Origin of the sequence: Clostridium pacaense, from assembly GCF_020709765.2 — a bacterium.
Classification (GTDB): domain Bacteria; phylum Bacillota; class Clostridia; order Lachnospirales; family Lachnospiraceae; genus Enterocloster; species Enterocloster hominis.
Genome location: NZ_JAJFEB020000007.1, coordinates 115,343 through 173,013, shown reverse-complemented (window position 1 = coordinate 173,013; position 57,671 = coordinate 115,343). Strand labels below are relative to the sequence as shown.

At 49.5% G+C, this 57,671-nt stretch carries 51 protein-coding genes, 2 pseudogenes and 1 riboswitch (2 of these 54 running past the window's edge); of the genes and pseudogenes, 38 read left to right on the top strand and 15 right to left on the bottom strand.

Annotated features, from left to right (window positions below; translation table 11 throughout):
- The 5 genes from LK536_RS43630 to LK536_RS43610 form a co-directional block, all read left to right on the top strand.
- Nucleotides 1–25 carry the 3' end of a DUF6075 family protein gene (locus tag LK536_RS43630; protein WP_227796095.1) on the top strand. Its footprint begins 389 nt before the window's first position, so the window shows 25 of its 414 coding nt (coding positions 390–414); its start codon lies beyond the left edge, outside the window; it ends in the stop codon at nucleotides 23–25.
- Between the two features lie 35 nt (nucleotides 26–60).
- Nucleotides 61–846: a ParA family protein gene (locus LK536_RS43625; RefSeq protein ID WP_227796096.1), complete on the top strand. Its 786-nt coding sequence runs from the start codon at nucleotides 61–63 to the stop codon at nucleotides 844–846.
- On the top strand, nucleotides 833–1,729 hold the full coding sequence (locus tag LK536_RS43620; RefSeq protein ID WP_227796097.1) for a ParB/RepB/Spo0J family partition protein: 897 nt from the start codon (nucleotides 833–835) through the stop codon (nucleotides 1,727–1,729). Before LK536_RS43625 ends, LK536_RS43620 begins: the two co-directional genes overlap by 14 nt.
- 259 nt (nucleotides 1,730–1,988) lie before the next feature.
- Nucleotides 1,989–2,405: a hypothetical protein gene (locus tag LK536_RS43615; RefSeq protein WP_329602236.1), complete on the top strand. Its 417-nt coding sequence runs from the start codon at nucleotides 1,989–1,991 to the stop codon at nucleotides 2,403–2,405.
- A 561-nt stretch (nucleotides 2,406–2,966) separates the two neighbouring features.
- On the top strand, nucleotides 2,967–5,588 hold the full coding sequence (locus LK536_RS43610; protein ID WP_227796098.1) for an MATE family efflux transporter: 2,622 nt from the start codon (nucleotides 2,967–2,969) through the stop codon (nucleotides 5,586–5,588).
- 735 nt (nucleotides 5,589–6,323) lie between these two features.
- Here LK536_RS43610 and LK536_RS43605 read toward each other — a convergent pair.
- From LK536_RS43605 to LK536_RS43580, 6 genes and pseudogenes are all read right to left on the bottom strand, one after another.
- The gene (locus LK536_RS43605; RefSeq protein WP_227796099.1) at nucleotides 6,324–6,500 is read right to left on the bottom strand and encodes a hypothetical protein; all 177 of its coding nucleotides are present in this window, start codon (nucleotides 6,498–6,500) and stop codon (nucleotides 6,324–6,326) included.
- A gap of 85 nt (nucleotides 6,501–6,585) precedes the next feature.
- Nucleotides 6,586–7,712: pseudogene (locus LK536_RS43600) on the bottom strand (IS91 family transposase); the annotation flags it as partial.
- 175 nt (nucleotides 7,713–7,887) lie between these two features.
- Complete coding sequence (locus LK536_RS43595; protein ID WP_227796100.1) at nucleotides 7,888–8,073, bottom strand: hypothetical protein; 186 nt, start codon at nucleotides 8,071–8,073, stop codon at nucleotides 7,888–7,890.
- A gap of 53 nt (nucleotides 8,074–8,126) precedes the next feature.
- Nucleotides 8,127–9,272 carry an IS91 family transposase gene (locus LK536_RS43590; protein WP_227796101.1) on the bottom strand — a complete coding sequence of 382 codons (1,146 nt, stop codon included), beginning with the start codon at nucleotides 9,270–9,272 and terminating at the stop codon, nucleotides 8,127–8,129.
- Nucleotides 9,273–9,442: 170 nt separating this feature from the next.
- Nucleotides 9,443–9,628 (bottom strand): hypothetical protein, encoded by a 186-nt coding sequence (locus LK536_RS43585; RefSeq protein ID WP_227796102.1) that lies wholly within the window; start codon nucleotides 9,626–9,628, stop codon nucleotides 9,443–9,445.
- 53 nt (nucleotides 9,629–9,681) lie between these two features.
- Nucleotides 9,682–10,826 (bottom strand): annotated as a pseudogene (locus tag LK536_RS43580) (IS91 family transposase).
- Nucleotides 10,827–10,973: 147 nt separating this feature from the next.
- Here LK536_RS43580 and LK536_RS43575 point away from each other — a divergent pair.
- From LK536_RS43575 to LK536_RS43565, 3 genes are all read left to right on the top strand, one after another.
- Complete coding sequence (locus tag LK536_RS43575) at nucleotides 10,974–11,678, top strand: transposase (protein WP_506092156.1); 705 nt, start codon at nucleotides 10,974–10,976, stop codon at nucleotides 11,676–11,678.
- A 141-nt stretch (nucleotides 11,679–11,819) separates the two neighbouring features.
- Entirely contained in the window at nucleotides 11,820–12,311 is a 492-nt protein-coding gene (locus LK536_RS43570; protein ID WP_227796104.1) for a type II toxin-antitoxin system RelE/ParE family toxin, read from the top strand.
- On the top strand, nucleotides 12,299–12,583 hold the full coding sequence (locus LK536_RS43565; protein ID WP_227796105.1) for a helix-turn-helix transcriptional regulator: 285 nt from the start codon (nucleotides 12,299–12,301) through the stop codon (nucleotides 12,581–12,583). The genes LK536_RS43570 and LK536_RS43565 overlap by 13 nt, the downstream gene beginning before the upstream one ends.
- 248 nt (nucleotides 12,584–12,831) lie before the next feature.
- On the opposite strand, the gene LK536_RS43560 is transcribed toward LK536_RS43565, so the two are convergent.
- Nucleotides 12,832–13,710, bottom strand: a complete 879-nt coding sequence (locus LK536_RS43560) for an AraC family transcriptional regulator (protein ID WP_227796106.1) — start codon at nucleotides 13,708–13,710, stop codon at nucleotides 12,832–12,834.
- 147 nt (nucleotides 13,711–13,857) lie between these two features.
- Between LK536_RS43560 and LK536_RS43555 the strand changes: the two genes are divergently transcribed.
- The 5 genes from LK536_RS43555 (at nucleotide 13,858) to LK536_RS43535 (ending at nucleotide 21,481) form a co-directional block, all read left to right on the top strand.
- Nucleotides 13,858–15,057, top strand: a complete 1,200-nt coding sequence (locus LK536_RS43555; protein ID WP_227796107.1) for an MFS transporter — start codon at nucleotides 13,858–13,860, stop codon at nucleotides 15,055–15,057.
- Nucleotides 15,008–15,913, top strand: a complete 906-nt coding sequence (locus tag LK536_RS43550; protein WP_331472181.1) for a PHP domain-containing protein — start codon at nucleotides 15,008–15,010, stop codon at nucleotides 15,911–15,913. The genes LK536_RS43555 and LK536_RS43550 overlap by 50 nt, the downstream gene beginning before the upstream one ends.
- Nucleotides 15,914–16,044: 131 nt before the next feature.
- Nucleotides 16,045–19,011, top strand: coding sequence for a hypothetical protein (locus tag LK536_RS43545; protein ID WP_227796108.1), 2,967 nt, complete (start codon nucleotides 16,045–16,047; stop codon nucleotides 19,009–19,011).
- Nucleotides 19,012–19,178: 167 nt separating this feature from the next.
- Complete coding sequence (locus LK536_RS43540) at nucleotides 19,179–20,825, top strand: histidine kinase N-terminal 7TM domain-containing protein (RefSeq protein WP_008718433.1); 1,647 nt, start codon at nucleotides 19,179–19,181, stop codon at nucleotides 20,823–20,825.
- 26 nt (nucleotides 20,826–20,851) lie between these two features.
- Complete coding sequence (locus LK536_RS43535) at nucleotides 20,852–21,481, top strand: response regulator (RefSeq protein ID WP_008718432.1); 630 nt, start codon at nucleotides 20,852–20,854, stop codon at nucleotides 21,479–21,481.
- A gap of 54 nt (nucleotides 21,482–21,535) precedes the next feature.
- Here the strand turns inward: LK536_RS43535 and LK536_RS43530 are convergent, their stop codons facing one another.
- Nucleotides 21,536–22,390: a GntR family transcriptional regulator gene (locus tag LK536_RS43530; protein WP_506092155.1), complete on the bottom strand. Its 855-nt coding sequence runs from the start codon at nucleotides 22,388–22,390 to the stop codon at nucleotides 21,536–21,538.
- Nucleotides 22,391–22,598: 208 nt separating this feature from the next.
- On the opposite strand from LK536_RS43530, the gene udp reads away from it, so the two are divergent.
- The 4 genes from udp (at nucleotide 22,599) to LK536_RS43510 (ending at nucleotide 25,899) form a co-directional block, all read left to right on the top strand.
- Nucleotides 22,599–23,378 carry a uridine phosphorylase gene (gene udp / locus LK536_RS43525; RefSeq protein ID WP_120056966.1) on the top strand — a complete coding sequence of 260 codons (780 nt, stop codon included), beginning with the start codon at nucleotides 22,599–22,601 and terminating at the stop codon, nucleotides 23,376–23,378.
- Nucleotides 23,379–23,424: 46 nt separating this feature from the next.
- Nucleotides 23,425–24,357: a DMT family transporter gene (locus LK536_RS43520; RefSeq protein ID WP_331472182.1), complete on the top strand. Its 933-nt coding sequence runs from the start codon at nucleotides 23,425–23,427 to the stop codon at nucleotides 24,355–24,357.
- Nucleotides 24,358–24,479: 122 nt separating this feature from the next.
- A complete protein-coding gene (locus tag LK536_RS43515; protein ID WP_008718411.1) occupies nucleotides 24,480–25,229 on the top strand; it encodes an SIR2 family NAD-dependent protein deacylase in 750 nt (249 codons plus the stop codon).
- Nucleotides 25,230–25,320: 91 nt separating this feature from the next.
- Nucleotides 25,321–25,899 carry a L,D-transpeptidase family protein gene (locus tag LK536_RS43510; RefSeq protein ID WP_040379916.1) on the top strand — a complete coding sequence of 193 codons (579 nt, stop codon included), beginning with the start codon at nucleotides 25,321–25,323 and terminating at the stop codon, nucleotides 25,897–25,899.
- 104 nt (nucleotides 25,900–26,003) lie between these two features.
- On the opposite strand, the gene LK536_RS43505 is transcribed toward LK536_RS43510, so the two are convergent.
- Complete coding sequence (locus LK536_RS43505; RefSeq protein ID WP_008718406.1) at nucleotides 26,004–27,461, bottom strand: sodium:solute symporter family protein; 1,458 nt, start codon at nucleotides 27,459–27,461, stop codon at nucleotides 26,004–26,006.
- A 203-nt stretch (nucleotides 27,462–27,664) separates the two neighbouring features.
- Between LK536_RS43505 and LK536_RS43500 the strand changes: the two genes are divergently transcribed.
- The 7 genes from LK536_RS43500 (at nucleotide 27,665) to LK536_RS43470 (ending at nucleotide 36,111) form a co-directional block, all read left to right on the top strand.
- Nucleotides 27,665–28,366 (top strand): LytR/AlgR family response regulator transcription factor, encoded by a 702-nt coding sequence (locus LK536_RS43500; RefSeq protein WP_227796110.1) that lies wholly within the window; start codon nucleotides 27,665–27,667, stop codon nucleotides 28,364–28,366.
- 7 nt (nucleotides 28,367–28,373) lie between these two features.
- On the top strand, nucleotides 28,374–29,678 hold the full coding sequence (locus LK536_RS43495) for a sensor histidine kinase (RefSeq protein ID WP_025486324.1): 1,305 nt from the start codon (nucleotides 28,374–28,376) through the stop codon (nucleotides 29,676–29,678).
- 95 nt (nucleotides 29,679–29,773) lie between these two features.
- Nucleotides 29,774–29,882, top strand: a riboswitch (TPP riboswitch).
- A gap of 145 nt (nucleotides 29,883–30,027) precedes the next feature.
- The gene (gene thiD, locus LK536_RS43490; RefSeq protein WP_227796111.1) at nucleotides 30,028–30,819 is read left to right on the top strand and encodes a bifunctional hydroxymethylpyrimidine kinase/phosphomethylpyrimidine kinase; all 792 of its coding nucleotides are present in this window, start codon (nucleotides 30,028–30,030) and stop codon (nucleotides 30,817–30,819) included.
- 12 nt (nucleotides 30,820–30,831) lie between these two features.
- Nucleotides 30,832–32,028: a putative hydroxymethylpyrimidine transporter CytX gene (gene cytX / locus LK536_RS43485; protein ID WP_227796112.1), complete on the top strand. Its 1,197-nt coding sequence runs from the start codon at nucleotides 30,832–30,834 to the stop codon at nucleotides 32,026–32,028.
- A gap of 176 nt (nucleotides 32,029–32,204) precedes the next feature.
- Nucleotides 32,205–32,969, top strand: coding sequence for a peptidylprolyl isomerase (locus LK536_RS43480; RefSeq protein WP_331472183.1), 765 nt, complete (start codon nucleotides 32,205–32,207; stop codon nucleotides 32,967–32,969).
- 209 nt (nucleotides 32,970–33,178) lie between these two features.
- Nucleotides 33,179–34,615 (top strand): L,D-transpeptidase family protein, encoded by a 1,437-nt coding sequence (locus LK536_RS43475; RefSeq protein ID WP_227796113.1) that lies wholly within the window; start codon nucleotides 33,179–33,181, stop codon nucleotides 34,613–34,615.
- 131 nt (nucleotides 34,616–34,746) lie between these two features.
- A complete protein-coding gene (locus LK536_RS43470) occupies nucleotides 34,747–36,111 on the top strand; it encodes an MATE family efflux transporter (protein ID WP_008718393.1) in 1,365 nt (454 codons plus the stop codon).
- Nucleotides 36,112–36,185: 74 nt separating this feature from the next.
- Here the strand turns inward: LK536_RS43470 and LK536_RS43465 are convergent, their stop codons facing one another.
- Entirely contained in the window at nucleotides 36,186–37,424 is a 1,239-nt protein-coding gene (locus LK536_RS43465) for an AfsR/SARP family transcriptional regulator (RefSeq protein WP_008718391.1), read from the bottom strand.
- 335 nt (nucleotides 37,425–37,759) lie between these two features.
- Here LK536_RS43465 and LK536_RS43460 point away from each other — a divergent pair, with 335 nt between their 5' ends.
- From LK536_RS43460 to LK536_RS43440, 5 genes are all read left to right on the top strand, one after another.
- Complete coding sequence (locus tag LK536_RS43460; RefSeq protein ID WP_349118498.1) at nucleotides 37,760–38,482, top strand: hypothetical protein; 723 nt, start codon at nucleotides 37,760–37,762, stop codon at nucleotides 38,480–38,482.
- A gap of 47 nt (nucleotides 38,483–38,529) precedes the next feature.
- Nucleotides 38,530–39,426, top strand: coding sequence for a class B sortase (gene srtB / locus LK536_RS43455; RefSeq protein WP_025486329.1), 897 nt, complete (start codon nucleotides 38,530–38,532; stop codon nucleotides 39,424–39,426).
- 302 nt (nucleotides 39,427–39,728) lie between these two features.
- Entirely contained in the window at nucleotides 39,729–40,670 is a 942-nt protein-coding gene (locus tag LK536_RS43450) for a transporter substrate-binding domain-containing protein (protein WP_227796114.1), read from the top strand.
- Between the two features lie 36 nt (nucleotides 40,671–40,706).
- Entirely contained in the window at nucleotides 40,707–41,510 is an 804-nt protein-coding gene (locus tag LK536_RS43445; protein WP_008718383.1) for an amino acid ABC transporter permease, read from the top strand.
- Nucleotides 41,507–42,250 (top strand): amino acid ABC transporter ATP-binding protein, encoded by a 744-nt coding sequence (locus LK536_RS43440; protein WP_008718381.1) that lies wholly within the window; start codon nucleotides 41,507–41,509, stop codon nucleotides 42,248–42,250. Before LK536_RS43445 ends, LK536_RS43440 begins: the two co-directional genes overlap by 4 nt.
- A gap of 202 nt (nucleotides 42,251–42,452) precedes the next feature.
- Here LK536_RS43440 and LK536_RS43435 read toward each other — a convergent pair whose 3' ends face one another.
- Both LK536_RS43435 and pyrG read right to left on the bottom strand, forming a co-directional pair.
- Complete coding sequence (locus LK536_RS43435; RefSeq protein ID WP_227796115.1) at nucleotides 42,453–42,641, bottom strand: hypothetical protein; 189 nt, start codon at nucleotides 42,639–42,641, stop codon at nucleotides 42,453–42,455.
- A gap of 194 nt (nucleotides 42,642–42,835) precedes the next feature.
- Nucleotides 42,836–44,434, bottom strand: a complete 1,599-nt coding sequence (gene pyrG / locus LK536_RS43430) for a CTP synthase (RefSeq protein ID WP_025486334.1) — start codon at nucleotides 44,432–44,434, stop codon at nucleotides 42,836–42,838.
- 260 nt (nucleotides 44,435–44,694) lie between these two features.
- Between pyrG and ftsH the strand changes: the two genes are divergently transcribed.
- The 7 genes from ftsH (at nucleotide 44,695) to LK536_RS43395 (ending at nucleotide 54,843) form a co-directional block, all read left to right on the top strand.
- Nucleotides 44,695–46,839 (top strand): ATP-dependent zinc metalloprotease FtsH, encoded by a 2,145-nt coding sequence (gene ftsH, locus LK536_RS43425; RefSeq protein WP_506092154.1) that lies wholly within the window; start codon nucleotides 44,695–44,697, stop codon nucleotides 46,837–46,839.
- Nucleotides 46,840–46,869: 30 nt separating this feature from the next.
- Nucleotides 46,870–48,924 (top strand): sensor histidine kinase, encoded by a 2,055-nt coding sequence (locus tag LK536_RS43420; protein WP_227796116.1) that lies wholly within the window; start codon nucleotides 46,870–46,872, stop codon nucleotides 48,922–48,924.
- A gap of 157 nt (nucleotides 48,925–49,081) precedes the next feature.
- Nucleotides 49,082–49,837, top strand: coding sequence for a response regulator transcription factor (locus tag LK536_RS43415; RefSeq protein WP_235712163.1), 756 nt, complete (start codon nucleotides 49,082–49,084; stop codon nucleotides 49,835–49,837).
- Nucleotides 49,838–50,053: 216 nt separating this feature from the next.
- Nucleotides 50,054–51,160 carry a BMP family protein gene (locus LK536_RS43410; RefSeq protein WP_008718374.1) on the top strand — a complete coding sequence of 369 codons (1,107 nt, stop codon included), beginning with the start codon at nucleotides 50,054–50,056 and terminating at the stop codon, nucleotides 51,158–51,160.
- Between the two features lie 174 nt (nucleotides 51,161–51,334).
- The gene (locus LK536_RS43405; protein WP_008718372.1) at nucleotides 51,335–52,876 is read left to right on the top strand and encodes an ABC transporter ATP-binding protein; all 1,542 of its coding nucleotides are present in this window, start codon (nucleotides 51,335–51,337) and stop codon (nucleotides 52,874–52,876) included.
- Nucleotides 52,857–53,921: an ABC transporter permease gene (locus LK536_RS43400; protein WP_008718371.1), complete on the top strand. Its 1,065-nt coding sequence runs from the start codon at nucleotides 52,857–52,859 to the stop codon at nucleotides 53,919–53,921. Before LK536_RS43405 ends, LK536_RS43400 begins: the two co-directional genes overlap by 20 nt.
- Nucleotides 53,922–53,925: 4 nt before the next feature.
- Nucleotides 53,926–54,843, top strand: a complete 918-nt coding sequence (locus tag LK536_RS43395) for an ABC transporter permease (RefSeq protein WP_120056957.1) — start codon at nucleotides 53,926–53,928, stop codon at nucleotides 54,841–54,843.
- A 234-nt stretch (nucleotides 54,844–55,077) separates the two neighbouring features.
- On the opposite strand, the gene LK536_RS43390 is transcribed toward LK536_RS43395, so the two are convergent.
- Nucleotides 55,078–55,293, bottom strand: coding sequence for a DUF6783 domain-containing protein (locus tag LK536_RS43390; protein WP_329602239.1), 216 nt, complete (start codon nucleotides 55,291–55,293; stop codon nucleotides 55,078–55,080).
- Here LK536_RS43390 and LK536_RS43385 point away from each other — a divergent pair.
- The gene (locus LK536_RS43385) at nucleotides 55,192–55,449 is read left to right on the top strand and encodes a DUF6783 domain-containing protein (protein ID WP_329602240.1); all 258 of its coding nucleotides are present in this window, start codon (nucleotides 55,192–55,194) and stop codon (nucleotides 55,447–55,449) included. The genes LK536_RS43390 and LK536_RS43385 overlap by 102 nt on opposite strands.
- A gap of 153 nt (nucleotides 55,450–55,602) precedes the next feature.
- The gene (locus tag LK536_RS43380) at nucleotides 55,603–56,241 is read left to right on the top strand and encodes a type I phosphoribosyltransferase (protein ID WP_025486344.1); all 639 of its coding nucleotides are present in this window, start codon (nucleotides 55,603–55,605) and stop codon (nucleotides 56,239–56,241) included.
- 69 nt (nucleotides 56,242–56,310) lie between these two features.
- Here LK536_RS43380 and LK536_RS43375 read toward each other — a convergent pair whose 3' ends face one another.
- Complete coding sequence (locus LK536_RS43375) at nucleotides 56,311–57,171, bottom strand: barstar family protein (RefSeq protein ID WP_227796117.1); 861 nt, start codon at nucleotides 57,169–57,171, stop codon at nucleotides 56,311–56,313.
- A 306-nt stretch (nucleotides 57,172–57,477) separates the two neighbouring features.
- Nucleotides 57,478–57,671, bottom strand: partial view of an ABC transporter ATP-binding protein gene (locus tag LK536_RS43370; RefSeq protein WP_025486348.1) — the 3' portion only. It continues 514 nt past the right edge of the window; only the last 194 of its 708 coding nucleotides appear in the window; its start codon lies beyond the right edge, outside the window — the gene reads right to left on this strand; its stop codon occupies nucleotides 57,478–57,480.

The following is a 57,671-nucleotide window of genomic DNA, read 5'->3' as shown; positions in this document are numbered from 1 at the left end:
TCCTGAGTATTGTGGAGGCGCGTAAATCATTTTAAGCTTGGCATACGAAAGGGGAAAAACATGAAAGTAATAGCGATTGCAAATCAGAAAGGCGGAGTCGGAAAAACGACGACATGCGTAAACTTGGGAATCGGACTGGTGAGAGAGGGGAAACGGGTGCTTCTGATTGAAGCGGATGCCCAGGGAAATCTGGCCGTCAGTTTAGGGATTGAAGAACCAGATGATTTGGAAGTCACATTAGTAAATGTGCTGGAAAAAGTGGCAAATGACGTGCCGTTTGATTTGTCGGAAGGTATTCTTCAATACGAGGAAGGGGTGGACTTCCTACCGGCTAATATTGAACTGGTCGGATTGGAAACTACTCTGGTAAATGTGATGAGCAGAGAGACAATCCTGCGTCAGTATATTCTTGAACTGAAAGACAGGTATGATTACATATTAATTGACTGTATGCCTTCTCTGGGAATGATAACAATCAATGCCCTTGTAGCTGCAGACAGTGTTTTAATACCTGTGGAGTCGGTATATCTGCCGGCAAAGGGCCTGCAGCAGCTCATTAAAACCATTGGGCGGGTGCGCAGACAGTTGAATCCTCAGCTTGAAATTGAGGGAATCGTATTGACTAAGGTGGACCGAGGGACTAATTTTGCAAAGGATATATTGAGAAAGCTGCGAGAGGCTTATGGAGCGCAGATTCATATATTTGAAAACTGTATTCCACTGTCTGTCAGGGCGGCGGAGACAAGCGTCGAAGGGACAAGCATTTATGTCTATGCGTCGGATGGAATAGCGGCTGAAGGATATGCGGCCTTGACCAGGGAGGTGCTTTTTAATGGGTGGTCGTAGTGCGGATAAGGTTAAATTCACCTCATATGACGATTTATTTGGCAGCGCGGAGGTAGTAGCGGCGGAGGAAGATAGAAGCATTCGCGTACCGCTTGGCGAACTGCATTCTTTTAAAAACCACCCGTTTCATGTGTTGGATGATGAGAAAATGATGGACACGGTACGCAGTATTAGGCAGTATGGTGTTCTGGTTCCGGAAATTGTCCGGCAGGATGGGGGTGGAGGCTATGAGAGTGTGGCAGGGTACAGAAGGAAGCGGGGAAGTGAGCTGGCCGGATGCAGGGATATGCCTGTTATTGTCCGGAAGATGACGGATGACGAGGCCACGATTGTGATGGTTGATTCCAATATCCAGAGAGAAGATATTCTTCCGTCTGAAAAAGCCTGGGTGTACAGGATGAATATGGAGGCATTAAGCCATCAGGGTGTGAAGGGCGAGGACTATACGGCCAATCTGGTAGGAGAAGCGGCCGGTGACTGTGCAAGAACTGTCCAGCGGTACATTCGGCTTACTTATTTGAGGAGGGAATTACTTATTTATGTGGATCAGGGAAAGATTGTTCTTGTGGCGGCTGAAAAAATATCATTTCTTAGTGACGAAGAGCAGGGCTGGGTGCTGCAAATGATACAGGACAATCAGTCAACAGTGTCAAAGAGTCAGGCAGAGGAATTGAGAGAGGAAAGCTCTGCAGGAAGGCTGACAGAAGAACAGGTGACAGATATTTTAAGCAGGAAGACGGTAAGTACGAGCGTTACAATATCGGCAAAAAGAATCAGAAGTTATTTTCCACAGGATTTCACGAAAAAACAGATTGAAGAGATTATTTTTAGATTGCTGGATTCCTGGAAGGAAAAGGAAAACCAGACAGGCCAGCTACGATAAGGGTAGCCTCAGAGCTTTGCGACACGATGTCCTAAAGGTTAAAGCAACAAGAATATAGTTGGATAAGAGATGCCGGCTTATTATGCAGTGATAAATGACTGATAAAGGCCGGCATTTTCAGATGACTGTAGGCCGGACAGTTGACAGCCAGACCTTGTGACACTGTGTCGCAAAGCCAGATTGGTAGTTGTTTTCACTTGTTATTCTCCAAAGCAGATTTTCAAAGTAACGATCATATAAAATGGAGGATAATATAATCATGGGAAAGAGTGGAATTGTTACAACAGAAAATACTGACAGCGAATTATATCATGATGTGATGGCACTGTTTAAAATATACCGTTCGGTATCATGGAAAATGCAGATCCAAATTGGGCAGGTAAAGCACCGGTTTCAGAAGGAATATGGTACAGATGTAGACGAATTTCTGGAATCCTTACATCAGGCGGGAATGGATTTGAATGACGATGAAGCCAATATCCGTTCCAGGGTGGAGGCAATCAGCAGCTCCAACAAGTTTTTAAAGCTGATTGATGAATCGCACAAGTACCATCCACAGGGAGAACGGAACTATTGGATTCTTTATTATACCTATATGTCGCCTTACCAGCTGATGAACATAACAGAGATTATAAGTAAACTGGAGCCACATTTACCACAGAGTATAAGGGATTAACCGCAGTACTTATTTCAGATGGAGAGAAAATGCTTTAAAAGCGGTAGAGGGCATACTCTGGGGTTACGAGGAGGAGAGCAGAAAGCTTTTGGAGCATTATCGGGATACATGGACAATCGAGGTGTGAGAGACGTCGTATATACAAGAGAAGGGGATTGGGAAGATGAACGGAAATAAAAGAGAAGATACAGGGGAAAGGGATAACGTAATCTGTTTACACTGTCACGCTCAGGCAGAACGGACGGAGAGAAGCTGTCCGGTATGCGGTAGGCTGCTGTTCCGGAGGAAAAGGAAGATGATTTGAGTCAATGGCCCTGTGTCTGAGAGGGAAGACAAGGAATCGTATAGGTATACTACCCGTCCATTGATAGGCTGTATGGGTGGAACGGACGGAATATAGAGAAAGTTCCTTGTTTAGAGCAAGTTAAAGTAGTATAATTTATTTACATTTTAGAAGAATAAGTTATACTGTTCAATCGGCATTTAGCTGTCCCTGACGGAAAATATTTTAATTATCGAGAAGGGTTAATATACGAATTGTAAAAGAAAGGATTAATACTAATGGAAGATTGGGAAAAGATACGGAAAGCATATCAAAAAAGAGAACGAATAGGCATGATAGGTATGATTATGTTTATTGTAATAGGAGTAATTTGTGATTGGAATGTTCTTGTTGAAAGAAATATTGTAATTCCTATTGATGATATAGAATCATTTTCATTAACTATTTTACAAGTACAGGCAACAGTCGGAACTCTGATATTTACAATTATTGCATTGATTACAGGAAATATTTCTGATTCTTATATGGGGGTATCTATAAGTGATTTCTATTTGAACATAAAACCATGGAAATTAACGCAAAAAGTACTTATTCTTGTTTCGTTGGGATTGTGTTTGACAAGTGTGATATCCCATTCTCTGGGCTTATACAATATTGTTTTTTATTTGTTTGTAGCGACATTAATTGCAATATTAATTTCAATCCTAGAGATGTACTCTGCTTTTGAGGGGAGAAATAAACACAACCAAGAAATAGAATCATATGTCAATTATATGTTAGAAAGCAATATGGAGTATGAGCAGAAATTAAATATATATAAAAATTTTGTTGTGGACTGGAAAAAGGTGGTTGATTCACAGGATAAACAAAGTTATGAAAAGTTTCTTGAAATCTTTGAAAAATGTATGTCATCCTTATGGACTTATAGCACTGACGAAGCTTTATCATCTATAGAACAACAATGCTATAGTATATCATATTGCCTTTTGGGATCAGAGAAAAAAGCGTTAAAGGAAAAGGGTCTTGAATTTGTGCAGAAAATATATGACATATTATGGAAGTTTATTTATGATTGTATTACAGAAAAAAGACCGCTACTAAATCAATATAAAAAAGAGTTTCCTCTTTTTACGGAAATTTGTGGTGAACTGATACGAAGTATTGATGAAATAAATGTTGAAGATGTAGAAAAGCGACTTAAGTTTGATAACCTGGCCGATTCAGTACTAAGAACTGCGGTATGGCTTAGATATGACAAAGAGAAGGAGATTGATAATAAAGAGGAGAAAATAAAGTTTAAAAGATATACATATAATTACCAAAGTGAAATCAGTGAATTAAATTCGTTTGCTAAATACATAGGATATTATTTGGGGAAATATAATAATAAAAATAATATAATCAACCAATATGTTTGGGCAAACGTATTAAACAGATGGAGTCTTTTTTCGACATATAACATTCCAGAAGAAAGAGCAGAAGACTTTTTAAAGGCTAAGGTCAATATCTACTTTTGCTATTGCTATGGAATGATAGTGAATGGACAAGAAAACATCGTAAAGATGGGATTATATCTTAGCGGGATGAGGAACACTGTTAGATTAGACAATAGATATCAGGCTCTATTATATCTGGTTGTTCATTGTTACAGCTATTATTTAGCAGTAAGAGAAAGTGATGATTGTGTCCCTGAGGATATTAGACAATCAGCATTAAATATCTGGGACGACAAAGGTGTGCAGGGGTCTTTTTTGAAGTTTCTCAATATGTTGTCAGAAAACTCAGAATGGTTGGATTTAGACATTCTTAATCAAATGTATGGAATAGTAAATACATTTGAGTTGTTCTCTCAATATGAAACTGCAAAATCTATGATTATTGAGTCTGTAACATCAGATTTTTATTTGTTTCTTATTTTATTTATGTCTCACGAATTTTTTCTGCCAGAGCTATTGGAAAGAAATGTTGATGACATGCGAGCTTTTAGATATGTTTCAAATGGGAATGAAGATAAAACAAAAGAAATGCTTGGCAAATTATTCAGAATGACATTTATAGATAACCAATCAGAGAAACAAATAGATAAAGAAGTTGGTTTGATGTATAATGACTTGGAAAAAACGGTTAAGAAAAAACAAAAGGAAAGGTACACCAGATTAGCAAAAGAAGCACAGAAAAATTATGAAATCCAAATAAATGAAAAAGAGATATGCGAGAAAATTAAAAATGATACCATTGGGAATATAAAAGAAAAATTTGCTCCAATCTTAGTTGAGAGCGATGAAAAGAATGGAATCATAGATGTTAATTTATTAAGCTTAATTGATTATACTAGTTCAATGGGAACCAAAAACAGTACGGATGGATATTATTCGCACATGAATGGAATGTTCTTGCTAGGTATTGCAAGATTTTTATATCAAAGGGGAGTTGTTGAATTTAAAAAGAGATTTGACGATTTTTCTGATGATAAAGAATTTATGGAATATTTAGCAGCGAATGATTTACATTTACTTCTTGGATCACAATATATTTTAAAAAATAGAGATTATAGAATTAGTACTGAGTATAAAAGATTTTTGAAAGATTATGAGACAATATATACAACTGTTTTACAAGATGGTATTGCGTTGAGAAAGAATTCTATACAGGTGTGCTTGCAGGATATTAATGTTTCAATCCATTCCCCCAATATAAAAGAAGAAAATGTGGAATATGACAAGAAAACAAGAAAATATTATTATCCTATTTTGGATGGTCTCCCAATAGATTTTGATGAAGATGAACTTAGAGAATTCCTCTATAATAATCGTAAAGTTATAAATGTAACTGCAAAAATTTCTATACAAGTAAATGAAAAACCATGTGGTACTATTTTCACTGGTAGACAAAGAGGATAATATAATTTTTATAAAAATCAGTAAATAAATTACTTCGCAAGTAACAGCATTAAGTATATAGCCTCCTGGTTATTGGGCCGTTTAAGTGTGCCTCATTGTTTCAGGATGTAGTTAGCAAAACCGGGCGAGGGTGCAAAGAATCGTACAAGTGTTCTTGCCCTCCCCTGTGGCCAGGAACTCGAAGCGGCAACGCCGCCAGAGCGTATAACACATTACATCTTGTAAGCAAGGTTGTTGTATGCAAAAAGGGGCGTTGCCCTCTTTGGAGTCCTCCGCAACAAAGAAGCGATATGCCCCTATAGGAAGCATACTGGCGTTTCCTGCCAGCATACCGTTACACGGTTTGCGTGTGTTTCCTTGTAAACTGACCTAATTGCTTTATCAGAAACCATTTGTGATGTATGTACCCATAAAACGAAATAAATCAATGGCACGCTATATATAGATTACAAAGCATTGGTACTAACAACATATAGTAGCATTATAATCTTGTATTGATTTTATGTATTTCCGGGTTCTCCAGAAGTGCAGAAAAATTTTGTTCCTTGTTGCACAGCGGGAAGAGACAGCTTGTGGCTGCTGTCTGAAATCATCATTTAACGATATACGCAGAAAGACGCTCATTATTTGAATATGCAGCATTTTTTTTTGCTTTATAGGAAATTCCTCGCCGAGCTTAAGTTATGTAAACTAACAGCCCGCCATTAGGCGGGCAGACTTTGAAGATGACATTATTTAGAAGATATAAAAGCCTTCTACGCCAGCCTCATCATCCAACAAATCATCTTCGTTTAAGAAATAATCCATGTCCAGAAGCGCTTCCTCCGGCATGTCACGGACATCTTCGGAAGTCATTCCCTCCGGCGGGGTGAGCATGTACTTTTTTCTGAGTTTCTCTGCATGTGGATTCATGGTATGGTATCCTCCGTTTTCTTTTTAGTTTATCACAGACGGAGTAACTGTAAAAGGACGCTTTATGCGCAGGAGAACGGCAATGAGATTTTTTCATGGTCCTTTCATATAATTCGTGCAGAGAAACAGGTTTATGGTTGAAATACAGTTCCAGAAAAAGCATGGTATTCCCACAGTTAGGACATTTCAGGGGATTATACCCAAAGAAATGGAGGGTGGAATCACGCCATCGGTTAAAAGAAAGATAGATCTTATGCTTTTCCCTGGAGATAGCCCTGCGCAGATACTGGTCTAACTTGCGGTGTCTGGCATAAATCCCATAGTAACGGATTATTTTGAAATGTTTTTCCGGGATATGCAGAGTTAAACGGGCGATAAAGTTAAGAACAGGTATCGTTTCCACAACGAGTTTATCATCTTCGTGGCGGTTATAATGAAATGTGACAAACGCACCATCATAGGAATCAATGCGGGAGGAGGCGATAACCGGCCGGCCAAGATAATGACCGATATATTTGAGGACGGTTGCAGGATTGCATTTATTGGGCTTTGCATAAACATAAAACCCTTTTTGTGATTGGAATAAATGAAGGCTTTAACCTTTTTGAAGGAGAAGCCAATCCGGGAATGCAGTTCATTAAGGAGAGCCGTCTGAAACGAGTCGCGAAGGAGACGGAAGTTAAAGTGCTTTTTGTGTCGCCAGAAGAGACTTTTGCCAACGCCGCCCTCCGAAATAAGGCAGTGGATATGAGGATTCCATTTGAAATTGCGTCCGAAGGTATGGAGAACGCAGATAAAACCGGGAGTAAATAATTCGGAGAGATTCTCTTTGTGAAACATGCGGGTGACAACGCTGTTGACAGCAGAAAACAGGCAGTTGAGGAGGGAGCGGTTGTGTAGGAAGAAAGGGCGTAGTTCTTCTGCGATGGTAAAGACACAGTGGCGGTGCTGTACATCAAGGATTTTGAAAGACATAGAGGTAGTCCTGTCAATGGAATACATGTTGCCGCAAGAAGGACAGAAACGGGAGTGGCAGCGAAAGGGAACAAATTTAAAATTGCCACAACAAGGGCAGGCGTACATGGCACCACCAAAGGCAGGAGTGCCGCAGAGGATAAGTTTTTCTACATTCTCAATGATAGAGTCACGAGGGTGTTGGAGATAAATCATTTCTTCAAAATAGTCCGTAAAAATATGCTGTAAAATAGTCATAAGACTATTATGAAGGAAAAGGCAACAAAAGGAAACCCCTAATTCCCCTCATGAATGAGGGGCTAGGGGAATTGAGGTGCCGAAGGCACTTTCTTGTATAATAGGAAAGTTCGCCAAATGGCGGACCAATTGATAAAAAAGCCCGCAAAATGCGGGCAAAGCAAACAGACGGTAGTTAAAAAAGGTCAATATAAAATCCTTCTTCAAATTCATCGTCATCCAGGTCATCATCCTCCGTAAGAAATTCATGCATATCAAGCAAATCAGAATCAGACATAGTTCTGACCAGTCTGGCTGTCATTCCTTCCGGCGGGTTTTGAATATATTTTTGCCGCAGTTCCTCTAAAAATTTTGAATCCATGGGAATCCTCCTGTCTGTTAATAAGATAAGTATGGTACAGACAGGTGGAAAAATCAAGCAGAACGGCATTTTACGTTTGCCATTGCCCTTTCATATAATTCTTCCAGAGAAACACGGTGATGATTGTAATAAAGCTCTACGAACTGCATTTCGTGGTTGCATTGTGTACATTTGAGCGGGTCATAGCCAAAAGACAGAAGGATGTCTTCACGCCATTTGTTAAAAGTTTTCATCAGACGGTGCTTGGATCTTGGAACAGCCTTCCAAAGTGATTGATTTTTATCACGTTGCCTGGAATAAAGACCATAGTAACGTGTCATTTTAAAGTTTTTTTCCGGGATGTGCTGGATCAGGAGCTTTATAAAATCTATAACAGGAAGAGTCCTTTTTACAAAGGCATTGTCTTCGTGACGGTTATAGTGAAATGTGACATTGGTGCCATCATAGGAATCAATCCGTTTCAGGGCAATGACGGGGCGGCCGAGATAACGGCTGATATATTTAATCACCGCATCCGTATCACAGAGATTTGGTTTGGCATAAACATAAAAACCATTTTTATCCTTATGGTAGATAAGAGCTTTTGTTTTTTTGAAAGAAGGTCCAATGCGGGATTCGAGAAGATTGAGAAGAGCGGTCTGAAAGGACTTTCTTAAGAGGGTATAATTAAAATGCCTGACAACCCGCCAGAAGCCGTCATCCGAGAACCCTCCTTCCGTAATGAGGCAATGGATATGAGGATTCCATTCCAGAGGCCTCCCAAAAGTGTGAAGGACGCAGACGATGCCGGGAACAAAGTTTTTAGATTGGTTGAGGTCATGGAACATACGCAGGAGAACACTGCGGACAGCCTGGAAAAGGCAGTCAAGAAGAGAACGGTCTTCCAGAAAAAAGTGCCGTAATTCTTCATCAATGGTAAAGACACAATGCCGGTGAGTACAGAGTATTAGTTTAAAAGCCATTTGAGTGGAGCGTTCCTGGCAGTATTTGACCCCGCAGGTAGGACAGAACCGGCTTTTGCAGCGAAAAGGAACGAACTTGAAGCTGCCACAGTGAGGGCAGGCATACATGGCCCCGCCAAAAGAAGGGTCACCACAATCAATCATCTTGGAGATGTTTTCCATTTCAACATCCCTGGGATGAAGTGTATATTGAATGATTTCATAATTGTCTTTAAAAATCTCTTGTAAGATGTTCATGGGATAATTATGAATCAGATAGAAGTAAAAAGCAACCCCACCCCTCAAGATTGAGGGGCAAGGGAGTTGAAGTGTCGAAGACACTTATTTATATAATAGGAAAGTTCGCCAAATGGCGGACCAATTGATAAAAAAGCCCGCAAAATGCGGGCAAAGCAAACAGACGGTGGTTAAAAAAGGTCAATATAAAATCCTTCTTCAAATTCATCGTCATCCAGGTCATCATCCTCCGTAAGAAATTCATGCATATCAAGCAGATCAGAAACAGACATAGTTCTGACCAGTTTGGCTGTCATTCCTTCCGGCGGGTTTTGAATATATTTTTGCCGCAGTTCCTCTAAAAATTTTGAATCCATGGGAAGCCTCCTGTCTGTTAATAAGATAAGTATGGTACAGGCAGGTGGAAAAATCAAGCAGAACGGCATTTTACTTTTGCCATTGCCCTTTCATATAATTCTTCCAGAGAAACACGGTGATGATTGTAATAAAGTTCTACGAACTGTATTTCGTGGTTACATTGTGTGCATTTGAGTGGGTCATAGCCGAAAGATAGAAGGATATCCTCGCGCCATTTAGCAAAGGTTTTCATCAGTCGGTGCTTGGCTTTTGGGACAGCTTTCCAAAGTGTTTCATCTTTTTCCCGGTGCCTTGCATAGAGACCATAGTAACGTGTCATTTTAAAGTTTTTTCGGGTATGTGCTGAATCAGGAGCTTTATAAAATCGCTGGCAGGAAGTGTCTTTTTTATAAAGGCATTGTCTTCGTGCCGGTTATAGTGAAATGTGACGTTGATGCTATCATAGGAATCAATCCGTTTTAGTGCGATGACAGGGCGTCCGAGATAGCGGCTGATATATTTGATAACCGCATCCGTCTCACAAATATTAGGTTTGGTATAAACATAAAACCCATCTTTATCCTTACGATAGATAAGAGCTTTTGTTTTTTTGAAAGAAGGTCCAATGCGGGATTCGAGAAGATTAAGAAGTACTGTCTGGAAGGACTTTCTTAATAGAGTATAGTTAAAATGTTTGACGACACGCCAAAAGCCGTCATCAGAGAACCCGCCTTCCGTAATGAGGCAGTGGATATGTGGGATTCATTCCAGGGGTCTCCCAAATGTGTGAAGGACACAGACAATGCGGGGAACAGAATTTTTCGATTTGTTGAGGTTATGGAACTTACGCAGGACAACACTGCGTACAGCCTGGAAAAGGCAGTCAAGAAGAGAGCGGTCTTCCAGAAAAAAGTGGTGTAACCCTTCATCAATGGTAAAGACACAATGGCGGTGAGGGCATCGTATTAGTTGAAAAGCCATTTGAGTAGAGCGTTCCTGGAAGTATTTGACGCCGCAGGAGGGGCAGAAACGGCTTTTGCAGCGAAAAGGAACGAACTTGAAGTTACCGCAGTGAGGGCAGGCATACATGGCGCCGCCAAAAGAAGGGTCACCACAATGAATCATCTTGGAGATGTTTTCCATTTCAACAGCTCTGGGATAAAGGGTATATTGCATGATTTCGTAATTGTCTTTAAAAATCTCTTGTAAGATGTTCATGGGATAATTATGAATCAGATAGAAGAAAGAAGCAAGCCCTCCCCTCAAGATTGAGGGGCAGGGGAGTTGAAGGGGCTGTAAAAAAACAGCCCTAAAGAAAAATCGCTGAGGTCGTGAGACTTCAGCGATTTTTTGGTATAATTAATTATGCGACTAACTAATAAAACCAATGATAATTATACACCACGTCAGTTGAAATTACCATTGGAAATCGAAAAATTAATTGATATTTCTGATCCGGTATACACTTTCTGCGAAGTGATGGATCACATCGACCTATCAAGATATTTTGTAGAGAAAGGCTACAGAACAGGCCGTCCAAGATGTGATGAACACAAGCTCCTCAAAGTGATACTTTTTTCTTTTATGGAATACGGGATCTGTTCCCTGCGGAACATCGAAAGACTCTGCCGTAATGATATCCGGTATATGTATCTTCTGGACGGCATGAAAGCACCTTCCTTAGCCACTTTCGGTAACATTATCCGGAATGAACTTACGGATTCGATAGAACAGGTTTTTGGGGATGTGAATACATATATATTTGAAAAAGACCATGTCGACTTGGAGCATACCTATATCGACGGTACTAAAATGGAGGCCAATGCGAACCGCTATACCTGGGTATGGAAAAAATCATGTACCAAAAACCGGGGAAAAGTCTTTGAAAGGATATCCTCGCTGATCGATGCCATGAACCTTGAAGTTTTGGGCTATTTAAATGTGAAACTTGAGAAGCGCGAAGAGTATGCCATCGATTATGTTTCCGAACTGTTGGAAATGTACAAGCTGGGGACAAAGCAGGAGGAATCCACTTTTGTTTCAGGCTGTGGACATAGAAAAAGCATTTAGCAAAAACAGTATCAGGAATTACAGGGATATCTGGAGCGTTTGAAAACATACGCGCACCATATAGAAGTCTGCGGGGAGGAAAGGAACAGTCATTCCAAAACGGATCATGATGCCACTTTTATGCGGATAGAACGAGATTACATGGGAAATGACCAGTTGCTTCCAGCATATAATCTTCAGACCGCAGTCTGCGATGAATACATTGCGGTAGTTGATGTAAAACCATACGCATCAGACATGGAATGCTTTGTACCATTGATGGAGAAATATCATAAGATCTACGGGCATTATCCAAAGTATCCGGTTGCCGATGCAGGATTTTCTCTCTCACTTTCTCCCAAGTTAAGAGCGAAAGCCTTTAGTGATATTGAGTTATTGCGGAATATGGGAAATGAATTACGTGAGCCATATGTTAAACCTATAAAAGGTGAGAAGAATAAGGGTCTGTATGAACTGCGGGTGAAATTTTCCAATGATATAGTTCGGATATTTTATTTTACATATCATAATAAAAAGTATATCTTATTGCATGGATTCATAAAAAAGAGTATAAAGACGCCACAGACAGAAATTGGCAGGGCAAGAAAGTATATGGAAGATTATGTAAGGAGGTGTAAACAATGGGCAAAGTAGGAATTTCTTTTGAGCAAATGAAAGAAGATATGCTTAAAGATGAAGAGTTTAAACTTGAATATGAGAAATTGCGGCCACGTTATGAGGCCATTGCACAGATTATAGTGGCCAGAAAACAACAGAATATGACACAGGCTGAGCTTGCCAGGCGTGTAGGGACTCAGAAAAGCAATATATCCAGACTTGAAAGCGGTAATTATAATCCTAGTTTGGACTTCCTTTCGAAGGTGGCTGAATCATTGGGGAAGAGTTTAAACGTACAAATTAAGTGATGAAAGATATGGGATTTAATAACTTAGTGGATTGCCCTGCGTGGTTGTCATCCACCCAGGCAGCTCTGAATCATAAGTAAGCAATCGATAAAGGGCATTTGCTTGATTTATCGCAATCCCTGATTCAGGTGAGGATTTGACTGAGGAGATATGATCCGGCATGACCGGAGTTTAACTGACTTTGCCTGATGAAATGCAGTGGTTCCGGCTGATTCTACGCCGGAACCTTTTGCATTGCAGGCAGGGGCTTACCTGCCATGATCCCTCCTGTATTCCCTGGGGGTACATTTGTAAAAACGTTTAAACATCTGGGAGAAATTGCTGGAACTGTTAAATCCGCACATGGCGGCTATTTCGGAGACACTGCTGCCGGGATCCTGAAGAAGCATGGCTGCGCCCTGGGTGGTCCTGTATTTTAACAGATACTGCATGGGGGAATTCTGGATACTGCGTTTAAAGCAGCGCAGACATTCCCGTTCACCGATGTCTGCCGACCGCGCAATCTGTGTCAGATCCAGATTCTCATGGTAGTTGTCATGTATGAATTCCAGCATGATCTGGATGCGCCTGCTGTCCGGATCCAGCCCTGTTTCACCCGAGTCAATCTCATGGGCATAGCGTTCATGAAGGGAAAGGCAGATCAGGGACAGATTTTCCCTGACAATGAATTCATATCCCGTGCGCTCCTCCTTCAATGCCCGGAACGCCCTGTTAAATGCATCCGCCAGGCTTAAGGGACAACCGTCAAATGTGCTGCAATGGATCAGCGGCGTCATATATCTGACTGCAAAGACAGAGTCCTTGTTGCCGGTTATCAAAACAGGATGGAAGACCAGGGAATGCAGGTCGCAGAAGTTTTCCGCTGCTGCAAAATGAGGGAGGTTGGAATTGATGACAAATCCCTCCCCCTTCCCTAAATGAAAGGTCTTTCCGGGAATCTGAAGCTTTAAGCCGCCGGTTTCCACAAACACGATTTCCAGCTCTTCATGCCAGTGCCAGGGGATGACATCCTCTGGCCTGTCTGTATAGACGGCAGAATAACCTGCACAGGGGAATTTTGCCGTCCCATGGGGCTGAAGCTCCTTGCCTATGCGGTTCAGGTTGAGGGCACATTTCTGTAATCCCATGGTCACACCTCCATTTGGTCGCTTTTCTTATATTATAAGTCGAGATTTGAATTGAATCAAGGAAAGAAAGACGGTATCCTTTTACTGAAAGCCTCCTTCTAAGAAGACGGCGGTTTTCAATAAAAGGTTATGATTCAGGAGGACACAATGTTTCAGTTGTTATTAGTAATTATTTATCTGGCTTTTATCAGCCTTGGGCTTCCGGATGCGCTGCTGGGTTCCGCCTGGCCGTCCATGTACAGGGAATTGGACGCAGCGGTATCCTATGCAGGAATCATCAGTATGATTATTGCAGGCGGTACCATCATATCCAGTATCCTGAGCGACCGGCTGATAAGAAGGATAGGGACCGGGGCGGTAACCGCGCTGAGCGTGGCCATGACAGCGGCTGCCCTGTTCGGTTTTTCATCCTCCCGTACCTTCCTTCAGCTCTGTATCTGGGGGATTCCCTATGGATTAGGGGCAGGCAGTGTGGACGCCGCGTTAAATAACTTTGTGGCCCTGCACTATAAATCGCGGCATATGAGCTGGCTGCACTGCTTCTGGGGCATCGGGGCAACCGCAGGCCCCTATATCATGGGATTGTGTCTTGCCAGAGGGCTGAGATGGAATTCGGGCTATATGTCAGTGGGAATCATCCAGGTTGTGCTGGTGGCGGTCCTTGTCCTGTCCCTGCCTCTGTGGAAATCGAAAAAAGCCTCCAATGCAGAAAACGCAGACGCAGGAGAAAAGATAGGAATAGGAGAGGCATTGAGGCTTCCGGGGGCAAAGGCTGTTCTGGCATCATTTTTCTGTTACTGTTCCCTTGAGGCCACGGCAGGTCTCTGGGCCAGCAGTTACATGGTCCTTCACAAAGGGATACCGGCTGGGACGGCAGCAAAATGGGCCTCCCTTTTTTATCTGGGGATTACGGCAGGGCGTCTGGTATGCGGATTTGTTACAGACCGTATGGGGGACAGGAAAATGGTGCGGTGCGGTCAGGCGGCGGCATGCACGGGGGCTGTCCTGATGCTGGCGTCTTTTGGGGATGGGGCTGTGCTGGCAGGCCTTGTCATGATAGGAATTGGCTGCGCGCCTATTTATCCCAGCCTGCTTCATGAGACACCGGATAATTTCGGCACAAAGTACTCGCAGTCCATGATGGGGATGCAGATGGCCTGCGCGTATATGGGAAGCACGTTCATGCCGCCATTGTTCGGCTTGCTGGGAGAGCGTATCAGTATTGGACTGTATCCGCTATGCCTGCTGGTGTTTGGCGGATTCATGATCATAATGACAGAAAGGGTGGGAAGGATCCATGTTGGGAAAATCAATCGATTTACACATGCACAGCTATTACAGCGATGACGGGGAGTTTACACCGGAAGAACTGGTGAGGAAATGCAGTGACAGCGGAATAAAGGTCATGGCCATAGCGGACCATAACTCGGTGCGGGCCAATGCCCAGGGAGAGATTGAAGCCGCCAAGGCAGGTATCACCTATATTCCGGCAATTGAAATTGACTGCACGTTCCGTGGGGTGAACCTGCACGTGCTGGGATATGGAATAGAATATGTGAGTCAGGATTTTGCTGAAATAGAGGATAATATAGCTGCCCAGGGGGCCGTTGCATCGCGGCAGATGCTTCAGGCCACAAGGAAGATGGGATTTCAGGTTTCTGAACAGGAGATGGAGGAACTGGCAAAGAACAATTTTAATAAGGACATATGGACCGGGGAAATGTTCGCCGAAGTACTGTTGGATAAACCTGAATACGCAGACCATCCCATGCTGCGGCCTTACCGTCCGGGCGGGGAGCGGGCCGATAATCCCTATGTGAATTTTTACTGGGATTACTATTCACAGGGAAAATGCTGCTATGTGGAGATGGAATATCCGGATTTGGAGCAGGTGGTTGATATTATCCACAAAAATAAAGGATGTGCGGTACTGGCCCATCCCGGCGTTAACTTAAAGGGCCGCAGCGGGTTGCTGGAGCCGATCATTGAAACGGGACTGTTCGGGATAGAGGCCTTCAGCAGTTACCATTCGCCAGAGCAGGCAGCCTTTTATTATGACGCAGCCAGGAGGAACGGGCTGATATTTACATGCGGAAGCGACTACCATGGAAAGACAAAACCATCCATCTGCCTGGGCGGGTATGTAAGCCTGGTGCCGGATGAGGAGATATTGGGGCAGCTGGGCAGGCTTATGGGGCGCTGATATAGGAATTTCAGTGACAAATGTCATTCTGATAATGACGCCAGACATCTGGGAAGTGCTGGGATATTTATCTATAATAAAATCATGAAGAGGAAGTATCTGATGAAAGGGGAATGGATATGGAGATAATCATGATTTTATTAATATGGCTGGTGGCTCCTTTTGCAGAAGCCGGTGTCATAATCGGACTCGCCATCACCAACGGGCGTCATAAGAAGAGGATACAGGAACTGACCTGCCAGCTGGAGCGCCAAAGGCTGTACGGTTTTGAGAGGAAGAGGACCATGGAAGGGGAAATGCCCCCTAATCTGTTGGAACCTGAGTCCCCCAATCCGCCGGAACCTGGGTCCCCCAATCCACCGGAACCTGAAATACCGTCAGATGAATGGCTGGTGCCGGGATATGATGGAAGGCGGGCCGTGAAAGAGGCTGAGGAAAAGCCTGGGCAAAGGTATGTGGAAGGGCCTGTGGAAGAGACTATAGAAGGGCTTATGGAAGAGACTATGGAAGGTACTATGTCATCTGCCATGAAAGTAACGGAGGTACCTGCGGGGATAGCGGCGGCCGTCATGGACCCCACATCTTCCAACGCAAAGCCGGATTCCCCTGCCAGGATCCGCAAAGCGGACTCCCACTTCTATCAGGGAACCGCGGCCCTGATTATCGGCGTTATATTTGTGGTTCTGGCAGGGCTGATATTTGCCACCACGGCATGGCATGTCCTTCCAAGTTACTGCAAGGTGATCATGGTATTGGGTTTCTCGGGCCTGTTCTTTGGTTCCAGCCTGCTGGCAGGGAAAATCCTTAAGATTCAGAGGACCAGCCAGGCATTTTACATCCTGGGAAGCATATTTCTTTTCCTGACCGTCCTGGCTGCCGGATATTTCGGCCTCATAGGACCGGAGTTCATCCTTAAGGGGCAGAACCGTTATCGGGTACTATGGGTTGGCAGTATGGTGACGGAGATTGCCATGCTTGCAGGAACCAGGAAGTTCCGCGACAGGCTTTATACCCAGTCCTGTTTCTGGGGGATGACGGTCAGCATGACCTTCCTTATGGGGGCCTTGGGCCTGGGGTACGCGGGCTGTCTTAACGCGATGGTATACTATTCCTTCCTGCTGCTTTTGTGGGACGAGGGAATCAGAAGAAGACAGGATGGGGCCGCGGCAAGGCTTTCCGATAAATATTTACTTCCGGAATTCATGGAAGCCGGATTCAGCTTCTTTGTAAACCTTCATTTCTGGATCTTCAGCGGCCTTATGGCATTAGAGGCCGTGACTGGCTGGATGACTGGCATAACTGGTTTTTCTTTATTGGGAATCGTCCGGATAACACCATGGAGCACCCTGGCATTGGGGCTGACAACAGCAGGGATATCACTGAAAGCCCTGAGGGACAGGCGTATGGAGATGCGCGTCCTTCACAGCGTTTCCATGGCGGCATTTTTCCAGTATGCAGGTCTCTGCTTCCCCTTTGAGTCCGTATATCAGATATTTGCAGGGGCGGTCCTGACTGGCGGATGGTTCCTGGCTGAGCGGAAAAAGGGAAGCCCTCTTTGCAGCCAGGCGGGCGGCTGTGTCTTGACAGCAGTCCTTGCCATTGATACGCTGATGCTTCTGGCTGAATCCCTGTACTGGCATGACCTGGGAACCCAGGCAGCGGTATCTGCCGCGGTCCTGCTTCTGGCAGCCGTCACGGCATGGTGGGGCAGACAGTATCCAGTCCTGCGCGAAATCATTCCGGTCATCCTTTATGCCCTGACCATGACGGCGGGAAGGGCTTTGGCACAGATTCCGGGATTTGAACCGCGATATGATGTGATTGTATTTGCATACATCCTGATCATGGCTGTGTGGGATGTGCTCAGACGCGACAGGTTCGGGGAGGCCATCCTGGTAATAGGGACGGCCGCACAGATCCTTTTTCAGATAAATGGACAAAAGCCCCTTCCGTTCTTCATCCTGTTGGCCGTATATCTATTAATCTGGTCCTTTAGAAAGGATGGGAAACTGCAGGGATGGTATGTTAAGGGGAGCTGTCTGTATTCCCTGGCAGGCGTCTATATCCTTGCCGGCAGCCATACCGATAACGGGGTGGCGGTCATGATGTGGGTAACCTTTGCATATGGGGCCGAATACGCCGTCATGTGCTGCCGGGACCGCAGCCAGGCAGGGACATGGTTCTGGGATGGGACCGGACTGGCCGTGTTCCTCTGTACGATGGCCGCATTTTATTGGAATCCCGGGCTTTCTGCCTGGAACCTGGTTCCCTGTCTGGCATCCTTTGCAGTATTCTATGTCATGTTTTACAGGGGAGGGAATATGTGGCTTCACCTGGCGGCGGCCATCGCCGTATTGCCGCTGCCTCTGGCAGCAGCCTTAAGGTACGGATGGACAGGGAACCAGGCCTGCGGTTTTACAGGGGCAGCGGTCCTTATATCGGGTATCCTGTTCCGGTATTACAGGCCAATCCTCAGACAGCGGGAAAATGTCCCGGCTGCATGGGATGTGGACTGGTTCCATATCCTGGTCATCCTGCCCCTGGTTTCCCTGGCCCTTGACGCGGGAAGGGGCTGGAGATGTGCCTATACGGTTCTGGCAGCGCTTTATGTACTTCAGTATACAGCGGTGAAGCCGCTGAGGAAAGGTTCGCTTACCATTGCATCTGCCCTGGCAGTCCTTGCCTTCTGGATACAGCCGTATATCCAGTGGCCCGACCTTATCCGGCTGGAGGTACAGCTGGCGCCGGCGGCGTTGTTTAGCTGGTCCCTGGCCCGTATATGGAAGGACGAGGCGTGCATTCCCTGGTTTCAGACAGCCATCTGCTGCCTGTGCCTGGGGGCCATGATACTGGACGCGTTTTATACGGGAAATGTAGGCGATGCACTGATCCTGGAAGCGGTGTGCCTGGTAATCTTCCTGTGGGCGCATGTAAGGAAATGTGTAAGATGGTTCCGTATTTCCGGCATCATCATCGTCACGGTGGCGCTGTATATGACCAAGGGATTCTGGCTCAGCCTGTCCTGGTGGGTATATCTTCTGGCAGCCGGTCTGGGGCTTATCATCTTCGCGGCATCCACGGAACTGAAAAAGCACTGAAAAAGCCCTGGATAAGCATTCAGACACACCTGGCACCAGTATTGTTTTGACACATTGTTACATAAAGGCTATAATCAAGGGGACAGGTTTTTCTGTCCCCTGATGTGTTTTCAGGAGAAAGAAAAAGGAAAAACGGAAAGCAATAAGCTCTCCGGGGAGGTTCTGTTATGTTGGATATCCTGCTGAAAATTGCATATCTCTCAGCCATCATCCTGTCATTCTGCACGTCCGGATGGCTGCTGATAAAAGCAGATAAGAATAAGACCACCGGCGCCCTGGCCATCTGCCAGTTCCTTATCATAATATGGTGTATACCACAGCTGTTCACGTCCCTGTCCGTAACCAGAGGGATAAAATACCTGACCTATGTGATTTCCTATGTGGGAATCAGTTTTATCGGGCCTGCGTGGCTGGTGTTTGCCTTCCTTTACAGCAAAAGGAGGCTGGGCCGTCTGGCGGAGGCCGTGCTGTTTGGCATTGGGGCGCTCAACTATTCCTTCCTGCTGACCAATGAATACCATCATCTGTTTTATACAAGCTTTGAGGTGGGGCAGGTGGTTTACGGGCCTGTCTTTTATGTCCACATGATTTATACCTATGCCTGTGTGCTGGCGGGGATGGCGGTGGTGCTGACGGCATTCAGGAAAAATGCCGTTGCCCTGTCCCATATTGCGGTCATTCTTTTATCAGCCGCAGTGCCCCTTGGGTTTAACCTGCTCTATATGACGGGCCTGGTAAAATCCGGGTTCGATCTGACGCCGCCCGCATTTGCCCTGTCCAGCATCCTGATGCTGCTGGCCGTGTTCCGGTATGATTTCCTGGATGTGAATACCATGGCATTTGACCGGATGTTTGATTCCATTGCAGAGGGGGTGGTGGTGTACAACCGGAGGGAAAAGGTTACATACTGCAATGGGGCAGCCATGGGCTGGTTCGGACTGAAGGCCGGGGACGGCATGGATGCGCTTTGGGGGATATTGAGGGAAAATGGAATCAGCCCGGAGGAAACAGGAGAGGGACAGGAACGGGTCATGACGCTGGGGGATGGTCCGTCCGGCCGGAAGCTGGAGGTGAAGCGTTATGCCTACAGGGACAGGAAGGGGAAAAACATTGCCGGGGCAGTGATGTTTACCGATGTGGGTAAATATTACCAGCTTCTGGAGCAGGAGCAGGAACTGGCTGTGTCCAACCAGAAGCTGGCCATTGAACAGGAGCGCAACCGCATAGCCCAGGAGGTCCATGATACAACGGGCCATACCCTTACCATGATAAATTCCCTGCTGAAGCTGATACGCATTGAATATGAAAATGGCGGAAAGGCAGCCGGGACGGATGAAAGCGGAATCCCGGAGTACCTGAGACAGGCCCAGGAGCTGGCGGGCAACGGCATCCGGGAACTGCGCTGTTCCATCAACAATCTCAGGCAGTCCTCGTCCTATGGCCTGATAACCCAGGGCGTGTACCAGCTGGCCCAAAGCGTGAAGGAGTTTGAGGTGGAGGTGGAGATACAGGGGGAGGACAGGGAGGCATATTCCCACCTTTCCCCGGTTGTATATGAGTGTCTGCGTGAAGCCATCACCAACTGCCTCAAGTATGCCCATGCCACCCACATGGACGTAATCCTTAAATTTGGCAGCGGCTGCCTGAACCTGTATATTTTTGACAATGGGACAGGATGCGGGGAGATACAGGAAGGCAATGGGATGCGCGGTATCCGCCAGAGGATAAAAGCGGCTGGGGGGACTGTCCGGATCATATCCGGCAATGGGGAAGGATTCCAGATTTACATCCGGCTGCCGCTTGGCGCGGCATGAATACAAGGGAATAAGGGGGATACGGTATGATAAAAGCAGTGATTGCTGATGATATCCAGATATTGAGGCAGGGGCTTAAAGCCATCCTGGAGCAGGATGATGGGATAGAGGTGGCAGGGCTGGCAGCGGATGGCAGGGAGGCGTGGCAGCTGTGCAGGAAGCTTAAGCCGGACGTGGTGCTGATGGACATGCGCATGCCCCAGTATGACGGGAGCTATGGGATTACCAGGATTAAGGCGGATTTCCCGGACATACGGGTGCTGGTGCTTACCACCTTTGACGACAGGGAAACCGTGGACGCCGCCGTGCAGGGCGGGGCGGACGGATATATCCTTAAGGAGATGGAGGATGACAAGGTCATACAGTCCGTGAAGGCTGTATGCGCGGGAATCCGCGTGTTCGGCGGAAGCGTGTTTGAGGGCATGCGCCGTCAGATGGCATTGCCAGGGGCCAAAGCTGACCTGGACTTAACGCCCAGGGAGATGGATATCATGCGCCTGGTTGCCCAGGGCATGGATAACAGGGAGATAGCGGCAGGGCTGTTCCTGGCAGAGGGGACCGTGCGCAACAATATATCCCGTCTCCTGGAGAAGCTGAAGCTGAAGGACAGGACCCAGCTGGCTGTATTTGCAGTGAAGAATAACCTGGATGTATGATGTCCCCGGTGTACAGGAGAATCCGTATCCCCTGCACACCGGGGCAGTCTGTTTTCATTCACCGTCCGGGCCGTGTCCGGCACCGCTGTTAATCTGCATCTTAAACAGTTCCACCGGGATATAGTGCTTACTGGATACCAGGACCCGGTGGTTTTTGTCGTACAGGGTTTCCTGTATCAGGATAAAGGAAGGGTGCTGGGACAGCAGGTATTTGGTGGCGGTAAAATTACCTGTGGTGGTATAGGAAAACTGGCAGGTACTGCGGCCGGCATCCTGGTAGGAGTCATGTTCCAGATACTGGAATAAATCCTCCTTGCTGTTTAACTCAATCTGTTTTTCAGAAATCACCTCAACCGGCACAAAGCTCAGGCTGTAAGCGCAGGCTTTTCCCTCCTGTTTGTACCAGCGGTCGGCAATCACGACCACGGGGGTCCTGCGTTTCAGGCACTGGATGATTGGTTCCGTGGGCGGCTCGATGCGGAATTCCAGTTCCGTTTCGCTGATTGTACCGGCCAATGCCCCAAGGACCGGATGCTGGATGGTTTCCATGCCGGGAAGGGCCGCATCCGGGTCCGTCCCATTGATGAAATTCCCTTTTCCCCTTATATTGATGACCAGATCGTCCTCCTGAAGAAGGGCCAGGGCCCTGCGCAGGGTCATGCGGCTCACATCCATCTGCTGTGCCAGTTCCGGTTCAGAGGGAAGCTGGCTGCCCGGGGGATAGACCCCGTCCTGTATCATGGAATACAGACGGTTATATACTTTTACATGCTTTAATTTCTTTACCTTCCCACTTACCTCATCCTGTTCCATGGGGCTGTCATCTCCTGTCTGCCTGTCTAATAAAGTATACAGGTTCTTATCAAACATCATAAGTCCATAACGTTTTTTTGTCAATAAAATAGACATGTCTAGATGTATAAAAGTAAAACCATGAATGATAACAAGGTAAAATCCAAATATAACCGCGAGATACTTGTGAAAATGTACAAAAACCGTCTGGAATGATTGTATAAAATCCCAACTATAAAATAGACAAGTAAAATGATATTATACATATACAAGTTGAAAAGACAGGCTGGGATGAAAAGCAAAGGGAAAGAGAGGAAGGAATATCATGCAGAATTATTCAGGTGAAGAGGGTTTACAGTATCATTTACAGATCAGGAAAGGGGATGTGGGCAAGTATGTGATCATGCCCGGGGATCCCAAGCGCTGTGCCAGGATAGCCAGCCACTTTGACGATGCCAGGCTGGTTGCCGACAGCAGGGAGTACATTACATACACCGGATATCTGGACGGTGAGATGGTGAGCGTGACCTCCACCGGAATCGGCGGCCCGTCTGCCTCCATTGCCATGGAAGAACTGGTGCTTTGCGGCGCCCATACATTCATCCGGGTAGGGACCTGCGGCGGAATGGAGATGGATGTAAAGGGCGGTGATATTGTGGTTGCCACGGGAGCCATCCGCATGGAAGGCACCAGCAGGGAATATGCGCCCATCGAGTTCCCGGCGGTTGCGGACCTGGAAGTGACCAATGCCCTGGTTTCTGCGGCAAAAGCCCTGGGATATACCTATCATGCGGGCGTGGTACAGTGCAAGGATGCATTTTACGGGCAGCATGAGCCCCAGCGCATGCCTGTGAGCTATGAACTGCTGAACAAATGGGAGGCATGGAAGCGCCTGGGGTGTAAGGCTTCGGAGATGGAATCCGCGGCCCTGTTCGTTGCTGCCAGCCATCTGAGGGTGCGCTGCGGTTCTGATTTCCTGGTGGTGGGTAACCAGGAGCGCCAGGCTGCCGGGCTGGATAACCCCATTGTCCATGATACGGAGGCAGCCATCAAGGTGGCCGTTGAAGCGGTCCGCAGGCTGATCCGGGCGGATAAAGAGGCATAGGATAAGACAGGGTCTGGACGCGGCCTGGTTCATGTGGTAGAATAACGTGGATAAACCAGCAAAGGCAAAGGTACCCAAGATGAAATTCTTAGAAAAACATCCGTTAATCATGATTGTAATTGGAATAGCCGGTATCTCATTATCGGCTATTTTTGTTAAATATTCCCAGGCCCCCTCCGTGGTAACGGCCTTTTACCGTCTGATGTGGACCGTGGTCCTGATGACGCCGGTTGTCTTTGGACGGGGGGAGTCCAGGCGCGAACTCATGGGGACGGACAGGAAGTCCGTGCTTTTGTGCGCCTTAAGCGGACTGTTCCTGGCCATGCATTTTACCACGTGGTTTGAGTCCCTGAACAAGACCTCCGTGGCCAGTTCCACTGCCATTGTGTGCACCGAGGTCATCTGGGTGGCAATCGGCTACTGCCTGTTCCTGAAGGGAAGGATTTCCCTGGCAGCGGCAGGGAGCATCTTTGTCACGGTGGGAGGAAGCCTGCTGATTGCCTTTTCCGATTACTCGGCGGGCGGGAATCATCTGCTGGGCGACATGCTGGCCCTGGCCGCGGCTGTGTTCTGCGCCGTGTACACCTTGATTGGACGGCAGGCAAGGGGGCATATGTCGACTACCGTATACACCTATATCGTCTATGTGTTCTGCGCCCTGGCATTGGGGATTGCCACGGCTGCCAGCGGGCTTGCATTTACCGGCTACGGGGCGCGGTCCGTGATTGTGGGACTGCTTCTCAGTGTCTGCTCCACCCTTCTGGGCCACAGTATATTCAGCTGGTGCCTGAAGTTCCTGTCCCCGTCCTTTGTGTCAGCCTCCAAGCTGTGTGAACCGGCGGTGGCGGCCGTGATTGCCCTGTTCGTGTTTGGGGAGGTCCCGGCCCCCCTCCAGATAGCAGGGGGAGCGGTTACCATTGGGGGCGTATTGCTCTATTCCCATGTGGAAAAGAAAGAAAATATGGAAAAACAATCATAATAGTTAGAAAAATAAGCGGAAAAATGTGGTAATAATCTGGAAAAAATATATAATAGTGATAATACATGACAATGGTTAACCTTCCGGCACTGCCGGGAGAGGGACTAAAGGGAGGTATCACTATGAACGGGAAGATAGAACAGCTGAGGAAAATCCTGGATGACAGCAACTATACGGTAGCGCTCTGTGGTTCCGGCATGATGGAAGAGGGAGGATTCATAGGAATCAAGAAGCAGGATAAGGCATATGACATTGAAAACCGTTATGGCTATGGTGTGGAGGAAATGTATTCCAGCGCATTTTACAATACGCGTCCGGAACAGTTCTTTGAGTTTTATAAAAAGGAAATGCTCCATAACGCCCCAAGGGATACGGCATCCGGTCCGGCCCTGGCCGCCATGGAGCGGGCGGGGAAGCTTCAGTGCATCATAGACAGCAACATCTATGACAAGCCAAGAAGGGGAGGATGCCGTCATGTCATTAACCTTCACGGAAGCATTTACCAGAACCAGTGCCCAAGGTGCAAGAAGAAATATCCGGTTACATATATGGCGCAGGCCAGGCGCGTGCCGATCTGCCCATCCTGCAATATCCCTGTGAGGCCCATGATTTCCCTGATTGGGGAGATGGTGGACAGCCAGAACATGACCAAGACCACGGTTGAGATAACAAAGGCGGATACCCTGCTGCTTCTGGGAACCACCCTGGCCTCTGAGGTATTCCGGCAGTATATTGAGTATTTTACAGGACGCAATATCGTGATCATCCACAAACAGGAACACTATCTGGATAAGGAGGCTGCGCTGGTCATCCTGGACTACCCCATGGATGTGCTTCCGTTACTGGGTTACGGGGAGGAAATAAATGCTTAGGATTTCCTTTCGATTTTATTACTTGCATTCCATTTCCGGGTCCATATGGTATAATGGCGTCAGGTAAAAAATGGTTGTAAGGAGAACAGACATGAGGAACATCCGTAAATGCCTTGGGCTTGGGCTTTTATCACTGGCCCTGGCGGTATCAGGCCCTGTAAGCGCCATGGCTGGGCAGACAGGACCGGGGGCAGTCTATAGGCCGTCCGTGAACGGTATCAGTATCTATGTAAGCAAAAAGGGAAGCACGGTCACCCTGAGCCGTTATAATTCCACCATCGGAAGCTGGCCGGCCCAGATTGGAAGGGAGTCCGCAACAGGGGACAAGGTGCAGCAGGGGGATGGGATAACCCCTTCCGGCAAGTTCTACGTGTGCACGAAGAACGACCAGAGCCAGTACTATCTGTCCCTGGGGCTATCCTATCCCAACATCGACGACGCAGAGCGGGGCCTGGCCGACGGACTGATTAACGAGGAGCAGTACAAGGCAATCGTGGACGCCAACAAGGCAGGAGAGCAGCCGCCCTGGGATACGCCCTTAGGCGGGGCCATCATGATACATGGCGAGCAGGGGGGCGGTACGGCAGGATGCATTGCCGTCACCAATGACGTGATGGACATATTATGGGAATACTGTAATCTGGGGGTACCGGTCACGGTGGGACCATGACCGTCCGTCCCCGGATAAACATGACAGACCCGGCGCTGTCCCAAACCTTCAAAGGGTGGGATGGCGCCGGGTCTGTTCTTGTTTATATGATACGTTATTTCCTATCAGTCATCCTCTTCCGGCGCCAGTTCCGTGGATTCAACCTTCGGCGGCATGGCGTAGGAGAAGATGATGAAGCAGATGAATGCCGCCACAAGGCCCGGGATGATGGGCTGGCTGAATTTTATGCCGAACAGCATTCCCTTGGATACATGTTCCAGGTATACAACCACGATGGTTCCCGCAATCAGGGAAGCAATGGTTCCTGCGGTGGAAGCCTTTTTCCAGTAGTGCCCCATTACATATGGGAAGAAGGAACCGGCGGCCCTCAGGGTGAAGCAGAACATCAGGATGGATACGATGCTCTGTGTGTTGAACAGGGCGATGAGCATGGATGCCACACCCACCAGGCACATGACAATCTTGGTCACCCTCATGACGGATTGGCTGGATGCATCCGGTTTTAACACGGCCTTGTAGATGTCATTGGCGAAAATGGAGCCTGCGCCTAACAGGTCGGAGTCGGAGCTGGACATGGTTGCGGAAATGATTCCGGCAAACAGCAGGCCGCAGATGATGGCGGGCATGGTATTGATGGCAAGTACCGGAAGGGCGTAACGCGCGCCAACGGCAGCAAACTGGTCGGAACTGAACTTGCCCATATTGATTAATGCCAGGGTAATGATACCCAGGATGGTCGGTATGAACGCATAGATGAAGTTCACCAGCGCGGCCAGCCATGCGCCGCCCTTGGCCGCCTTTTCATCCCTTGCGGCATAGAAGCGCGACACCGCTTCCTGGCCCACGGAGAAGGTGGCCGTGTACATGATGACCAGGGAAATGATCCCGAACAGGTCATATCCCTCAAACAGGTTCAGGGTGCCTGCCGGGATGTTGGCGGATATCTGTCCCCAGCCGCCTGCATAATTCATGGCAAACGGAACAGCGATGATCATGCCGATCACAATCAGGAATACCTGGACAAAGTCTGTCAGCGTGACGCTCCAGAGGCCGCCCATGATGGAGTAGATGGTAACCACCACGGCAACGATGATGACGGCTACCTGGTAATCAATGTTTAACATGGTGGACAGGATGACTGCGGATGCAATGAACTGTCCGGCTGTAAGACCCACCAGGGGCAGCAGCATGATGATGGCTGTGATGATGCCGCAGGACTTGCCGTAGCGTCTGCGGAAATACTCAGGAACCGTCTTAACGGTGGCTGCCCGGAACTTGGGGGCAATGAAACTTAAGATGATGAATGCAATGCCCATGGTGGTGATGTACCAGGAAGCGCTGAGTCCATAGCCGGACATACCGTTCTGAACAACGCCCAGGGAGCTTCCGCCGCCGATTTCAGTGGCTGCCAGGGTGCCTGCCATGAGAAGCGGTCCAAGGCGGCGTCCGGCTACCATGAAGTCGGTGTTGGTGGAAATCTTGGTGGATGAATACCATCCGATCCACAGCATGAAAAGCAGGTAGACGATTACAATGATTGTTACAATGATGTTTGTACCCATAAAATCCCTCCTGTAATAATTTTCTTACAATAAGTGTACCATAAACCCGTTGTGTACTTAATGACCATTTCTGCAGAAAATATACCAAATATGACATTTCCGCCAGAACTTGACTTATGGGAGGAATCACCATAAAATAGAAGGAAATGTACGGGGGATATTACGGACAGGCGCCTGGTTCCATAGGCGGAGGGGGATGAAGGATGCTTAAGATTGCTGTCTGCGATGATACAAAGGAAGAATGCGCCCTGGTCGTGGGGTATACATCTGCTTTTTTCAGGGAACGCGGCAGGGAAGTACAGATTGATACATATGGGAACGGGACCGGACTGCTGGAATCCGGGAAGCAGTATGACCTGTATCTGCTGGATGTGATGATGCCCGGGCTTAACGGCATTGAGACAGCTGCCCGTCTGGGAAAAGGGAGCAGCCCGGTGGTCCTCATCACCTCGTCCCTGGAAGCGGCGGTGGATGGCTACAGTGTCAATGCAGCCGGGTTCATCCTGAAGCCCGTGGGGGAAAAGGACTTTGAGGCCACCATGGAGCGGGTGGTAAAGCAGCGCCTGGGCGGGGATGACGCCTGTATATCCGTGGTACATAACCGCGTGCCCCTGCAGCTTAAGCTGGACCGGATTGCATGGTTTGAGAACCGGCTTCACCGGGTCTTTGTAACCCTTACGGACGGGGAAGTGATTTCCATCCACCAGAAGCTGACCGAACTGCAGGAGGAACTGGGGGGATACCCGGGGTTCCTGCGCTGCCACCAGAGCTATCTGGTCAACCTGGAACAGGTGGAACGGCTGGAGGATTCCTGCTTCTATATGAAGGACGGCCAGATGATTCCCATATCCAGGAACTTTTACAAGCAGAGCAAGAATGCATATTACCATCACAGGCTGAAATGAGGTTCCTATGAACGACAATGCATGTACGATTATCCTGAACCTAATCAACATGGCCGTGCGCATGATGCCCATCTTTGTATGTCTGGAGCCAAAACACAGGAACCGGGAAAATATCGCGGCCGTGTCCGCCTATCTGTGGGTCATCATGGTATCCATGCAGTCCCTGTTCCATATCAGGCCGCAGGTGTTTTTTGTATTTCAGGGTGTGTTTTCCTGCCTGTTTTTTCTTGTGCTGCTTATCTTCTTCCAGGGCGGCCTGCTGGAAAAGGCATTCCTCTACATATCCGCCTGGCTTTTTGCAGTGCTGTCCACGTCCCTGAATGAATTCGCGGCCTGGCTGCTGCTTAACCGGGTCAGCCTGACCTATGGGCAGATTTCCGTGGTAGTGTCCCTGGTCTCTGCAGCCGGATTCTGCCTGTTTGTCCGTTACTTTCTTAAGGATACGGTGCAGCGCCTTTTTGCACAGCTCTCTAAACGTTCCTGTTCCCTGCTGCTTACGTATCCGTCTGTATCCCTGCTCGTCCTGTTCATCGGCACCAACACCATATTCTCGCCCAGGTCCCTGGCAATCAGGGGGATAGAGGACATCCTGTTCTTCCTTGCCCTTTGCGCCATGATCCTGGTACTCTATGTGATGATCCTGGGCAATACCCTGGGAATCATATGCCGCAGGAAGACGGAGGAGGAACTGCAGTTTGCAAGGCAGCTCATCGGCAAGCAGAGGGAGCACTATAACCAGACACTGGATTATATCGAACAGGTCCGCATCATCAAGCATGATTTCCGCCATCACATCCATGCGCTGCAGAACATGGGCAAGGAGGAGCAGGAACGGTATCTTCAGAACCTGAAGGAGGAGCTGGACCGCGCGGCCGACATGGTATTCTGCCAGAACCAGGCTGTCAACGGCCTGCTTCAGGAATATGCAGCAAGGGCCAGGCAGGGCCGGATTGATTTCGAAGCCAGGATGGACCTGTCGGCCCATGTCCCGGTGGATGACCTGACACTGTGCATTGTCATCGGAAACCTTCTGGAAAATGCCTTCGAGGCATGCAGGCGTCTGGAAACGGAACGGTTCGTCCGCATCCAGGCCAGATGGATGGAGGACCACCTGATGATGATGGTGGAAAATTCCTATGACGGCCAGATAAAGCAGAGCGGCGGCAGGATCCTTTCCAGCAAAAAGGACGGCGGCCTTGGAATCCTCAGCATACGCAGGATATTAAACCACCCGGGGGACGAATTCGACATGGATTATGACGGCGCCACATTTACCGCCATGGTTAAAATCGTGGACAGGATGATAAGATAGCTGGCCAAAGGCCGGGATAAGGATTGCAGCGGCCATCATGGCGGGATGGAAAAACAGATTGCTTTTTCCTGATTACGAGTTATAATAGGATTTGTAAATAGACAACGGGGAGCTCACTTAAGTGGGCTGAGAGTAGGCTGTTCATGCCTAGACCCATTACCTGATTTGGATAATGCCAACGTAGGGACCATAGGGATTATATGCCGGCGGTGCACCTGTTTTGGTGTACCGCCGTTTTGGCGCGCCTGCACGAGGACGGTATCCGTTTCAGTTACTTTATGGCCCGGCGGCAGATCGGGGGCACCACCTTCTGCCGCCTAAGAAAATTAATGCGAAAAGGAGAATGACTATGTACACAGCATTAACAATCGCGGGAAGTGATTCCAGCGGAGGCGCCGGCATCCAGGCAGATTTAAAGACCATGACAGCCCATGGGGTTTACGGCATGAGCGCAATCACGGCCCTTACTGCACAGAACACAACCGGCGTAACAGGAATAATGGAAGTAACACCTGAATTTCTGGGTGAGCAGCTGGATGATATTTTTACGGATATCTTCCCGGATGCAGTAAAAATCGGAATGGTTTCCTCGGCAGGACTGATTGAGATGATTGCAGGAAAGCTGGCCTTCTATCATGCGTCCCATATTGTGGTGGATCCGGTCATGGCAGCCACCAGCGGTTCCAGGCTCATTGACGGGGAAGCGGTTGCTGTCCTTAAGGACAGGCTGATTCCTATGGCGGACCTTCTGACCCCCAATGTGCCGGAGGCGGAAATCCTGTCAGGGATGAAGATAAACTCCCCCGAAGATATGGAACAGGCGGCCCGCCTCATTGGGGACAGGTGCGGATGCGCCGTGCTGTGCAAGGGAGGCCATCAGCAGAACGATGCCAATGACCTGCTGTACATGGACGGGCAGGCTAAGTGGTTTTACGGAAAGCGGATCAACAATCCCAACACCCATGGAACCGGATGCACCCTTTCCAGCGCCATTGCCTCCAACCTGGCAAAGGGGATGCCCATGGACCTGGCCGTGGAACGGGCCAAGGCATACCTGTCCGGCGCCCTGGCTGCGATGCTTGACCTGGGAAAGGGAAGCGGTCCCATGAACCATGCATTTGCCATCCGTGGCGAATATTAAGGAGGCGGGGATATGAGCGGAAAAAAGACTTCTGTATTCAGCAACGGCTTAATCTGGTTCGGGGCCGGGGTGTCCATTGCGGAGATACTGACAGGTACATATCTTGCGCCCCTGGGATTTGGCAGGGGGCTGGCAGCCATCATACTGGGCCATATGATTGGCTGCGCCCTTTTGTTCCTGGCGGGCCTTATTGGCGGGTATACGGGAAAGAGCGCCATGGAAACCGTGAAGATGAGTTTTGGGGAGCGGGGGAGCCTTCTGTTTGTGCTGCTTAATGTGCTTCAGCTGGTGGGATGGACCTCCATCATGATATACGACGGCGCCCTGGCGGCAGGAGGCATCTATGGGGCGGGCCGTTGGGTCTGGTGCCTGGTCATTGGCGGCCTGATCCTCATATGGATATTGATTGGAATCCAGAACCTGGGGAAAATCAACGTAATAGCCATGGGGGCGCTTTTCATCCTCACCCTTATCCTGTGCCGTGTCATATTCGCAGGCCATGGCGCGGCGGTTGGCATATCAGACGGGACCATGAGCTTCGGGGCCGCTGTGGAGCTGTCCGTGGCAATGCCCCTGTCCTGGTTCCCTTTGATCAGCGATTATACCAGGGAGGCTGAAAAGCCCTTTGCCGCCACGGCGGCCAGCGCGGCGGTGTATGGCATCGTAAGCATTTTCATGTACGTGATCGGTATGGGGGCGGCCATCCATACAGGGGAGTATGATATTTCCGTCATCCTGGTAAAGGCGGGACTGGGCCTTACCGGACTTCTGATCGTGGTGCTGTCCACGGTTACCACCACATTCCTGGACGCATATTCAGCCGGGGTATCCAGTGTATCCATCTCTTCCGCCATAAAGGAAAAATGGGCGGCAGTGGCAGTGACGGTGGTGGGTACCGCGGCGGCCGTCACATTTCCCATGGACAATATCACGGGCTTCCTCTATCTGATAGGATCCGTGTTCGCGCCCATGATTGCCATCCAGATAACCGACTATTTCCTGCTTGGCAAGGACTGCAGCAGGGATGCCTATTGCGTCAGGAACCTGCTTATATGGCTGGCCGGATTCATCCTCTACCGGCTTTTGATGCAGGTGGATACACCGGTGGGGAACACATTGCCGGACATGGCGGCCACCATGGCGCTCACCTATGTGTGCCACAAGGTATCCTCAAAGGATACGGGAACGGTAAATGTGATGAAAATGTGATAATTCTATAAAGTCCTTTACGTGGACAAGGTTTGGATGTTACAATATGCTCTGGCAGTTCATGCTTAATACCAGGAACCTTCCACTGCAGGGCGTGTTGGAAAACAGGCCCGGGATGTGCCGGGACATGCGGCTTATGGCGGTGATATACGGTTCCAGATGAAAGAGGAGCAGTTATGATGAAAAAATGGATGTGCGTATGTGTGACAGCCATGCTGGCGGTTTCCATGCTGGCCGGATGCGGCGGCAGGTCAGGCAGCAGTGATGCGGTGGCCCAGACCACAAAAGCGGAGAAGGAAAGCCGGACAGAGGCAGATACGAAGGAGCAAACAAAGACGGATACGAAGACGGAAACAAAGGAACAGGCGGGCAGTGAAGAGACCACAGGCACAGAAGGACAGGCAGGGGACAGCTGGATCTCACCTGAAGACCTGGAGGCAGCGGCCGGAGAGCATCATGTGAAGATCACGGTCAGGGATTATGGGACCATATCCGTAACACTGGACGGGGACAAGGCGCCGATTACAGTGGCGAATTACCTGAAGCTGGCCAAGGAAGGCTTTTATGACGGCCTTACCTTCCACCGCATCATTGACGGTTTCATGATTCAGGGCGGCGATCCCCTGGGAAACGGATTAGGCGGATCCGATGAGGAAATCAAGGGGGAGTTTGCCAGCAACGGCGTGGAGAACTCCTTATCCCACACAAGGGGAGCCATATCCATGGCCCGCTCGCAGATAAAGGACAGCGCCAGTTCCCAGTTCTTTATTGTACATGAGGACAGCACGTTCCTGGACGGGGAATACGCATGCTTCGGTTATGTGACAGAGGGCATGGAGGTAGTGGATGCAATCTGCGGGGACACCAAGGTAGAGGATAACAACGGTACCGTGGCAAGGGAAAACCAGCCGGTTATTGAGAGTGTTGAAGTGATTGATTAAGAGGACAAAAGACGGGGATGGATTCCTGCTTTGATGCAGGACGCCATCCCCGCCTTACTTTCCTCTTAGGTAAATCCTAACCTATCATTAATTAATTCTTACATTTTCCATTAACCGGTTGAAATTATGCTAAAAGGTTGTTATGTTAAGAAGGCAGAATGCTCCAATGGGGTAATTCTGGAAAAAGAAGTAAGATTGGGGTTTGATTTATGCAGAAATCAGAAAAAGGAAGAACCATTGGCAGGATGTTCGTGACGGCTTTGGCAGCAGCGGCCCTTGCAGCTGCATTTGCAGTGACATCCCTTGCAGACCAGGATGCTGATACATCCAGATTCGTGCCCGGCACCAGGGTAAACGGCGTGGGAATCGGCGGTCTTACAACAGATGAGGCAAAAACCAGGATAGAAGGTTTTTATGATGGCGAATATACATTAACCATCCGCAGACGCGGGGGTTCAGAGGAAACAATCAAGGGTACGGACATCGGGTACAAGGTAACGGTTCCCGAAGGGCTTCAGGCCATCCTGGATGCCCAGAATGCATCGGGCCGCAATTCGGGTCCGTCCACGGACAACTCCCATACCATGGACATGACGGCGGCCTATGACGCGGAGGCCCTGACGGCAAGGATAAAGGCGTTATCCCTTATAAGCGGTTCCGGTATCACGGTGACAATGGATGCCCGCATCTCTGCGTATGAGGAAGGGAAGCCCTTTACCATCATCCCTTCGGTGCAGGGTAATAATGTGGATGAGGCTAAGACCATAAGCGTGATTGAGGCAGCGGTAAAGGCGGGACAGGCATCCGTGGACGTGGACCAGGCCGGATGCTATTACCAGGTCAATGTGCGGGAAGACAGCGGGGAGCTGAAAGCCTTGTGCGACACCATGAACCGGTACAGGAACGCAACCATCAATTATGTGTTCGGGGATGTGAAGGAACCTCTTACAGGAGAGACTATCTGCAGCTGGATTACAGGAAGCCAGGGAACCACGGCAATCCTGGACCAGGAGAAGGTGGTGGCATTTGTTGCCGGCCTGGCAGGAAAGTACGATACGGCAGGGACCGCCAGGACATTCCATACAGCGGGAGGCCGGGATGTGGAAATCACCGGACCTTACGGATGGAAGCTGGATGTGGCGGGGGAGAGCGCTGCCCTGATCCAGCTGATTCAGGCAGGACTTGCAGAGGGGGAGCAGGACAGGGAACCGGTATATGCCGCCTCGGCCGCCAGCCGCACAGCGCCTGACTGGGGGACCACATATGTGGAAATCGACTTGACCGGGCAGCATGTGTACATGTTCCAGGAAGGGAACCTGGTGTGGGAAGCGCCCTGTGTCACAGGGAACATTGCCAAGAATTACAACACGCCTGCGGGAATCTACAGCCTGACCTATAAGGAGATGGACCGGATACTCAGGGGAGCCAAGAAAGCGGACGGCACCTATGAATACGAGAGCCATGTGGATTACTGGATGCCCTTTAACGGAGGAATCGGCCTCCATGACGCCAACTGGAGAAGCAAGTTCGGAGGAGCCATCTACCAGACAAGCGGAAGCCACGGATGTATCAACCTGCCCCCGGCCAAGGCAAAGGAGCTTTACGGGCTGGTTTATAAGGGGATGCCGGTACTCTGTTACGAGTAGCGGCGGTCTTCTGGGATAATTGTTAAAAATGTATGCTCTGCCCATAAAATCCTGATTATTTTCTACTTGCAAAATAAATGCAAACAGGGTAAATTAATCAGATGAATTCATAGAAGCAGAGAGGATAAGATATGGCCAAGAGTGCGACAAAGGACATGACGGAAGGGTCGCCTGTAAAACTGATACTGGGGTTTTTCATCCCCATGCTGTTCGGACTTCTGTTCCAGCAGCTGTACAATATGGCTGACACCATTATCGTGGGAAAGTTCCTGGGGGTGAAGGCCCTGGCGGCAGTCGGCTCTACCGGTTCCATTAATTTCATGATCATCGGGTTCTGTCTGGGGGTATGCAGCGGGTTTGCCATTCCCGTGGCACAGAAGTTCGGGGAAAAGAACATGAAGGCGCTTAGGAAGTTCGTGGCAAACAGCGGATGGCTGGCAGCCATATTTGCAGTTGTCATGACGGTTGTTGTCTGCTTTTTCTGCCGTGACATCCTGGTCCTGATGCAGACGCCGGAGGATATCATCGAGGGGGCTTACAGCTACATATTCGTGATCTTCCTGGGAATCCCTGCAACGTATCTGTATAACCTGCTGTCCTGTACCATACGCTCCCTGGGGGACAGCACGACCCCGCTTATATTCCTTGTATTTTCATCGGTGGTGAACGTGGCTCTGGATCTGTTTACCATCCTGGTACTGGACATGGGCGTGGCGGGGGCCGGGTGGGCCACCATAACGGCCCAGGCCATATCAGGAATCCTGTGCCTTGTCTACATGCGCAGGAAGTTCACGATCCTTAAGATGGATGAGGAGGAGTGGAAGCCCGACCGCCATTATATGAAGATACTGTGCAACATGGGAATACCCATGGGACTCCAGTATTCCATCACGGCAATCGGAAGCGTGATCCTGCAGACCTCTGTTAATTCCCTTGGCTCCATGGCAGTGGCCTCGGTGACCGCGGGCAGTAAGATCAGCATGTTCTTCTGCTGTCCCTTTGACGCCCTGGGTTCCACCATGGCAACCTACGGAGGCCAGAACGTGGGGGCAAGGAAGCTGGACCGTATTGATAAAGGCCTGAAAGCAGGAACGCTCATAGGCTGTGTCTATGCAGTGGTGGCATTTGCAGTACTCTACTTCATGGGGGAGTGGGTTGCCCTGATGTTCGTGGATCCGGGCGAGACGGAGATACTCAGGAACACACAGTGGTTCCTGATTGCCAACAGCCTGTTCTTCATACCGCTTCTGGGGGTCAATGTGGTGCGCTTCATGATACAGGGCCTTGGGTATCCAAGGCTGGCAATCCTGGCAGGTGTATGTGAGATGGCGGCCCGTTCCTTTGTGGGCTTCTGCCTGGTACCTGTGTTTGGCTACCTGGCAGTCTGTATTGCCAATCCGGTGGCGTGGATTGCGGCGGACCTGTTCCTGATACCGGCATACCGGTATGTGATGAAGAGTCTGAATAAGATGTTTTACGGAAAGGCAAAGGCATAAGGAATCATCATTAGAAAAGCTGCGGCAACCAATGTCCGCAGCTTTTATATATTACCTTGATATGAATGTCATGGTTACAGTGGAATCGCAGACTCGGAACTGCGTTCCCATGGCAGGACCGGCTGGAGTTTAAATTCCACACGCAGGTCCTTCCTGTTGTATTGCTTACGGAAATTAGAGGTTATCCGCTTTAATACCATCTCACCCTTCTCGGCAGTGACCGTTGGAAGCAGGACAATGTACTGGCTGATGCTGTAACGCGTGTACACATCGCTGCACCGGAGGGAATTGCGTATGGCATAGTTGAGATGTTCCATGGCTTTGTTGAGTATGGCGAGCTTAGGCACATGTCCATCCAGGTCGCTGACCGTAAGAAGGCAAAGATAGATGGAATCACCTGTCCGTTCTATGGCCCTGCGTTCCAGCTGGAACAGGTCGTGGAATACCGGGTATTCACAGTAGAATGCCCCGCCTGAAGCCTCTTCCCGCAGCGTTTCCTGGATGGAATCCAGGTTGGTGTTGATGCCCTGTTCCTTGCTGCGGATGGTTTTATATAAATTCTTAAAATGATCCGATGGGGAGATGGAGAATTCATTGTAGAATAAATCCATGGTATGGTTGTATTCTTCAATGGCCTGGCTGGTGTGTCCGTCCTTGTACAGGGAGTATACCAGATAGTAATGGAATTCTTCATCAAACGGTTCGATTCCAACTGCGGCCTGGCAGATGGAGGTAATCTGTGAAAAGTCCTCCCGCTCCAGCAGCAGGTCCACTGTCTTATACACCAGCTTCTGATAAAGAGAGTGGTAATACGTGCTGATTGGGATGACCCAGGATTCATATTCTGATTTTGGAAGGAAATCACCTTTGTAAATGGACAGGCCCTCAAGGCAGAGCTTAAGGATGTCATCCCCGTTGTGGGGCTGGCTGATTGCCCGGGTACAGATGGACTCAAACTGGTCAATGTCCAGAACCGTAGGGTATTCCTGGGTCCAGGCATAGGAACCTCTCTGCTGTACCAGCAGCTTCTGGGGAGGAAGCCCCAGTGGTTCAAGGAGCTTACGGGAACGGAACATCAGTGTCTTTAATGCGCCGCCGGGATTGACTCCTGGGTCGTCTGACCATATGATATTTATCAGTTCATTGGGACTGATGTCCTTTTTTTGGAACACAACAAGATACTCTAAAAGGCACCAGGGCTTCTTAGACTGATTGCTGTTGTCGGTTATCTCTTTATCACCAACCTTTATTGAGAAACCGCCCAGGGTATTGACATGGATTGTGGGCTTTTCTTCTGAAGCTGATGTTATCATGGCGATTCTCCTTTGCATTACAGAGTACTACACTTTAGTATACTAATCAATAATGGAAATGTCCAGAAAAAAAATCAAAAAAAGTTTTAGGAAAAGGAAGTTTTGTAACCAAAATGTAACCGGCCACTGTTATACTGGTGACAGGATAAATGGGGCGTTTTCTAACATTTCATAGAAAAGTAGGTGAATATATGTCTGTTTCGCGAACAGGAGCACTGCAGGAGTCACACAAATATTATACCATAAGCATAGATAGTTTTGACGGACGCCTGTTGAGAGGACAGGTTTATCATGACAGCCTGGATCATGGACTGCGGTTTCGCAGCCTTTCTGAAATGGCATTAATATTAGAAAGCATGTTTGACAGACTGCACTATCCGATGAATAGTGTGGAGCAAAGGATTTTCCATAAAAGATCCCTGTCTGCTAAAAGCAGGGATATATCTGACGGGCCAGGGGAAAAAGAAGGACGGACAGAGGGAAGGCTGGGGCAATTCAGGCTTCACGTAAAGTACCGGTTCCACGCCACATGGCAGGGAGATATCAGGAATTTAAAAGATGGGAAGACATTTTCCTTTTTAAGCTTCCTGGAACTGATGGAGTATTTCAGCAGGACCCTTGGGGACAATGGCGGGGAGAACCCCTTTGGCCTTGGCAAGAAGATGTGTGAAGTGGTTGTACGCAATTATGAGGACTTTGTCATGAGCGGGGATGTCTCCCATCCGGCAGTGGAAAAGAGGATGGATTTCTGCAATGAGTTCGATTTGAGGGAAGAGATTGGATATATGCTTAACCCCCTGCCTGTTGGGGCAGAGGAAGAGAATCTGATCGTACCCAGGACCGTGACTGTCAATACAGGTAATTTTGGTCCTGCCACATTCGTGGTCCGCATACTCTTCAAGCGGAATTCCACCTGGCAGGGAACCATATGCTGGAAGGAAAAACGCTGTCAGGTAAGCTTCCGCAGCTTCCTGGAGATGCTTCTCCTGATGCAGGATGCAGTGATTTATAGCGAGGGATGGGAAGAGGAAGGACCGGAAGTGACGGCAGCGGTATAGGCGTGATACATGACATGGACAGAACTGGAAAGGACAGACAGGGATAGATGGAGCAGAACAAGGGCAGAAGCAGGGTACGCAGGATCATCATCCTCCTGCTGGCAGCAGTCATGCTGGTCAGCGGAGGCTTAAGCCTTCACAGCTACCTGGAGGATAAACGGGCACAGGAGGAGTACGAACGGCTGGCAGAACTTGCCAGGGAGACAACCGCACCCGTGGAGACGGAGGCGCCCGAAGCGCCGGAGGAGACAGAGCCTGAGACAGAACCATATGTTTCCCCCATTAATTTTGAGGATCTGATGGAGGAGAACCCGGATACCATAGGCTGGATAAAGGTACCGGATACCAATATTGATTACCCCATTGTCCAGGGAACGGACAATGATTTTTATCTGAACCATGATTTTTATGGGAAAGAGAGCGTGGGCGGGGCCATTTACCTGGATTTTGAAAGCCAGGGGGATTTTGTGGGCCGCAACAACATCCTGTACGGACATAACATGAAGAATGGAAGCATGTTCAAGGATGTGATTCATTATAAGGATGAGGAATATTTTAAGGAACACCAGTATTTCAGCATCTACACGCCGGACCGTGAGATCAGGCTTAAGGCGGTTGCCTGCTATTACGGCGAGGCACAGCCCATTGTGCGCAAGACACGGTTCAAGTCCCAGGAATCCTTTGATGCGTTTGTGCATGAGATGATTAAGCCCTGTTCCTTTGCAGAGGACGTTACATATCCGGCTAAGACGGTTTATACCCTGGTTACCTGCAGCTATGAGATTAATGATGCCAGGACCTTCCTGTTTGCAGTGGAGGTGGATGAGGACGGCAATGAAATCGGGCCGGACGCGCAGTTCCTCCAGAAGATGGATGATTTGATGAAGGAAAGGGCCCAGGCAGCTTCCGCGGCAGCACAAGGGAATGAAGGGCAGAAGAACTGATTTTCAGCAGCCACAAATCCAAATTGGTGGATTAGTGGCTGTTTTTACAAATATTTATACTGTTTTTACGCATAAAAAAGCATAAATAGGTATTGGAAATCAGGACGAGTTATGCTATACTTAGCACGTTAGGCACATTTATTTAAGAAAATAAAGTGTGCGAGGGATAATAGGGCAAGGTTAAACTGTTTAAGAGATTGTCGGTCATCAGATGACATTGGAGTCATACCTGTGTGGATGGGTGTGGCTTTTTTCTTAGACAGCCATACCGGCATAGTTTCAATCAAAGAGGAGAGATTATTATGAAAATGAATGCGAAGAAAGTATTAGGCATGGTTCTGGCAGGCGTCCTGGCAGCAGGTTCCCTGACCGCATGCGGCGGAAGCGGTACGGCAGATACCACTGCAGCAGCAACCCAGGCACAGGATGACAAAGCAGCAGCAACCCAGGCATCCGGTGAAAGTGACGCCGGGGCAGCAGAAGCATCCGGTGAGAAGAAGACCTTAAGGGTTGCCATGGAGTGCGCCTATGCGCCATATAACTGGACACAGCCCGATGACGCCAACGGCGCTGTACCCATTGCTGACAGCAATGAGTTCGCATACGGATACGACGTCATGATGGCAAAGAAGATTTGCGAGGAACTGGGATATGACCTGGAAATCGTCCGTCTGGATTGGGATTCCCTGATTCCGGCCGTCACGACAGGCAAGGTTGACTGTGTCATTGCCGGACAGTCCATCACCTCCGAGCGTCTTCAGGCAGTTGACTTTACCGAGCCATATTACTACGCAACCATCGTTACCCTGGTAAAGGAAGGCAGCAAGTACGCGGATGCAAAGAGCGTTGCCGATTTGGCTGGCGCTACCTGTACCTCCCAGCAGAGCACCATCTGGTACAATACATGCCTGCCTCAGATTGAGGGAGCCAATGTACTGGCAGCCACTGCAAGCGCACCTGACATGCTGATGTCCCTGAACGCTGATAAATGCGACCTGGTGGTGACAGACCAGCCCACAGGCAAGGGCGCGCTGGTTGCATACCCCAACTTCAGGATGCTTGAGTTTGGCGGCGGCGCAGATGATTTCCAGGTGACGGAAGAAGATATCAACATCGGTATTTCCTTAAAGAAGGGCAATACTGAGTTACAGGAAGCAATCAACAGCGTACTTACCAAGATGACAAAGGATGACTTCTCCAGTATGATGGATGAGGCAATCTCTGTACAGCCATTAGCTAATTAATCAACAAAGTACGAAGGGACAGTAAGGAGAAAGGATATGCCTACAGACTTTTTCGGCCGTGTAATGGTCGTATTCAATAAATATGGTATGTCAATGCTGCAGGGCGCCGGCGTCAGCATGAGGATTGCCCTGGTTGGTACATTGGTGGGCTGTATCATCGGTTTTGCCGTTGGTATCGTGCAGACCATACCCAGCGCAAAGGGAGACAATCCGGTTAAGAGGGTACTGCTTTGGATCATAAAGCTGATTCTCAACGCCTATGTGGAATTTTTCCGCGGAACGCCCATGATGGCCCAGGCCATGTTCATCTACTTCGGGCTTCTGCCTCTGTTAGGCATTGATATGTCCATGTGGGGAGCTGCTAATTTCATCCTCTCCATCAATACGGGCGCATATATGGCAGAGACGGTAAGGGGCGGGATCCTTTCCATTGACCCGGGCCAGACCGAGGGCGCCAAGTCCATCGGGATGACCCATGTGCAGACCATGATATATGTAATCCTGCCGCAGGCCCTGCGCAACATCATGCCCCAGATCGGCAATAACCTGATCATCAATATTAAGGACAGCTGCGTGCTTTCCGTCATCGGTGTCACGGAGCTGCTGTACAAGACAAAGGCTGCTGCAGGAGCTCTTTATATGAACTTTGAGACATATACCATTACCATGATCATGTACTTCATCATGACATTTACCTGCTCCAGGATCCTTCGCTGGTGGGAGAACCGGATGGACGGGGCGGACAACTTCGACCTGGCCACCACGGATACCCTGGCGTATACCAGCGGCATGTACCGTTTCCCGGATGATAAGGCCAAGAATAAGGAGGATGCGGGATGAAGGGTGATAATATCTTAGAAATCCGTCATTTGAGCAAGACCTTTGGCACCAACCTGGTTCTTAAGGATATTGATTTTTCAGTCAGCAGCGGGGATGTTACCTGTATCATCGGGGCATCCGGTTCCGGAAAGTCCACGCTTTTGCGGTGCCTGAACCTGCTGGAGACACCGACCACAGGGGAGATTGTCTACCACGGCACCAACATTGCGGACAAGAAGGTGAATGCGCCCCAGTACCGCTCCAAGGTGGGGATGGTATTCCAGAGCTTTAACCTGTTTAACAACATGACGGTACTTGAAAACTGTATGATAGGACAGACCAAGGTCCTGAAAAAGAATAAACCGGAAGCCCAGAAGAACGCCATGTACTATCTGGAAAAGGTGGGGATGGCGCCATATATCAATGCCAAGCCAAGACAGCTTTCCGGCGGGCAGAAGCAGAGGGTAGCCATTGCAAGGGCCCTTGCAATGGAGCCGGAGGTACTTCTCTTTGACGAGCCGACCTCGGCCCTGGATCCCCAGATGGTGGGAGAGGTCCTGGAGGTCATGCGCAAGCTGGCCGGAGAAGGACTGACCATGATTATCGTAACCCACGAGATGGCATTTGCCAGGGACGTATCCAGCCATGTGGTATTCATGGCCGGGGGAGTCATCGTGGAAGAAGGGGTACCGGAACAGATATTCGGAGCGCCTAAGGACAGGCAGACCCAGGAATTCCTCAGCCGCTTCATGCATGGCTGATATACGGTCTGACTCAATCATTAACTCAATCATTAAAAAATAAGGGGAAAAGTATCCAGGCCTGTTATTTAGGCCAGGGTGCTTTTCCCCTTAACGTATATGATAAGGTCTTGGGATACCATGATTCCATGCAGAAGCTCCTGGGTTTCCGCATTCCCATAGTATCCCTTTATTATCCCTTGCAGATGGGTGCATCCGGGATTCATCCCTCCACATCCCCTTCATCCTTTACCGCCATTGTTATATAGGGATAAAGGTCCTCATATGCCTCCTGCTCCGCCTCGTCCTGGGGCAAAGAGGGAATCAGGCCGGTGCAGTCCATGGTGGAACAGGCCTGGATGTCTATGTCAAAGGGATCTTTTTCCTGTGCTTTGTTTTCTGGTTCATTCATGGTATTACCTCCGCTTTGTGTTTAGGGATAGTTTGTGCAGCGGGAGTGATGTTATACTGGAAAATATATGATTGGCATGGAGTAAGGGGAAGATACAGGCAGCCGGTGTGAAGGGCTGCCTGTCCGCTGTTCCGGCCTGTCTGTCATGGCGCGTTTATCTGATCATGCATTTATCGAACCATTCATGAATCTGATCATGCTTTCAGGGCGGCTTCTATGAATCCCCTGAACAGCGGATGGGGCCGGTTGGGCCTGGATTTGAGTTCAGGGTGGGCCTGGGTGGCGATGAACCATGGATGGGATGGGATTTCAATCATTTCCACGATGCGTCCGTCCGGGGAAAGGCCGGACAGCTTCATGCCGTTCTGGGTAAGCAGGCCGCGGTAATCATTGTTTACCTCGTAACGGTGCCTGTGGCGTTCATGGATGGTTTCATCCTGGTAAAGTTCATATGCCCTGGAGGATCTGTCCAGAACACATGGGTAGGAACCAAGCCTTAAGGTGCCGCCGATGTCCTCGATGCCATCCTGTTCCGGCATCAGGTGGATGACCGGGTGGGTGGTGGAAGGATCCAGCTCAACGCTGTGGGCGTCCTTGAATCCGATTACATTGCGGGCAAACTCCACGATGGAAAGCTGCATGCCGAGGCAGAGTCCCAGGAATGGAATCCCATGTTCGCGGGCATACTGGATGGCGTATATCTTACCGTCAATGCCGCGGTCGCCGAATCCGCCGGGCACCAGGATTCCCTTTACATCCCCAAAGAGCCGGGGAGCATTTTCACCGGTGACCTGTTCTGAGTCCACCCATTTGATATTGACCTTGGCATGATTGGCAACTCCGCCGTGCTTCAAGGCCTCAACCACGGAAATATAAGCGTCGTGAAGCTGGATGTATTTGCCTACCAGGGCCACGGTTACTTCTGTTTCCGGGTGTTTCCATGCGTCAATCATATCCTTCCATTCGGTCAGGTCGGGTTCGGGACATGGCAGGTTCAGGCATTCGCAGGCTGACTGGGCAAGGTGTTCATTTTCCATGACAAGGGGAACTTCATAAAGCACGTCCACATCCAGATTCTGGAGAACGTGGTGGGGGGGAACGTTACAGAACAGGGCAATCTTGTCCTTGATGCCCTTGTCCAGAGGTTTTTCAGAGCGGCAGACAAGGATGTCGGGCTGGATGCCCATTCCCTGAAGGTCCTTGACGCTGGCCTGGGTGGGCTTCGTCTTAAGCTCCTCAGAAGCTTTCAGATAAGGAATCAGGGTCACATGGATGATGCAGGTGTTGCCGGGGCCTGCTTCATGCTGGAACTGGCGGATGGCTTCAAGGAAAGGCTGGCTTTCAATGTCGCCCACGGTTCCGCCCACCTCGATGATGGCGATTTCGGTTTCTGTCTCGGAATAGTTGCGGTGGAAACGGCTCTTGATTTCGTTGGTAATATGGGGGATTACCTGAACGGTGCCGCCGCCGAAGTCTCCGCGGCGCTCTTTGTGCAGAACGGTCCAGTAGACCTTTCCCGTGGTCACATTGGAATTCCTGGTAAGGCTTTCATCGATGAAGCGCTCGTAGTGGCCAAGGTCCAGGTCTGTTTCGGCGCCGTCATCTGTCACGAACACTTCTCCGTGCTGGACAGGGTTCATGGTGCCGGGGTCAATGTTGATGTAGGGGTCGAACTTCTGCATGGTTACCTTGTAGCCTCTGGCTTTCAAAAGCCGGCCCAGGGACGCTGCCGTAATGCCTTTTCCAAGGCCGGATACAACGCCGCCGGTAACAAATACGTACTTGACTGGCATGTGGGGATACCTCCTTTTTGGTTTGTGTGACGTCTGTGTTGATAGTATCAAAAAAATAACTGATACATTATACATCGGCATGTAAAATAAATCTAGGAGTTTTTGTAAAAATTTAAGAAAATTAATTGTTCTTTTCTTGATTTATGGGGAGACTGACACTATAATGGTAGAGAATGGGTTTTTGTTGGTAAATGATAGATAGGCCCATTCAGAGGGAGAATCTGTACAATATGGATAATAATAACAAACAAGATCCGAATATGAAGAGCAACTGGCAGACCATCACCATGCTGCTGATTGCTGCACTGCTTACATTTGGACTGGTGAGCTGGATGAACTCCTACCTGAATTCCAAAAAGCGCCAGGAGCTGTCCTACAATGAATTTGTCAAGATGGTGGACGGGGGCGAAGTGGAATCCATCAAGATAGGCGGCACCGAGATTACAGTCGTGCCAAAGAAGGATAATACGAAGTATTCCCAGGATCTGGATTACTATGTGGTGAAGGTGCCGGGGGATTATAAGTTCGTGGACCGTTTCCTGGATAATAATGTGGAGACACACCAGGAAAACAAGGACGCCAATACCCTTCTGCTGGTACTCCTCAATTATGCGGTCCCATTCCTGTTCCTGCTGTTCCTCATGAATTTCACCATGAAGCGCATGGGCGGCGGGGGAATCATGGGCGTGGGCAAGAGCAACGCCAAGATGTACGTGCAGAAGGAGACCGGCGTCACCTTCAAAGACGTGGCCGGGGAGGACGAGGCCAAGGAATCCCTGACCGAGATTGTGGATTTCCTGCACAATCCCGGCAAATATACCAAGATAGGCGCAAAGCTTCCAAAGGGCGCCCTGCTTGTGGGACCTCCGGGAACCGGTAAGACCCTGCTTGCAAAGGCAGTGGCAGGCGAGGCCCATGTGCCCTTCTACTCCCTGTCCGGTTCCGACTTTGTGGAAATGTTCGTGGGTGTGGGCGCCTCCCGTGTCCGTGACCTGTTTAAGAATGCAACGGAGAATGCGCCCTGTATCATTTTCATCGACGAGATTGATGCCATTGGACGCAGCCGTGACAGCCGTATGGGCGGCAATGATGAGCGTGAGCAGACACTGAACCAGCTTCTTTCCGAGATGGATGGTTTTGATTCCACCAAGGGACTTCTGGTACTGGGCGCAACCAACCGTCCGGAAATCCTGGACCCGGCCCTGCTCCGTCCCGGACGTTTTGACAGGCGTGTCATAGTGGATAAGCCTGACCTCAATGGACGTATCAACATCCTCAAGGTACATTCCAAGGATGTGCTTCTGGATGAGAGCGTGGACTTTAAGGATATTGCCCTGGCTACCTCGGGCGCCGTGGGCGCCGACCTGGCCAACATGATGAATGAGGCAGCCATCAATGCGGTTAAGCATGGACGCAGCGCCGTGTCCCAGAAGGACCTGTTCGAGGCAGTGGAGGTTGTGCTGGTAGGTAAGGAGAAGAAGGACAGGATCATGAGCAAGGAGGAACGCCGCATCGTATCTTACCATGAGGTGGGCCACGCCCTTGTAAGCGCCCTTCAGAAGCACTCGGAGCCGGTACAGAAGATTACCATCGTGCCAAGGACCATGGGCGCTTTGGGCTATGTGATGAACGTGCCCGAGGAGGAGAAGTACCTGAATACTAAGAAGGAACTCCAGGCAAGGCTGGTGGAGCTGATGGCCGGACGGGCGGCAGAGGAGATTGTGTTTGAGACAGTCACCACTGGAGCGGCCAATGATATCCAGCAGGCCACCAATCTGGCAAGGGCCATGGTAACCCAGTACGGCATGTCTGAGAAGTTCGGCCTCATGGGGCTGGAATCACAGGAGAACCAGTACCTGACCGGGCGCAATGTATTAAACTGCGGTGATGCCACGGCGGCGGAGATTGACAAGGAAGTCATGAAGATACTTAAGGATTCCTATAACGAGGCAATCAGCCTGCTGAGCGATAATAAGGATGCCATGGACCAGATTGCGGCATTCCTCATTGAGAAGGAAACCATTACAGGTAAGGAATTCATGCAGATTTTCCGCAAGGTAAAGGGAATACCGGAGCCGGAGGAGAAGGCGGAAGACAAGGCTGGGGATAAGCCGGAGGATAGGTCTAAAGGAGAGTCAGGAAATCGTGCTGGGGAAATGCCAGAGGATGAAGATACAGGCCGTGAGTACAGGGCGCAGGAACAGGCGCCTGTAGGCGGGAATGGGGCCGGGCAGAATCCGGTTGAAGGCAGCCAGGATACAGCCGGACAGGATGCAGGGAATTTCCCGGCTGACGGTCCTTCTGCTGACCATACCCCTGGAGACAGTACATCCGGCAGGTATCCTGCTTCTGACGATACCCAGGAAAACCGCTGGAATCATCCCGGAGATGGATACAGGAGCTGATATTTCCCGCCGGGCATTAGGATTGGTGTATTGATTGGGATAAGGATAGGTTACAGGATTGATATGAATGATATGCTTCCCCCGGACATTGCGGATGTCCGGGGGATTTTTGGTTTAGTTATGGATGCGGGTGTGGGTGCAGGTGTGGATGCGGGTATGGATGCGGGTGTGGATGCAGGTATGGATACAGGTGTGGGTGCAGATCTGGAGGTATTATTTCTTCCTAATGAATCCGGCGCCTATCTCTGCTATAATAGGATGGAGGAACTGCATGCTGCAGTATCAAATGAACAGTATCCGGAGGAACGGGTTATGGGACATATGTCATTCCGCTTAAAGCTTACGCTGGTATTTATCGTGACGGTCATGATTGAGGGCGCCCTCATTGGAGGATTTTCCTATTTCCACAGCAGGGATATCGTGGTGAAGAACAAGAAACAGGAGATGTCGGATACCATTAACCGCATTGATATCAACATCAATGTGAAGGTGCGCTATATCATGGAGGTGCTGGATAACGCGGCGGACAGCGAACTGGTGCGGGGCGCATGCCTGACGGGATGGGACCAGGGGGAGAGGAGCATCCGCAGGACCTACCTGGACGACTATTGCTCCAGCCTCATTAAATCCATTGGCGAGCAGATGGACATTTCCATTATCAGCCAGTCCGGGATTTTATATACCACGGGGGAAAACGGCCGGGTAAGTCCAGGGGACCTGTCAGGGGAAATGCTGGCCGAATATTATGACGCGGTAGGGGACAGGCACAATAAGGCCGTGTGGGCGGGAATCATGCCTGCCCTGATTGCAGGTCCGGAGCAGGAACGCCAGGTGGTGACGGTCGCCAGGGCCATTATGGATGAACGCCAGGACCGGGTGCTGGGTATCATGGTCATTGAGCTGGATCCGGATATGTTCAGCAACCTGCTGCTGGGCAACCAGGGGCTGTTCCAGTACCAGTATCTTTTTATCGTGGACCAGAAGGGGGAGGTCATATGTAGCAACCCCAAGGTGGACAAGGGATGGCAGGAGGAGATTGACGACAGGTTTGAGCGGGGGATCCGCCGCTTTGACCTGGAGTGGAGGGGGAAGGAATATTATGTCTGCGGCCAGTACAACGGGGTCACTGGCTGGAAGTCCTATTCCGCAATCCCGGCAGAAGGCCTGTTCCCCCAGGCCAAGGATTTAAGCAGCGCAATCTGGCTGGTGGTGATGATGTGCACCATTGGGATTGCCCTGGTGATTGCGGTGCTGGTCTATGCCATGGCAAGGCCCATCAAACGCCTTTGCGTGGCCATGAGCCAGGTGCAGGAAGGGGATTTCACGGTGCGTGTGCCAAACAGGAGGAAGGATGAGATTGGGGAACTGACAGATTCCTTTAACTACATGGTGGACAAGATCAATACCCTGATCCGCCAGGTCTACCAGGAGAAGATTGCGCAGAAGAATGCGGAGGTACAGGCGCTGCAGGCGCAGATCAACCCGCATTTCCTGTACAATACCCTGGATTCAGTGAACTGGATGCTCATTGACAGGGAGGAGTATGATATCAGCGACATCATCATTTCCCTGGGCAGCCTGATGCGCTACTGCATCGAGGACGAGAACGCCTTTGTGCCTCTGGACAGGGAAGTGGAATATGTGATAAGCTATTTGAAAATACAGAAAAACCGCCTGGAGGACAAGCTGGAGTACCAGGTGCAGGTGGATGACAGGCTGCGCCAGGAGAAGGTACCTAAGCTGATACTGCAGCCCATGGTGGAAAATGCAATCACCCACGGCATAGAGCCGCGCAAGCAGAAGGGAAAGGTAAGCATCCTCATAAGGGATGCGGGGGACGAGATACTGGTTACAGTGGAGGACGACGGGATAGGGATGACGCCGGAACAGCTGAACCACCTGAAGGAGGAACTGCCGGACCTGGAGAAGGAAGGACACACCGGAATCGGACTCCGCAATGTGGACAGGCGCATCCGGCTTCACTATGGGGAGCAGTACCGCATCCGGATTGAAAGTGTGTATGGAAAAGGGACGTCCATACATCTGAGGATACCAAAAGAAAACTCGGGACAGATATCAGGCTAGATATCAGACTAGACGTCGGGATAGACATCAGGACAGATATCAGGCCGGACATCGGGACAGATATCAGGTTGGACATCAGGCCGGGCAGGGAAAGGACCAGTCCTGGCCGGATAAGCCGTGTATTGGGAGAGGGGAGGAACATTGAAACGTGAAATTGATGATTGTGGATGATGAGCCGAAGATTAGGAACGGCCTTTTGAAACTCCTGGGGGCCAGGGATGGATGGCAGGTTACCGGAGTATTTGAGGACGCCCTTTCGGCCCTGACCGCACTCTATGACAATGAGGCGGATGTGATTGTGACGGACATCAAGATGCCGGAGGTGTCCGGCCTGGAACTGATCCGGCAGATAAGGGAGAGGAACCAGGACATACATATCGTGATCCTGAGCGGACACAGTAATTTTGCTTATGCCCAGAAAGCCATTGAACTGGGAGTGACCAGGTATCTGCTGAAACCCACCAATCCAAGGGAACTGGTTGCGGTGCTGGAGGGCATCGAGAAGGAGCTGAAGCAGGGCGCAGGGGATGCGCCGGATAAGAAGCAGCCGCCTCAGGAGGGGGAAGCCGGATCCGGGGCAGACGGGGACGGCGTGGGAAACCTGTTGGTGCAAAAGGCCATCCAGTATGTGGAGGTACACTACGGAGGGAGGATAACGCTGAAGGACATGTCGGAAGAACTGCACCTTTCCCCTAATTATCTGTGCGAGCTTTTTAAACGCCATACGGGTAAGAACCTGATGGAGTATGTAACTGAGTACAGGATGATGAAGGCCAGGAACTATCTGAACCATGTGGAGTATAAAGTATCGGATGTGGCTGAGATGGTGGGGTACAAGGAGGCCAAGTATTTCAGCAGCACTTTTAAGAAAATGTATGGGATGACACCCCTGGAATACCGTAATAAGAGATAAAAGGATTTTGCGGAATCATGAAAAAGGCTGGAAATATGACGAAAAATCATATCCAGTCTTTATTTTATTGGACAATACCAACAAATTCCGTAATATTTTGGAGTAAATAGTAATCTCACAGAATTGTGGGACACATAGGCCGCTGATATACTATTGCTATAAGAAATTCGTACACGTAAGACCGTTGACAGACAAGTAAAAAGGAGGACTGTAATTATGAAGAAAAGATTAGGCGCGTTATTATTGGCAGCATCCATGGTGATAAGTACGGCGGCACTGGGCGGCTGCAGTTCCGGCAAACCAGCTGAGACAAAGGCAGCCACTGAGGCGGCGGCGCCTGCGGGGGATGGCAAGGAAGCTGATACCAAGGCGGCTGAGGCAGCTGCGCCCGCAGCAGACGGCAAAAGCGCGGCGGATTATAAGATTGTACTGATCCTTCCGGGACCAATCAATGACCAGAGCTGGAACGCAACCAACTATGCGGGCCTGGTTGCATGTAATGAGACACTGGGCACCAAGATGGAATACGTTGAGAATGTACAGGCGTCTGACTATGAATCCACATTCCGGGAATATGCGGAACGGGGATATGACCTGATCATGGCGGCCGGTTCCCAGTTTGACGAGGCAGTTGCGGCCGTGGCCCCCAACTACCCGGACACCACCTTCTGCGCCGTGAATGGTTCCAAGTGCGACGGCGACAATGTGGCCCCTATTTTCCCGAAGGAATATGAAGCCAGCTATGTGGCATCCATTATCGCGGGATACGTGACAGAGAACGGAAACTTCGCAACCATCGGCGGCTTCCCCAATGAGCCGATGGAGCATCTGATGGATGTATATGAGAAAAACGCGGTTAAAATCGCAGAGGAGAGAGGCATCTCCGGCGCAAAGGCAACAAGGGCTTACGCCAATACATGGGATGATGTGGCCCTGGGCAAACAGATGGCTGAGCAGATGATTGACAACGGCGCGGATACACTGTTTGTATATGCCAACGAAGTGGGACTGGGATGTATTGAGGCAGCCAAGGCAAAGGGAGCCAAGTTCATCGGCTTTTCCAGCGACCAGACCACCATTGACCCAAACACGGTGGTGGCTTCCGTAAACTTTGATTTCAAGAACTTCTATGTATGGGCAATCGGGCAGTACATGGAAGGAAAGCTTTCAGGCAACATGGTCCATGAGGCCGGCATCAATGAGGATATCTTCGTACCTGTATACACGGACAACATCACCGATGAGGTGAAGGCTGCGGTTGACCAGGGACTGAAGGATTTCAAGGATGGGAAAGTAGATCTGCAGGCAATGTTTGAAAAATAATATGGTAGATATGAAAGGGCTGCTGCAGGAATGGTTTTGGATGCAGCAGCCTTTTGGGTGTGGTTTTATATCAGCAATGTTTTATACCAGCGCGGTTTTACAGCGGTGCGGTTTTATAGCGGTGCGGCAGCTGCCGCGGGCCGCGCACCAATGGATTAAAGGAGGATGACGCTTGTGGATACACCGTTTTTTGAGTTGAGGAATGTATCAAAATATTTCGCCAGGGTAGTGGCCAACAAAGACATTTCCTTCTCCATACAAAGGGGGGAGGTTCTGGCCCTGTTAGGGGAAAACGGGGCGGGGAAGAGCACGGTCATGAAGATTCTGTACGGCCTTTATAAGGCGGATGAAGGGCAGATATTCATGGATGGAAAGGAACAGAAGATAGGCTCCCCAAAGGACGCCATGGCCCTGGGTATTTCCATGATCCAGCAGCATTTTTCCCTGGTAAATGCACATACGGTGACGGAAAACATCATACTGGGCAATGTACACGGCGTCATTGATTACGACCGATGCAGGAAAGAGGTGGAGGAGCTGGCAGGGCAGTATGGCTTTGATATCCCTGTGGATGCAAAGATTGCGGACCTGGCGGTCGGCGTACAGCAGAAGGTGGAGATATTAAAGGCCCTTTATCTGAAGACCAGCCTTCTTATCATGGATGAGCCTACGGCTGTCCTCACCCCCCAGGAATCGGAAACCCTGATGCAGTTTGTAAAGGAATACACGGCAAAGGGTAATTCCGTGATTTTCATAACCCACAAGATGAAGGAAGTCATGGAAGTGGCGGACCGGATCATTGTCATGAGGAATGGAAGGCTTACAGGGAACCTGACGGCTAAGGAAACCAATGAGGTGGAACTGGCAAGGCTTATGATGGGCAAGGAGATGGTGGTTGCAAAGCGGGAAGAGGAAGAGGACGGCAACAGAAAAAATGTATGCCTGGAGCTTAGGAACGTGACCGTGAAGCAGAAGGGCGCCATGCCGGTGCTGGATAACCTTTCCTTCCAGATCATGGAGGGGGAAATCTTTGGTGTGGCCGGGGTCAGCGGCAATGGGCAGGAGGAACTGTGCGAGGTCATCTGCGGCGCCCTTCCCGTTACGGAAGGAAGCGTATTCCTTAAAGGAAAGGATATCACGGGCACCTCGGTCAGGGAACGGATCGGTCTTGGAATCGGCTATGTGCCTGTGGACCGGTACAGGGACGCCATGGTTGGGGAAATGACCCTGGCTGAGAATATGATGCTCAAGACAAGCTTTGACCGGACATGGACCAGACACGGCTTCCTCAACCGGAAAAAGCTGTATGACTATACCCGGAAAGCCATCGAGGATTTTGAAATCAAGGCCCCGGGGCCGGATGCCCAGATACGCGGGCTTTCAGGAGGCAACCAGCAGAAGGTGATCCTGGCAAGGGAAGTGGGCAATGCCGGGGAAATGCTGATCATGGACCAGCCCACCCGCGGCCTGGACCTGGGGGCCATCAACAATATACACACCAGCATACTGGAAGAGCGCAGGAAGGGCAAGGGCATTCTTCTGGTATCCACGGAACTGTCTGAGATTTTTGAACTGTGCGACCGGATTGCGGTTATATATAAGGGCGCGTTCATGGGAATCTACCGCCATGATGAACTGACAACGGAACGGATCGGGCTTCTCATGGCAGGCTACAAAGAAGAGGAGGGGACAATGCATGAATGGGAAAATACGTGATATGATTGTGACCAACGCGGTTGCCATACTTGCCGGCCTGCTGCTTTCCGGTCTGATGCTTCTTATGCTGCATATCAATCCGGTGGAGGTATTTACATACTCCGTCACCACCATGCTGACGGATAAATATACCACGGGGGAGGTTTTCTTAAAGGCAACGCCCCTTATATTCACTGCTCTGGCATTTGCATTTACCTTTAAGGCCAACCTGTTCAATATCGGCGCACAGGGCCAGTTCTATATGGGAGCCGTGGCTGCCATTGCGCTGTCCCTTAAACTGGACGGCAAGGTGCCGGCGCCGGTGCTTCTGGTGGTTGTCTGTCTTGCGACGGCAGTGGCAGGCGGCCTGATTGGTGCTTTAATCGGGTTCCTGAAAGCCCATTACAAGGCAAATGAATTCCTTGTAAGCATGATGTCAACCTATGTTGCGCTGAATGTGATGAACTATCTGCTGCGTACCTTCCTAAAGGAGTCCAAGGGGGAATATCCCCAGACGGACGCCATCACAAGGGCGGCGTGGCTGCCGACCATTGTAAAGGGAACCAGGCTCCATGCGGGGTTTGTGCTGGCTGTGCTGGTGGCAATCGGCATCTGGATCCTTCTGTACAAGACGCCTCTTGGATACCGCATCCGCGCGGTTGGAAGCAATGATTCCGCTGCCAGGATGTCCGGCATCAACTCTAAGAAGGTATTTGTGACCGCTTTCTTCATCAGCGGCGCCCTGGCCGGAATGGCTGGATTCACAGAGGTAAACGGCGTGCAGCACATGCTGATCCAGGATTTTAACAGCGGGGTTGGTTCCGCAGGGCTGGGCATCGCCATACTGGCCAATGCCAATCCAATCGGCATCATTTTTGCATCCATCCTCTTTGGCGCCCTTGGTGTCATGGGCAACCTGATGGGCCGTATGCCGGGGGTAAACGTACCATCCAGCATCGTGGATCTGATGCAGGGGTTCGTCATGCTGTTTGTCATTGTCTCCTATTTCTTCCGGCATTATCTGGAGAACCGGAGAGAAAAACTGAAACTGCAGAAGGGAGCGTAAGGCTATGGTTGTAAGTTTATTGAAACGTGCGTTGATGATGAGTACACCTCTGCTTTTCGGCTCCATCGCAGAGGTGGTTGCGGAGCGTTCCGGCATGATGGTAACTGCCATTGAGGGCATTTTCCTCATGGGTGCCTGGGGCGGATTCGTGGGAACCTATATTACGGGCAATGCCTTTATCGGCATCCTGTGCGCCATCCTGGCAGGTGTGGCTGCGGCCGCTGTTTATGGGGTGGTGTGTATCTATCTGAAGCAGCACCAGGTGGTTACGGGAACTGCCATCAATGTGCTGGCAGCCGGTATCTGCACGTACCTTCAGAGGGTGTTCTTCGGTGTCCCCACCACGCCCCTGAAGATCAGTCCCTTGCCCGAGATTGCCATTCCGGTGCTCAGCAGGATCCCGGTGCTTGGGCCGGTGCTGTTCCAGCAGAATATACTGACCTATATTGTGTACCTGATTATTCCGGTGTCTTATTTTGTATTGTTTAAGACATCCGTGGGACTGACCATCCGCTCCACGGGGGAGAACCCGGAGGCCGTGGACGTGGCTGGTATCAATGTGAATACGGTGCGTTTCCTCACCGTGCTGCTGGCAGGCGTTATGGGCGGCGTGGCAGGCTCATTTTATTCGGTTGGGTATCTGGGGATGTTCACCACCAACATGATCGGCGGGCGCGGATGGATTGCATTTGCCATCTGTTTCCTTGGGAACTGGAATCCAAAGGGGGCTGTGATCGGCACGGTGGTGTTCGGACTGGCGGAGGCTGTGGCTATCTATATGCAGTCCATGGGCGGAGGCGGATACTTCCCCAATGAGCTGTTCATTGCACTGCCTTATATATTGACGATTGTGCTGACGGTTTCAAGGAAGAGTTTCAATGTGCCGGCGAAGCTGGGGGTTAGTTATAGTAAGGAGAATTGAGTGGTTGCGGGAGGTACGTCCGCGAAGCCGGGCGGGACTCGTCCTGCGCGGGTTTGGGCGGGTTCCTTAGGGCGGCTGTGGATCGGACGCGGAGTTGCGGAGGCCGCAGCTTCTAAGAACCTGACAGATGAAAAGACGGGGGACCGGTGCTATTCACGTAGAAATCCTGATGGACTTTCTACGTTCAGAGCACCTTGGATTCCTGCTTTGATGCAGGAATCCACCCCCGTCTTTTCATCTGCCAGATCCTAAGAAGCTGCGGCCTCCTCCACTATGCGTCCAATCCACAGCCGCCCTGGGGCGTGTTTGCAAATTCATTCCCGCCATCTGCACGCCCCACTTCGCGGTATATTTAGTCCCAATTCGGTCAACGTAGCCCGCTACGCCTCCCTCATCGGGACTAAATCTCCCACAAAGTGGGACGCACAGCTGACGGAAAGCAATTTTCAAACACGCCCTAAGGAACCCTCCCGCCCCGCACAGGACAAGCCCCGCCCGGCTTCCCGGACTGTGTACTCCGGCCATGAAGGAAAGGATGGGGGATTCGCGGTGGGGGTTTTGTTGGCTGGAGGAGGATTTTTGATAAATGTTCTTTTGTGTAGTTAAAAACTGTCAAATGGATTTTGGGAGGATAAATTATACGACTCTTGTGCGGGAATGTTTTTTTTAGTATAATAATAGATAGATACTGATGTTGGAAAAAGGAGTGTGCTTGAAGGCTTGACTTCAAACATGCCCGATGCAGAAGGGGGCGTTTTTATGGATGTTAAGTATACAAAGATTCAGACAGCGGGATGTAATGCGCCGCTGAAGATTACACCCGGTCATTTTGCAACCAATCATGCCCATATCAATTATTATCTTGATATGACCACCCTGAAGACCAGGCTTAGTGAAGCAAGGGAGATTGCAAAGAGCCTGGTGGGGATGTTCCTCTATGATACGGTGGTGGATACTATCGTGTGCCTGGAGGGAACCCAGGTCATTGGGGCGTTCCTGGCGGATGAGCTGACCAGCGCGGGCGTCCTTTCCATGAATGCACATAAGACCATGTACATAGTGACCCCGGAGTATAATAGCAACAGCCAGATGATTTTTAAGGAGAATAACCTTCCTATGATCAGGGATAAGAACGTCCTTATCATGACGGCGTCTGTTACCACGGGACTGGCCCTTAATAAGGGGATTGAGGCCATTCAGTATTATGGCGGCATCCTGAGAGGGGTTACTGCCATATTCAGCGCTGTGGATGAGGTGAATGGGTATCGGATTACTTCTATTTTTGGTAAGAAGGATGTGCCAGATTACGCATATTATGATTATAGGGACTGCCCTTTGTGCAGGGAGAAGCGTAAGCTGGATGCACTGGTGAATGCTTATGGATTCACACAGCTGTGATGGCTGGATGATGGAAGTGGATGCAGGTATGGTGTACGGCTGGCAGCCGATGCCATACCTGCTTCTGTTTTATGTATAGATGCATTGGCAATGCCCATACAGACGGGTATATCTTGCCATGATTTTTTCGAATGCGGCTGCATCCACGGGCTGTTTTTCTTTGTAAATATCCCAACCGCGCAGGATGATCCTGTCCGGCATGGGGATGAGTCCGGTTATGCCATCCCAGTAGGCCTCCCAGTTCATTCCGTAAAAGTCCGGCATGTTTAGCCTGCTTTTGATGATTGCCTGTAGTTCTTTGGGGGTGTTTATGAGGGTTACATTGATTTCGATTGCGTTCAGCTCCCGTTTTTTATAACAGAGAAGATGTCCGTCCATATCCAGCTGGTGGTGGTTTCCATCCCAGTCCGTAAAGGAAATCTGCTTATCATCTATGTTAAGGTGGTAATCCGGGTTGATCAGGATGTCCGTGGTTGAATAGGTCCAGACTTCACGGAATGCTTCGTCCAGCATCTTTACTTCTAATTCCCCGTAGATGATATAGTTGTTTCCAACAGGATAGATGGAATAGTAGGTCCCGAAATTGTTTTTTATCCGGTGGATATCATGACTTCCAGGGTCCATGGCACTCTTTAGTGATAATACCACGATGACGGCATCCAGCAGTATGATAAGCGTATCGTTCCGTAAGATAACGGAATCCTTTCCCACATTGGAACAGTAGTCCCCTACCAGGATGATTGTTACAGTCCCGCCATCTGAAAAATCTTCGACCGCGATGGAATGACAGGAATAATGCCCTCCGTCATGGATGGTTGATATTGCCCGGATTTCCATGTCATATGGCTTATTGTCAACGGAATCCGGTGTATAGGCCATATCCCTGGAAACCGTTATATTAAACTTTTCGTTGAAGATATTTATATCCATACCTTTTACCTCCCCGCAGGTGTGATTTGGCTGGTTTAATCCTGTCTTTCTGACAGGAAACCTATGATTCCTGGGACGGATTTAGATGGGGTGCGGTATAGGGGATATCCATGGGTGTATAAGGACATAAGCGGGCAGGGATATAAATGTATATGGATGATTGTAAATCAGGATGTCCACACACAAGGACAAGGGAGGGGATGGTCTGGATTGGTTCCCATTGTCCAATCCAGGCCATCCTCCTCCCTTGTGTTTTATCGTCTGCTTTTATACAGCCCAGGTTTCCCTTGCAATCTGAAGCGGTGTTTAATTCTTTTTCTTTCCCAGATATGCCGCCTTTACCGACTCGTCTGCCAGCAGCTCCCTGCCGGTGCCGGTCAGGGCAATGCGTCCTGTTTCCAGTACATACCCCTGGTCGGCAATCCTCAGGGCCATGTTGGCGTTCTGCTCGATTAAGAGGATGGTCACGCCCTGCTTGTTTATCTCCTTGATGATGCTGA

What these genes read in the sequence shown, in the direction of transcription:
- LK536_RS43615 (WP_329602236.1), top strand. Translation starts at nt 1,989, where the DNA reads ATGGGAAAGAGTGGAATTGTTACAACAGAAAATACTGACAGCGAATTA.
- udp (WP_120056966.1), top strand. Translation starts at nt 22,599, where the DNA reads ATGCAGAATTATTCAGGTGAAGAGGGTTTACAGTATCATTTACAGATC.
- LK536_RS43545 (WP_227796108.1), top strand. Translation starts at nt 16,045, where the DNA reads ATGATTTTATTAATATGGCTGGTGGCTCCTTTTGCAGAAGCCGGTGTC.
- LK536_RS43565 (WP_227796105.1), top strand. Translation starts at nt 12,299, where the DNA reads ATGGGCAAAGTAGGAATTTCTTTTGAGCAAATGAAAGAAGATATGCTT.
- LK536_RS43475 (WP_227796113.1), top strand. Translation starts at nt 33,179, where the DNA reads ATGCAGAAATCAGAAAAAGGAAGAACCATTGGCAGGATGTTCGTGACG.
- thiD (WP_227796111.1), top strand. Translation starts at nt 30,028, where the DNA reads ATGTACACAGCATTAACAATCGCGGGAAGTGATTCCAGCGGAGGCGCC.
- LK536_RS43585 (WP_227796102.1), bottom strand. Translation starts at nt 9,628, where the DNA reads ATGGATTCAAAATTTTTAGAGGAACTGCGGCAAAAATATATTCAAAAC.
- LK536_RS43375 (WP_227796117.1), bottom strand. Translation starts at nt 57,171, where the DNA reads ATGGATATAAATATCTTCAACGAAAAGTTTAATATAACGGTTTCCAGG.
- LK536_RS43570 (WP_227796104.1), top strand. Translation starts at nt 11,820, where the DNA reads ATGGGAAATGACCAGTTGCTTCCAGCATATAATCTTCAGACCGCAGTC.
- ftsH (WP_506092154.1), top strand. Translation starts at nt 44,695, where the DNA reads ATGAAGAGCAACTGGCAGACCATCACCATGCTGCTGATTGCTGCACTG.
- pyrG (WP_025486334.1), bottom strand. Translation starts at nt 44,434, where the DNA reads ATGCCAGTCAAGTACGTATTTGTTACCGGCGGCGTTGTATCCGGCCTT.
- LK536_RS43445 (WP_008718383.1), top strand. Translation starts at nt 40,707, where the DNA reads ATGCCTACAGACTTTTTCGGCCGTGTAATGGTCGTATTCAATAAATAT.
- LK536_RS43435 (WP_227796115.1), bottom strand. Translation starts at nt 42,641, where the DNA reads ATGAATGAACCAGAAAACAAAGCACAGGAAAAAGATCCCTTTGACATA.
- LK536_RS43620 (WP_227796097.1), top strand. Translation starts at nt 833, where the DNA reads ATGGGTGGTCGTAGTGCGGATAAGGTTAAATTCACCTCATATGACGAT.
- LK536_RS43500 (WP_227796110.1), top strand. Translation starts at nt 27,665, where the DNA reads ATGCTTAAGATTGCTGTCTGCGATGATACAAAGGAAGAATGCGCCCTG.
- LK536_RS43380 (WP_025486344.1), top strand. Translation starts at nt 55,603, where the DNA reads ATGGATGTTAAGTATACAAAGATTCAGACAGCGGGATGTAATGCGCCG.
- LK536_RS43575 (WP_506092156.1), top strand. Translation starts at nt 10,974, where the DNA reads ATGCGACTAACTAATAAAACCAATGATAATTATACACCACGTCAGTTG.
- LK536_RS43625 (WP_227796096.1), top strand. Translation starts at nt 61, where the DNA reads ATGAAAGTAATAGCGATTGCAAATCAGAAAGGCGGAGTCGGAAAAACG.
- LK536_RS43440 (WP_008718381.1), top strand. Translation starts at nt 41,507, where the DNA reads ATGAAGGGTGATAATATCTTAGAAATCCGTCATTTGAGCAAGACCTTT.
- LK536_RS43555 (WP_227796107.1), top strand. Translation starts at nt 13,858, where the DNA reads ATGTTTCAGTTGTTATTAGTAATTATTTATCTGGCTTTTATCAGCCTT.
- LK536_RS43510 (WP_040379916.1), top strand. Translation starts at nt 25,321, where the DNA reads ATGAGGAACATCCGTAAATGCCTTGGGCTTGGGCTTTTATCACTGGCC.
- LK536_RS43395 (WP_120056957.1), top strand. Translation starts at nt 53,926, where the DNA reads ATGGTTGTAAGTTTATTGAAACGTGCGTTGATGATGAGTACACCTCTG.
- LK536_RS43590 (WP_227796101.1), bottom strand. Translation starts at nt 9,272, where the DNA reads ATGAACATCTTACAAGAGATTTTTAAAGACAATTATGAAATCATTCAA.
- LK536_RS43610 (WP_227796098.1), top strand. Translation starts at nt 2,967, where the DNA reads ATGGAAGATTGGGAAAAGATACGGAAAGCATATCAAAAAAGAGAACGA.
- LK536_RS43460 (WP_349118498.1), top strand. Translation starts at nt 37,760, where the DNA reads ATGGCATTAATATTAGAAAGCATGTTTGACAGACTGCACTATCCGATG.
- LK536_RS43505 (WP_008718406.1), bottom strand. Translation starts at nt 27,461, where the DNA reads ATGGGTACAAACATCATTGTAACAATCATTGTAATCGTCTACCTGCTT.
- LK536_RS43535 (WP_008718432.1), top strand. Translation starts at nt 20,852, where the DNA reads ATGATAAAAGCAGTGATTGCTGATGATATCCAGATATTGAGGCAGGGG.
- LK536_RS43540 (WP_008718433.1), top strand. Translation starts at nt 19,179, where the DNA reads ATGTTGGATATCCTGCTGAAAATTGCATATCTCTCAGCCATCATCCTG.
- LK536_RS43465 (WP_008718391.1), bottom strand. Translation starts at nt 37,424, where the DNA reads ATGATAACATCAGCTTCAGAAGAAAAGCCCACAATCCATGTCAATACC.
- LK536_RS43410 (WP_008718374.1), top strand. Translation starts at nt 50,054, where the DNA reads ATGAAGAAAAGATTAGGCGCGTTATTATTGGCAGCATCCATGGTGATA.
- LK536_RS43605 (WP_227796099.1), bottom strand. Translation starts at nt 6,500, where the DNA reads ATGAATCCACATGCAGAGAAACTCAGAAAAAAGTACATGCTCACCCCG.
- LK536_RS43400 (WP_008718371.1), top strand. Translation starts at nt 52,857, where the DNA reads ATGAATGGGAAAATACGTGATATGATTGTGACCAACGCGGTTGCCATA.
- LK536_RS43550 (WP_331472181.1), top strand. Translation starts at nt 15,008, where the DNA reads ATGTTGGGAAAATCAATCGATTTACACATGCACAGCTATTACAGCGAT.
- cytX (WP_227796112.1), top strand. Translation starts at nt 30,832, where the DNA reads ATGAGCGGAAAAAAGACTTCTGTATTCAGCAACGGCTTAATCTGGTTC.
- LK536_RS43470 (WP_008718393.1), top strand. Translation starts at nt 34,747, where the DNA reads ATGGCCAAGAGTGCGACAAAGGACATGACGGAAGGGTCGCCTGTAAAA.
- LK536_RS43480 (WP_331472183.1), top strand. Translation starts at nt 32,205, where the DNA reads ATGATGAAAAAATGGATGTGCGTATGTGTGACAGCCATGCTGGCGGTT.
- LK536_RS43595 (WP_227796100.1), bottom strand. Translation starts at nt 8,073, where the DNA reads ATGGATTCAAAATTTTTAGAGGAACTGCGGCAAAAATATATTCAAAAC.
- srtB (WP_025486329.1), top strand. Translation starts at nt 38,530, where the DNA reads ATGGAGCAGAACAAGGGCAGAAGCAGGGTACGCAGGATCATCATCCTC.
- LK536_RS43515 (WP_008718411.1), top strand. Translation starts at nt 24,480, where the DNA reads ATGAACGGGAAGATAGAACAGCTGAGGAAAATCCTGGATGACAGCAAC.
- LK536_RS43530 (WP_506092155.1), bottom strand. Translation starts at nt 22,390, where the DNA reads ATGTCTATTTTATTGACAAAAAAACGTTATGGACTTATGATGTTTGAT.
- LK536_RS43560 (WP_227796106.1), bottom strand. Translation starts at nt 13,710, where the DNA reads ATGGGATTACAGAAATGTGCCCTCAACCTGAACCGCATAGGCAAGGAG.
- LK536_RS43495 (WP_025486324.1), top strand. Translation starts at nt 28,374, where the DNA reads ATGAACGACAATGCATGTACGATTATCCTGAACCTAATCAACATGGCC.
- LK536_RS43415 (WP_235712163.1), top strand. Translation starts at nt 49,082, where the DNA reads ATGATTGTGGATGATGAGCCGAAGATTAGGAACGGCCTTTTGAAACTC.
- LK536_RS43450 (WP_227796114.1), top strand. Translation starts at nt 39,729, where the DNA reads ATGAAAATGAATGCGAAGAAAGTATTAGGCATGGTTCTGGCAGGCGTC.